The organism is Streptomyces sp. MUSC 14 (genome assembly GCF_001866675.1).
Lineage (GTDB): Bacteria > Actinomycetota > Actinomycetes > Streptomycetales > Streptomycetaceae > Streptomyces.
Window position 1 is genome coordinate 1 of the sequence record NZ_MLYN01000017.1, and the last position, 55,312, is coordinate 55,312.

Annotated in this window: 58 protein-coding genes and 2 pseudogenes (1 of these 60 cut by a window edge); 31 read left to right on the plus strand and 29 right to left on the minus strand. The window is 71.4% G+C overall.

Annotated elements, in window-relative coordinates:
• A pseudogene (locus BIV25_RS50290) lies at positions 1-237 on the minus strand (hypothetical protein); the annotation flags it as partial.
• A 619-nt stretch (positions 238-856) separates the two neighbouring features.
• Between BIV25_RS50290 and BIV25_RS09260 the strand changes: the two are divergent.
• The gene (locus tag BIV25_RS09260) at positions 857-1,528 is read left to right on the plus strand and encodes a hypothetical protein (RefSeq protein ID WP_071371718.1); all 672 of its coding nucleotides are present in this window, start codon (positions 857-859) and stop codon (positions 1,526-1,528) included.
• Between the two features lie 245 nt (positions 1,529-1,773).
• Entirely contained in the window at positions 1,774-2,655 is an 882-nt protein-coding gene (locus BIV25_RS09265) for an alpha/beta fold hydrolase (RefSeq protein ID WP_071371931.1), read from the plus strand.
• 46 nt (positions 2,656-2,701) lie between these two features.
• On the opposite strand, the gene BIV25_RS09270 is transcribed toward BIV25_RS09265, so the two are convergent.
• Positions 2,702-4,102, minus strand: coding sequence for a (2,3-dihydroxybenzoyl)adenylate synthase (locus BIV25_RS09270; protein WP_071371719.1), 1,401 nt, complete (start codon positions 4,100-4,102; stop codon positions 2,702-2,704).
• A gap of 233 nt (positions 4,103-4,335) precedes the next feature.
• Here BIV25_RS09270 and BIV25_RS09275 point away from each other — a divergent pair, with 233 nt between their 5' ends.
• The 15 genes from BIV25_RS09275 (at position 4,336) to BIV25_RS09345 (ending at position 17,755) form a co-directional block, all read left to right on the plus strand.
• A complete protein-coding gene (locus tag BIV25_RS09275) occupies positions 4,336-4,854 on the plus strand; it encodes an adenylate kinase (protein WP_071371720.1) in 519 nt (172 codons plus the stop codon).
• A gap of 142 nt (positions 4,855-4,996) precedes the next feature.
• Entirely contained in the window at positions 4,997-5,539 is a 543-nt protein-coding gene (locus BIV25_RS09280; RefSeq protein ID WP_071371721.1) for a hypothetical protein, read from the plus strand.
• Between the two features lie 124 nt (positions 5,540-5,663).
• On the plus strand, positions 5,664-6,005 hold the full coding sequence (locus BIV25_RS09285; RefSeq protein ID WP_071371722.1) for a helix-turn-helix transcriptional regulator: 342 nt from the start codon (positions 5,664-5,666) through the stop codon (positions 6,003-6,005).
• On the plus strand, positions 6,002-7,753 hold the full coding sequence (locus BIV25_RS09290; RefSeq protein WP_071371723.1) for a SulP family inorganic anion transporter: 1,752 nt from the start codon (positions 6,002-6,004) through the stop codon (positions 7,751-7,753). Before BIV25_RS09285 ends, BIV25_RS09290 begins: the two co-directional genes overlap by 4 nt.
• Positions 7,750-8,163 (plus strand): pyridoxamine 5'-phosphate oxidase family protein, encoded by a 414-nt coding sequence (locus tag BIV25_RS09295; protein WP_071371724.1) that lies wholly within the window; start codon positions 7,750-7,752, stop codon positions 8,161-8,163. The genes BIV25_RS09290 and BIV25_RS09295 overlap by 4 nt, the downstream gene beginning before the upstream one ends.
• Complete coding sequence (locus BIV25_RS09300; protein ID WP_071371725.1) at positions 8,160-8,585, plus strand: ATP-binding protein; 426 nt, start codon at positions 8,160-8,162, stop codon at positions 8,583-8,585. The genes BIV25_RS09295 and BIV25_RS09300 overlap by 4 nt, the downstream gene beginning before the upstream one ends.
• Before the next feature lie 65 nt (positions 8,586-8,650).
• The gene (locus BIV25_RS09305) at positions 8,651-9,040 is read left to right on the plus strand and encodes a hypothetical protein (protein WP_071371726.1); all 390 of its coding nucleotides are present in this window, start codon (positions 8,651-8,653) and stop codon (positions 9,038-9,040) included.
• Positions 9,041-9,100: 60 nt separating this feature from the next.
• Positions 9,101-9,424, plus strand: a complete 324-nt coding sequence (locus tag BIV25_RS09310) for a zinc ribbon domain-containing protein YjdM (RefSeq protein WP_071371727.1) — start codon at positions 9,101-9,103, stop codon at positions 9,422-9,424.
• A 565-nt stretch (positions 9,425-9,989) separates the two neighbouring features.
• Positions 9,990-10,340, plus strand: a complete 351-nt coding sequence (locus BIV25_RS09315) for a metalloregulator ArsR/SmtB family transcription factor (protein ID WP_071371932.1) — start codon at positions 9,990-9,992, stop codon at positions 10,338-10,340.
• Between the two features lie 187 nt (positions 10,341-10,527).
• Positions 10,528-11,010, plus strand: coding sequence for an NADH-quinone oxidoreductase subunit B family protein (locus tag BIV25_RS09320; protein ID WP_071371728.1), 483 nt, complete (start codon positions 10,528-10,530; stop codon positions 11,008-11,010).
• A complete protein-coding gene (locus BIV25_RS09325) occupies positions 11,007-13,040 on the plus strand; it encodes a proton-conducting transporter membrane subunit (RefSeq protein ID WP_071371729.1) in 2,034 nt (677 codons plus the stop codon). Before BIV25_RS09320 ends, BIV25_RS09325 begins: the two co-directional genes overlap by 4 nt.
• Positions 13,040-13,996: a respiratory chain complex I subunit 1 family protein gene (locus BIV25_RS09330; protein WP_071371730.1), complete on the plus strand. Its 957-nt coding sequence runs from the start codon at positions 13,040-13,042 to the stop codon at positions 13,994-13,996. Before BIV25_RS09325 ends, BIV25_RS09330 begins: the two co-directional genes overlap by 1 nt.
• Positions 13,993-14,670: a hypothetical protein gene (locus BIV25_RS09335; RefSeq protein WP_071371731.1), complete on the plus strand. Its 678-nt coding sequence runs from the start codon at positions 13,993-13,995 to the stop codon at positions 14,668-14,670. Before BIV25_RS09330 ends, BIV25_RS09335 begins: the two co-directional genes overlap by 4 nt.
• Positions 14,670-16,268, plus strand: coding sequence for a proton-conducting transporter membrane subunit (locus tag BIV25_RS09340; RefSeq protein ID WP_079176529.1), 1,599 nt, complete (start codon positions 14,670-14,672; stop codon positions 16,266-16,268). Before BIV25_RS09335 ends, BIV25_RS09340 begins: the two co-directional genes overlap by 1 nt.
• A 5-nt stretch (positions 16,269-16,273) precedes the next feature.
• Positions 16,274-17,755: an NADH-quinone oxidoreductase subunit C gene (locus BIV25_RS09345; RefSeq protein WP_071371732.1), complete on the plus strand. Its 1,482-nt coding sequence runs from the start codon at positions 16,274-16,276 to the stop codon at positions 17,753-17,755.
• A 374-nt stretch (positions 17,756-18,129) separates the two neighbouring features.
• Here the strand turns inward: BIV25_RS09345 and BIV25_RS09350 are convergent, their stop codons facing one another.
• Positions 18,130-18,564, minus strand: coding sequence for a pyridoxamine 5'-phosphate oxidase family protein (locus BIV25_RS09350; RefSeq protein ID WP_071371733.1), 435 nt, complete (start codon positions 18,562-18,564; stop codon positions 18,130-18,132).
• 345 nt (positions 18,565-18,909) lie between these two features.
• A complete protein-coding gene (locus tag BIV25_RS09355) occupies positions 18,910-19,671 on the minus strand; it encodes a G1 family glutamic endopeptidase (RefSeq protein WP_071371734.1) in 762 nt (253 codons plus the stop codon).
• Positions 19,672-19,920: 249 nt separating this feature from the next.
• Here BIV25_RS09355 and BIV25_RS09360 point away from each other — a divergent pair, with 249 nt between their 5' ends.
• Positions 19,921-20,889: a LuxR family transcriptional regulator gene (locus BIV25_RS09360; RefSeq protein ID WP_071371735.1), complete on the plus strand. Its 969-nt coding sequence runs from the start codon at positions 19,921-19,923 to the stop codon at positions 20,887-20,889.
• Positions 20,890-21,089: 200 nt separating this feature from the next.
• Here BIV25_RS09360 and BIV25_RS46630 read toward each other — a convergent pair.
• Positions 21,090-21,412: pseudogene (locus BIV25_RS46630) on the minus strand (restriction endonuclease); the annotation flags it as partial.
• A 136-nt stretch (positions 21,413-21,548) separates the two neighbouring features.
• On the opposite strand from BIV25_RS46630, the gene BIV25_RS09365 reads away from it, so the two are divergent.
• Together BIV25_RS09365 and BIV25_RS09370 are read left to right on the plus strand one after the other, a co-directional pair.
• A complete protein-coding gene (locus tag BIV25_RS09365) occupies positions 21,549-22,037 on the plus strand; it encodes a MarR family winged helix-turn-helix transcriptional regulator (RefSeq protein WP_071371934.1) in 489 nt (162 codons plus the stop codon).
• 200 nt (positions 22,038-22,237) lie between these two features.
• Positions 22,238-22,948, plus strand: a complete 711-nt coding sequence (locus BIV25_RS09370) for a lysophospholipase (protein ID WP_256255692.1) — start codon at positions 22,238-22,240, stop codon at positions 22,946-22,948.
• Between the two features lie 63 nt (positions 22,949-23,011).
• Here BIV25_RS09370 and BIV25_RS09375 read toward each other — a convergent pair whose 3' ends face one another.
• From BIV25_RS09375 to BIV25_RS09390, 4 genes are all read right to left on the minus strand, one after another.
• The gene (locus tag BIV25_RS09375) at positions 23,012-24,892 is read right to left on the minus strand and encodes a DUF4157 domain-containing protein (RefSeq protein WP_071371736.1); all 1,881 of its coding nucleotides are present in this window, start codon (positions 24,890-24,892) and stop codon (positions 23,012-23,014) included.
• 289 nt (positions 24,893-25,181) lie between these two features.
• Positions 25,182-25,718: a transglycosylase SLT domain-containing protein gene (locus BIV25_RS09380; protein ID WP_071371737.1), complete on the minus strand. Its 537-nt coding sequence runs from the start codon at positions 25,716-25,718 to the stop codon at positions 25,182-25,184.
• 419 nt (positions 25,719-26,137) lie between these two features.
• The gene (locus tag BIV25_RS09385; RefSeq protein WP_071371738.1) at positions 26,138-27,085 is read right to left on the minus strand and encodes a GNAT family N-acetyltransferase; all 948 of its coding nucleotides are present in this window, start codon (positions 27,083-27,085) and stop codon (positions 26,138-26,140) included.
• 143 nt (positions 27,086-27,228) lie between these two features.
• Positions 27,229-27,852: an ALF repeat-containing protein gene (locus BIV25_RS09390; RefSeq protein ID WP_071371739.1), complete on the minus strand. Its 624-nt coding sequence runs from the start codon at positions 27,850-27,852 to the stop codon at positions 27,229-27,231.
• A gap of 338 nt (positions 27,853-28,190) precedes the next feature.
• On the opposite strand from BIV25_RS09390, the gene BIV25_RS09395 reads away from it, so the two are divergent.
• Entirely contained in the window at positions 28,191-28,985 is a 795-nt protein-coding gene (locus BIV25_RS09395; protein ID WP_071371740.1) for an SDR family NAD(P)-dependent oxidoreductase, read from the plus strand.
• 71 nt (positions 28,986-29,056) lie between these two features.
• Here the strand turns inward: BIV25_RS09395 and BIV25_RS09400 are convergent, their stop codons facing one another.
• Positions 29,057-29,494, minus strand: coding sequence for a nuclear transport factor 2 family protein (locus tag BIV25_RS09400; RefSeq protein WP_071371741.1), 438 nt, complete (start codon positions 29,492-29,494; stop codon positions 29,057-29,059).
• A 133-nt stretch (positions 29,495-29,627) separates the two neighbouring features.
• Here BIV25_RS09400 and BIV25_RS09405 point away from each other — a divergent pair, with 133 nt between their 5' ends.
• Entirely contained in the window at positions 29,628-30,632 is a 1,005-nt protein-coding gene (locus BIV25_RS09405) for a zinc-binding alcohol dehydrogenase family protein (RefSeq protein WP_071371742.1), read from the plus strand.
• Positions 30,633-30,688: 56 nt separating this feature from the next.
• Here the strand turns inward: BIV25_RS09405 and BIV25_RS09410 are convergent, their stop codons facing one another.
• From BIV25_RS09410 to BIV25_RS09425, 4 genes are all read right to left on the minus strand, one after another.
• Positions 30,689-31,417: an SDR family oxidoreductase gene (locus BIV25_RS09410; RefSeq protein WP_071371743.1), complete on the minus strand. Its 729-nt coding sequence runs from the start codon at positions 31,415-31,417 to the stop codon at positions 30,689-30,691.
• Between the two features lie 108 nt (positions 31,418-31,525).
• On the minus strand, positions 31,526-32,194 hold the full coding sequence (locus BIV25_RS09415) for a nitroreductase (protein ID WP_071371744.1): 669 nt from the start codon (positions 32,192-32,194) through the stop codon (positions 31,526-31,528).
• A 192-nt stretch (positions 32,195-32,386) separates the two neighbouring features.
• Positions 32,387-32,872, minus strand: a complete 486-nt coding sequence (locus tag BIV25_RS09420) for a MarR family winged helix-turn-helix transcriptional regulator (RefSeq protein ID WP_071371745.1) — start codon at positions 32,870-32,872, stop codon at positions 32,387-32,389.
• A 78-nt stretch (positions 32,873-32,950) separates the two neighbouring features.
• Positions 32,951-33,322 carry a cupin domain-containing protein gene (locus BIV25_RS09425; RefSeq protein WP_079176550.1) on the minus strand — a complete coding sequence of 124 codons (372 nt, stop codon included), beginning with the start codon at positions 33,320-33,322 and terminating at the stop codon, positions 32,951-32,953.
• A gap of 244 nt (positions 33,323-33,566) precedes the next feature.
• On the opposite strand from BIV25_RS09425, the gene BIV25_RS09430 reads away from it, so the two are divergent.
• From BIV25_RS09430 to BIV25_RS09450, 5 genes are all read left to right on the plus strand, one after another.
• Positions 33,567-34,010 carry a GntR family transcriptional regulator gene (locus BIV25_RS09430; protein ID WP_071371747.1) on the plus strand — a complete coding sequence of 148 codons (444 nt, stop codon included), beginning with the start codon at positions 33,567-33,569 and terminating at the stop codon, positions 34,008-34,010.
• Positions 34,007-34,918 carry an ABC transporter ATP-binding protein gene (locus BIV25_RS09435; protein ID WP_071371748.1) on the plus strand — a complete coding sequence of 304 codons (912 nt, stop codon included), beginning with the start codon at positions 34,007-34,009 and terminating at the stop codon, positions 34,916-34,918. The genes BIV25_RS09430 and BIV25_RS09435 overlap by 4 nt, the downstream gene beginning before the upstream one ends.
• On the plus strand, positions 34,915-35,871 hold the full coding sequence (locus tag BIV25_RS09440) for a transporter (protein ID WP_071371749.1): 957 nt from the start codon (positions 34,915-34,917) through the stop codon (positions 35,869-35,871). The genes BIV25_RS09435 and BIV25_RS09440 overlap by 4 nt, the downstream gene beginning before the upstream one ends.
• A gap of 95 nt (positions 35,872-35,966) precedes the next feature.
• Positions 35,967-36,770, plus strand: a complete 804-nt coding sequence (locus tag BIV25_RS09445) for a class I SAM-dependent methyltransferase (RefSeq protein ID WP_071371750.1) — start codon at positions 35,967-35,969, stop codon at positions 36,768-36,770.
• Positions 36,771-36,800: 30 nt separating this feature from the next.
• Complete coding sequence (locus BIV25_RS09450) at positions 36,801-38,036, plus strand: acyltransferase (protein ID WP_256255693.1); 1,236 nt, start codon at positions 36,801-36,803, stop codon at positions 38,034-38,036.
• Positions 38,037-38,384: 348 nt separating this feature from the next.
• Here BIV25_RS09450 and BIV25_RS09455 read toward each other — a convergent pair whose 3' ends face one another.
• From BIV25_RS09455 to BIV25_RS09465, 3 genes are all read right to left on the minus strand, one after another.
• Positions 38,385-38,573 carry a hypothetical protein gene (locus BIV25_RS09455; RefSeq protein ID WP_143076601.1) on the minus strand — a complete coding sequence of 63 codons (189 nt, stop codon included), beginning with the start codon at positions 38,571-38,573 and terminating at the stop codon, positions 38,385-38,387.
• Positions 38,574-38,649: 76 nt separating this feature from the next.
• Positions 38,650-39,627: an SDR family NAD(P)-dependent oxidoreductase gene (locus BIV25_RS09460; RefSeq protein ID WP_071371753.1), complete on the minus strand. Its 978-nt coding sequence runs from the start codon at positions 39,625-39,627 to the stop codon at positions 38,650-38,652.
• An 86-nt stretch (positions 39,628-39,713) separates the two neighbouring features.
• A complete protein-coding gene (locus tag BIV25_RS09465) occupies positions 39,714-41,048 on the minus strand; it encodes a cytochrome P450 (protein ID WP_071371754.1) in 1,335 nt (444 codons plus the stop codon).
• A gap of 128 nt (positions 41,049-41,176) precedes the next feature.
• On the opposite strand from BIV25_RS09465, the gene BIV25_RS09470 reads away from it, so the two are divergent.
• A complete protein-coding gene (locus BIV25_RS09470) occupies positions 41,177-41,716 on the plus strand; it encodes a helix-turn-helix domain-containing protein (RefSeq protein ID WP_071371755.1) in 540 nt (179 codons plus the stop codon).
• A gap of 79 nt (positions 41,717-41,795) precedes the next feature.
• Here BIV25_RS09470 and BIV25_RS09475 read toward each other — a convergent pair whose 3' ends face one another.
• Both BIV25_RS09475 and BIV25_RS09480 read right to left on the minus strand, forming a co-directional pair.
• Positions 41,796-42,872: an LLM class flavin-dependent oxidoreductase gene (locus BIV25_RS09475; RefSeq protein ID WP_071371756.1), complete on the minus strand. Its 1,077-nt coding sequence runs from the start codon at positions 42,870-42,872 to the stop codon at positions 41,796-41,798.
• Complete coding sequence (locus tag BIV25_RS09480; protein WP_071371757.1) at positions 42,872-43,378, minus strand: SRPBCC family protein; 507 nt, start codon at positions 43,376-43,378, stop codon at positions 42,872-42,874. The genes BIV25_RS09475 and BIV25_RS09480 overlap by 1 nt, the downstream gene beginning before the upstream one ends.
• A gap of 303 nt (positions 43,379-43,681) precedes the next feature.
• On the opposite strand from BIV25_RS09480, the gene BIV25_RS09485 reads away from it, so the two are divergent.
• Positions 43,682-44,785, plus strand: coding sequence for a glutamate--cysteine ligase (locus tag BIV25_RS09485; RefSeq protein WP_256255725.1), 1,104 nt, complete (start codon positions 43,682-43,684; stop codon positions 44,783-44,785).
• A gap of 53 nt (positions 44,786-44,838) precedes the next feature.
• On the opposite strand, the gene BIV25_RS09490 is transcribed toward BIV25_RS09485, so the two are convergent.
• The 4 genes from BIV25_RS09490 to BIV25_RS09505 form a co-directional block, all read right to left on the minus strand.
• Positions 44,839-45,912, minus strand: coding sequence for a DMT family transporter (locus BIV25_RS09490; protein ID WP_256255694.1), 1,074 nt, complete (start codon positions 45,910-45,912; stop codon positions 44,839-44,841).
• Positions 45,909-46,517, minus strand: coding sequence for a TetR/AcrR family transcriptional regulator (locus BIV25_RS09495; RefSeq protein ID WP_071371759.1), 609 nt, complete (start codon positions 46,515-46,517; stop codon positions 45,909-45,911). Before BIV25_RS09495 ends, BIV25_RS09490 begins: the two co-directional genes overlap by 4 nt.
• 64 nt (positions 46,518-46,581) lie before the next feature.
• On the minus strand, positions 46,582-46,950 hold the full coding sequence (locus tag BIV25_RS09500; RefSeq protein ID WP_071371760.1) for a VOC family protein: 369 nt from the start codon (positions 46,948-46,950) through the stop codon (positions 46,582-46,584).
• Positions 46,951-47,687: 737 nt separating this feature from the next.
• On the minus strand, positions 47,688-47,882 hold the full coding sequence (locus BIV25_RS09505) for a hypothetical protein (RefSeq protein ID WP_071371761.1): 195 nt from the start codon (positions 47,880-47,882) through the stop codon (positions 47,688-47,690).
• Positions 47,883-48,078: 196 nt separating this feature from the next.
• On the opposite strand from BIV25_RS09505, the gene BIV25_RS09510 reads away from it, so the two are divergent.
• Both BIV25_RS09510 and BIV25_RS09515 read left to right on the plus strand, forming a co-directional pair.
• Positions 48,079-49,110, plus strand: coding sequence for an alpha/beta hydrolase (locus tag BIV25_RS09510; protein ID WP_071371762.1), 1,032 nt, complete (start codon positions 48,079-48,081; stop codon positions 49,108-49,110).
• A 127-nt stretch (positions 49,111-49,237) separates the two neighbouring features.
• Positions 49,238-49,687: an LLM class flavin-dependent oxidoreductase gene (locus tag BIV25_RS09515; RefSeq protein WP_071371763.1), complete on the plus strand. Its 450-nt coding sequence runs from the start codon at positions 49,238-49,240 to the stop codon at positions 49,685-49,687.
• A gap of 21 nt (positions 49,688-49,708) precedes the next feature.
• Here the strand turns inward: BIV25_RS09515 and BIV25_RS09520 are convergent, their stop codons facing one another.
• From BIV25_RS09520 to BIV25_RS09545, 6 genes are all read right to left on the minus strand, one after another.
• On the minus strand, positions 49,709-50,188 hold the full coding sequence (locus tag BIV25_RS09520; protein ID WP_177235225.1) for a hypothetical protein: 480 nt from the start codon (positions 50,186-50,188) through the stop codon (positions 49,709-49,711).
• Positions 50,189-50,244: 56 nt separating this feature from the next.
• A complete protein-coding gene (locus BIV25_RS09525; RefSeq protein WP_071371765.1) occupies positions 50,245-50,793 on the minus strand; it encodes an ABATE domain-containing protein in 549 nt (182 codons plus the stop codon).
• Positions 50,794-50,862: 69 nt separating this feature from the next.
• Positions 50,863-52,020, minus strand: a complete 1,158-nt coding sequence (locus BIV25_RS09530; RefSeq protein WP_256255695.1) for a VWA-like domain-containing protein — start codon at positions 52,018-52,020, stop codon at positions 50,863-50,865.
• Positions 52,021-52,061: 41 nt separating this feature from the next.
• Complete coding sequence (locus tag BIV25_RS09535; protein ID WP_071371767.1) at positions 52,062-53,303, minus strand: AAA family ATPase; 1,242 nt, start codon at positions 53,301-53,303, stop codon at positions 52,062-52,064.
• Complete coding sequence (locus BIV25_RS09540) at positions 53,300-55,102, minus strand: ankyrin repeat domain-containing protein (protein WP_256255696.1); 1,803 nt, start codon at positions 55,100-55,102, stop codon at positions 53,300-53,302. The genes BIV25_RS09535 and BIV25_RS09540 overlap by 4 nt, the downstream gene beginning before the upstream one ends.
• A protein-coding gene (locus BIV25_RS09545; RefSeq protein ID WP_071371768.1) for a gala protein crosses the window boundary here: on the minus strand, positions 55,099-55,312 show its end. 920 nt of this gene lie beyond the right edge of the window; the window shows 214 of its 1,134 coding nt (coding positions 921-1,134); the start codon falls outside the window, past its right edge; it ends in the stop codon at positions 55,099-55,101. The genes BIV25_RS09540 and BIV25_RS09545 overlap by 4 nt, the downstream gene beginning before the upstream one ends.

Genomic DNA, 55,312 nt, shown 5'->3' on the forward strand with positions numbered 1-55,312 from the left:
GCCCTTGCCCTCGTTGCCCTTGCCCTCGTTGCTGTTGCTGTTGTTGTTGCTGTTGTTGTTGCTCTTGCCCTGTCCGGAGTCGCCGCCGAACGGCGCCTGCGGGGCGTCGGCGACGGCGGCCGGGGCCGCCTGGGGCGCCGGGGCGGAGGCCGCCGAGGCGTAGGTGATGCCGGTGACGGCGAGTGCCGCGGCGGCTCCGGCAGAGGCGGTCACCATGGTGGAACGAGCGAGCTTCATGTCGCTTCTCCCGTCTTGTCTCTCGGAGATGTCGGCTCGTCAGCCGACTGCGATCAAACGTACTCATAGCTGACATGTCGGTCATATCGAAGATTCGAGGCAGGGGGCCGATCGGGGTATATGCGACCGCGCCCGCCCCCCGATGAGGGGCGTGAAGTAACCGGAGAGAAAGGCCTATTGAATGACTTTTAGGCCTTCCGGATGATCTGCTGACACATGCTCACCCTTCGCCGACCGCGTGTCGCTGCGAAATCCGCGCATTGATCCGTGTTACGGGTACGGCAGTCCCGAAAACCGCCTGACAGGAGCCGCAGTCCTGATGACCTGCCGAATGCCGCGGCCGGGGGGACCGGTCAACGGCACGGCCTCTTCCTGGCGGTCGGCGGGACGGGAGCCGAGTCCGGTTCCGGTGACGCGGTGCCCGCGCGGCGCCAGTCCGACGCCGCCGACCAGCACGACGCCCACACGTTCGCTGTCGTTGCCAAATGCGGACAGAACCTGATGAACGACTCCCGCTCGGACGCCATCTGACGGAGTGTCACGAAAGCGGATCCGGCCCGCCGTCCTGCGAGGGCAGGCGGAAGTGCCGCATCCCGGTATCCCATGGGGGGCTCCCGTTATGACCACGCGCCGTACTCGCCGTACCGCCCGTTCCGCCGGACTGGTGGCGGTCGCCGCCGCTGCGGCATTGTCACTGACCGCCTGTCAGGGCGGGGCCAAGGACGCCGCCACCGGCCCGGAGAAGACTGTCTCCAGCTCCGCTTCCCGCCCTGCCGGTAACGGTGATGTGTCCAACGACGCCAAGGCCGGTGTGCCGACCAGAAGGTCCGCCGCACACCACACCGCCAGCGGAGCCGCGTCCACGGCCAGGACGGCGTCTCCGGTCCGCACCCAGACCCTGGTGGACGGCAGCAAGGCCGAGATCTACGAGCCCGGTACCCAGCACTACCTCGCCAGGATCGTCCACGGCGGTGAGGTCTTGGCGACACTGGAGACGAACCAGCACGACGCCGGGCTCGACGCCAACGACATGTTCGTCGTGCTCACGCTGGACGGCCAGGTCCACTCCTGGATGGGCGGCGGGCACCAAGGACCGGGCACCTTCAAGCTTGCGGGCGGCTGGACCGCCAAGGTCACGAAGATCGGTGGCGCCGGGTACCGCGCGCAGATCCTCGGCGACGACGGCGCGGTGGACGCCACCCTGGACGCGAACCAGCAGGACGTCGGGCTCGCCGCCAACGGCGTGTACATCGTGCTCGGCTTCGGCGGCGTGATCAGCGCCCATATGTAACTACCCGCCTGCCCATCTGCGGGGTGCAGCACGCCATGGAGGGCGCCGGGCACGTTCGCGTTGCTGCGCGACCCGGAGCAGCTGGGCGGGCGGACCATCGAGGCGGGTAGGACGGTCGTGCTGCCGTACGACACCGCCGAGAGGCGAGTCGCGCTTCCCGCGCTGGACGTCCGCCCGATGCCTGCAGGCACCAGGCACCGGTAATGCGGGTGCACTCCGCCGGCCCGTCCTGGCAGGATCCGAGTATGCCGATTGTCGAGGTGTCGCCCGGAGTGTCGATCGCCTACGAGTGCTTCGGCGATCCCGGTGACCCTGCTGTGCTGCTCGTGATGGGCTTCGGCGCTCAGATGATCGCCTGGCGCGAGGACTTCTGTCGTGCGCTGGCAGAGCGTGGCCGCTTCGTGATCCGGTACGACAACCGCGACAGCGGCCTGTCCACCAAGTTCGACGATCATCTCGTGGACATCAGTCAGCTCATCGCCGCTGTGAGCTCGGGAGACATTCCGTCCGCCCTCGCGATGGTTCCCTACGGATTGCAGGACATGGCCGACGACGGCCTGGGCCTGCTCGCCGCGCTCAGCGTCGAACGCGCTCATGTCGTCGGAGCGTCGATGGGCGGCATGATCGCCCAGACGATGGCCATCACCCATCCGGAGCGAGTGCTGACACTGACGTCGATGATGTCCTCGACGGGCGAGAGGGAGTACGGCCGGCCCACTCCCGAGGCCCAGGCGGCGCTGTTCAGCCCGAAGCCGCCGGACCGCGAGGGGTACATCGCGGCGGCGGATCGGGATCTGGCGTGGGCGTCCAGACGCTACGGCGACCCCGCGGCCGTCCGAGCGCTGGCTGCCGACAGTTACGACCGCGCCTACTACCCTGCCGGAGTCGGACGTCAGCTCGGAGCGATGGTCCTCAGCGGCTCGCGCGCGGACGCACTCCGGGAGCTGTGGGTGCCGACCCTGGTGATCCACGGGCTGGACGACACACTGATCGACGTCAGTGGTGGCCGACGCACCGCCGACCTGGTCCCCGGCGCCGAGCTCCTTCTGATCCCCGACATGGGCCACGACCGCCCACGCGAGCTCTGGCCCGTGCTCATCGATGCCGTGGAAGCCCACTCCAGCTGAGCACGGTCGGCGGCCCTCACTTCCGCCCGTCCCGGCACGGCCCCGCTCAATCCGGGCCCGTACAGGCGGCGTTGACCAGGTTCCCTGGGCTCGCGACGCCGGATTCCGTGGCCGTGTGGCCTACGACGACGAGGTTGGCGTCTTCGGTGAGGCGGGCGAGGTGACCGGTCCTGCAGAAGCCGTCGGGGGTGAAGGAGCGGGTGTTCTGGTCGGGGGCTTTGTAGTAGCCGCGCAGGGTGCAGGGGCCACGGGTCCACAGTTGTCCGGGGGTGCCCGGCGGTACGTCTCTGCCGTGCGAGTCGGTGATGCGGATCTCGTCCCCGGGCGAGAGGGGGCGACCCTGCGTGTGCTGGATGACATCGTCGGTGTCGGCGAGGCGGGTGAGGGTGAGCAGTCCCTCGGGCATCTCGAAGACCTGTTGGATGCGGCAGTCGAAGGTCTGTGGGATGCGCGCCGCCAGTTCGGGGTGGGGGCGCGCGCCGCCGGTCTGGATGAGGCGCAGGCTGGAGAGGTCGTACGGGCCGTCGGGGAGGGTGTCCAGCCACAGGTCCGCGACGGCGGGGACGAGGGAGGTGACGGTGACCTTCTCCGTCTCGATCGCGCGGAAGGCAGCGGCGGGGTCCGGGGCGTCGATCAGTACGACGGTGCCGCCGGTGGCGAGCGTGCCGACGATGCCGGGACAGCCGAAGGTGAGGTTGGACGTGGCCGGGAGGGCCGCGAGGTAGACGTCTTCCGGGCCGAGCCCGATGAGTTCGGCTGCGGCCCGGGTCTGGTAGGCGTAGTCGTTGTGGGTGCGCGGGACCAGCCTCGGTGCGGCCGTGCTCCCGCCGGACAGCAGGAAGAACGCGACGTCGTTCGGGTTGTGCGTGCGGTCCGGGTCGCGCGGCGCGTCCACGGAGCTGAGGGGGAAGAACAGGCATCCGCTGGGCGCGGTGGTGAAGCCGCCATGGATGCCTCGGGTGCCTTCGGGGTCGTCCAGGGTGAAGGCACGGCGCAGACGCGGATGGTCGACGCTGATCTGCGCGGCCATCGCGGCGTGGTCGAAGCCGTGGTGGATGCTGGGGCCGATGTACACGGCGGCTTCGGTGAGGCGTGCGAGAGATCCGATCTCGTCGGCGCGGTGGGAGGTGGGCGCGAACACCGGGACGGCGCCGGCCCGCATCAGTGCGTAGACGGTGATGACGAACTCGGGCACATTCGGCAGCTGGACGATCGCCCGGTCGCCGGGACGGATGCCGCGCAGCGTGAGCCCGGCGGCCACACGGTCGACGCGGCGGTTCAGTTCGCGGTAGGTGAGGCGGCGATCGCCGTGGACGAGGGCGGTGCGCGTGGCGTATGTGCGGGCGTGCTCGGCGAGGAGTCGGTGCAGGGCGGCGCCCTGGTAGTAACCGTGGTCGTAGTAGCGGCCGTTGATCTCGGGCAGGAGCGGGGTGCAGCCGTCCAGCATGGTGCAGACTCCTTCCTGGTGGTGTGGATCGCCCACCGTGCGTACGCGTCCTGCGTGATCCGTTTCCGGCTGCGCCGGCAGATCGTCAGTGTCGTGGATACGGTGCCGGGCCGGGCAGTAGAGGATCATCCGAGGAACGGCCCGGTGCGGCGGTGTGGTCGACCAACGGTCCCGGGAAAGGGCCGCGCGGAGCGCGCCCCAGCGGTCCTTGTGCGCAGGGATAGGGTGCCTCTGTGGAGCGGATCCTGGTGGTGGGAGTGACCGGTGCGGGCAAGTCCACGCTCGCCCGGGCCCTGAGCAGTCGTCTGGGCCTGCGCTACCACGAGATGGACGCGCTGTACTTCACCGGCCCCGGGTGGGCCGTGAACAGCAGGTTCGCCGAGGAGGTGCCGAGGCTCTGCGCCGAGCCCGGTTGGGTCATCGATTCCCTCGGGTACCCCGAGGTCCGTGATCAGCTGTGGGAGCGGGCCGACACCGTGATCTGGCTGGACTATCCCAAACGCGTCGTGATGCCCCGCGTGCTGCGCCGGTCCTTCCGGCGCACCGTCACCCGCGAGGTCCTCTTCGGCGGCAACAGGGAGACCTGGACCGACTGGCTGACGCGGGAGCATCCGGTCCGGTGGGCCTGGTCCCAGCACGCGTCCCGCCGCGTCGAGGTCGAGCGCCGTGTCCACGACCCCCGCTTCGCCCCTCTCGACACCATCCGCCTCCGCCACCCCGACGAGACCGCTGCGTGGCTGGCATCGCTCTGATCCGGCCGTCCGTCGCCTCCGCACCCCGCCCGGCAGGCAAAGGCATGGCCAGTAACTCCCTTTGCCCATAGGGTCGTTGGCTGTCGCCGTGCCGAACGACGGGCGCCCCAGCCGCGGTGCCCTTCAGCCTGAGGAAACCACCGTGATCATCGCTGAGACCACCCTGACGCCGGTGACCGGCGAGTACGGCTACCTCCTCGCGCTCGGCGGGGCCTACGAATGGCCCCCCGAGTGGCCGTACGGCTGGCGGTGCGGGCCGATCGGAAGCGACACGGCGCACATCATCACCGACACGGATACCGGCACCATCACCATCACCGTCCAGACCCACGACGAGCCGCCCCCGCTTCAGAGCGCCCCGGGCTGGGGGCCGCCGGAGGAGATCAGCCTGCACGCCACCGAGGACGCCCCTGTGCTCTACATCCTCGGCACCGGTGACTTCTGGGAGGCCGAGCCCGACGACGGCCCGCTCAGGCTGCCCGCCGACCGGATGCCGGTGTGGATCCGGATGCGTCTGTACTGCCACACCGCGGACCCCGAGCCCGGCATCGGCGACCGCGGCGAGCGGCACCTGATCCAGCTGTGGGCCGCGCCGGAGGAGCCGCCGGTGCATCCGCAGCCGACCGCATCCGACCTCGTGCTGCGGCGCTCCTACGAGGAGGCGCAGCTCTCAACGGATCACTGAATTGCGAAATTCTGCAATTCGTTAGATGCTGCATTCGCTGTGCTCGCAGGTAGCCGCGGGCACAGCTTCTGTACGTCTGACATCCGCCCCGCGCCAGGGGCTCTGCGTGGGAAGCTGAGGGATCGTGTCGGTTCCGCTGTACCAGGCGAAGGCGGAGTTCTTCCGGATGCTGGGGCATCCGGTGCGCATCCGTGTGCTGGAGCTGTTGCAGGACGGGCCGATGCCCGTGCGGGAGCTGCGAGCGGCCATCGAGGTGGAGCCTTCCAGCCTGTCGCAGCAGCTGGCGGTGCTGCGCCGCTCAGGGATCGTCACCGCCACCCGGACCGGCTCGACGGTGACGTACGAGCTGGCCGGCGGCGATGTGGCCGACCTGATGAAGGCCGCGCGGCGGATCCTGACCGAGATGCTCGCCGGGCGCGACGAACTCCTGGCCGAGCTGCGGGAATCCGAGGTCGTCACCCGATGAGCACATCTCCCGGCCGGGCGGTCCGGTCGCGGATCACCTCGCTGCTGCCGTCCCGCGCCGATGTGGCCCGGATACGACGTGATCCGCGCCGGGACCTGCTCGCCGGTCTCACCGTGGCGGTCGTCGCCCTGCCCCTCGCCCTCGGTTTCGGGGTGTCGTCCGGGCTGGGCGCCGAAGCGGGTCTGGCGACCGCCGTGGTCGCGGGCGCGCTGGCCGCCGTGTTCGGCGGGTCGAATCTCCAGGTGTCGGGGCCGACCGGTGCCATGACGGTCGTCCTGGTGCCGATCGTCGCCCAGTACGGTCCGACCGCCGTGCTCACCGTGGGGCTGATGGCCGGTGTGATGCTCCTGGTCCTCGCCCTGCTCAGGGCCGGTCGCTGCATGCAGTACGTGCCGGCACCCGTGATCGAGGGTTTCACCCTCGGCATCGCCGGGGTGATCGGGCTCCAACAGGTGCCGAACGCGCTCGGCGTGCCCAAGCCCGACGGTGACAAGGTCCTCGTCGTCACCTGGCACGCCGTCGAGGAGTTCGCGAAGGCGCCGAACTGGACCGCCCTCGCTCTCGCGGCCTGCGTGGTCGTGCTGATGCTCGCGGGCGGGCGCTGGCGGCCGGCCGTGCCGTTCTCCATCGTCGCCGTGATCGCCGCCACCGTCGTCGCTCAGGTCGCTCACCTGGGTGTGAAGCCGATCGGTGACCTGCCCTCGGGGCTGCCCGCGCCCTCGCTGTCCTTCCTCGATCTCCATTCGCTCGGTTCGTTGCTCGCTCCGGCCGTGGCGGTGGCCGCGCTGGCCGCGCTGGAGTCGCTGATGTCCGCGGCCGCCGCCGACGCGATGACGGTGGGGCAGCGCCACGACCCCGACCGAGAGCTGCTCGGCCAGGGACTGGCCAACATCGCCGCCCCGCTGTTCGGCGGCGTCCCGGCCACCGGCGCGATCGCCCGTACGGCGGTCAACGTACGCACCGGCGCCGGCTCCCGGCTGGCGGCGCTCACCCATGCCGCCGTGCTGGCGCTGATCGTCTTCGCCGCGGCACCCCTGGTGTCCAGGATCCCGCTGGCCGCGCTCGCGGGTGTGCTGATCGCCACCGCGATCCGCATGGTCGAGGTCGGCTCGTTGAAGGCGATGGCGAAGGCGACCCGGTCCGACGCCCTGATACTCGTCCTCACCGCGGTCGCGACCCTCGCCCTCGATCTCGTCTACGCCGTCGTCATCGGCCTGGTCGTGGCCGGCGCGCTCGCCCTGCGGGCGGTGGCCAAGCAGGCCCGCTTCGGCCAGGTGCCCCTGGACCGCGGTGATCACACAGCCGAGGAGCACGCGCTTCTGGCCGAGCACATCGTGGCGTACCGCATCGACGGGCCGCTGTTCTTCGCCGCCGCCCACCGCTTCCTGCAGGAACTGACCGAGGTGGCCGAGATCCGGGTCGTCGTCCTGCGGATGTCGCGCGTGTCGGCCATGGACGCCACCGGCGCCCTCGTCCTGAAGGACGCGGTGGAGAAATTGCGGCGGCGCGGCATCCTCGTCCTGGCCTCCGGCATACGTCCCGGCCAGCGCAAGGCCCTCGACTCCGTCGGCGCCCTCGATCTGCTGCGGCACGAGGGCCGGCACTACGCCACCACGCCCGAGGCGATCCGGGCCGCGCGCGATCACCTGGAGATGGCCGGAGTCGTTGCCGCCGTCCCCGCCCAGAAGGCCGTTCCGCAGAATGCCGTCCCGAAGAACACGGACATCCGCGAGGAAGCCGTCCGATGAGCACACCCTCCACCACCCCGCGCCTGGTCGAGGTCTCCGGCGCGGAGGCGCTGTGGCTCCTGGAAGCCGCACAGCTGGGGCGCCTGGTGTTCGTCCAGCGGGACGTGACCGTCGTTCGCCCCGCCCGGCATGTGTGGGAGTACGGCCGACTGGTCGTGCGCACCCCCGTCCAGTCGGCCGCGGTCCCACCGACCGTGACCTATCAGGCGGACGACATCCGGGGAGCGGTCGGCACCGGCTGGACCGTGACCGCGACCGGCCCGGCCGAGGTGATCACCGATCCGGACGAGGCCGCCCACCACCGGCGCACGCTGTCCGGCTGGACGCACGGCCCGCACGACACACTCGTCCGCGTCCACCCGCAGTCGGTCACCGGGTTCCGCCTGGTCCGGGGAGTGGAGAAGCGATGAGTACACAGCTGGAGGCCCTGCCGCACCGTCATGCGCTCACGGTGCCGACCCTGCCGTCGGCGGTCCGGGTGGCCCGTGAGACAGCTGAGCAGGCCCTGGTGGAATGGGGCATCGGGCTGCGGCACCCCGTCGTGGACCCGGCCCTGCTGATCCTGAGCGAGCTCGTCACCAACAGCGTGCGGCACGCAGCGGCGCTCTCCCCGGAGCTCACGGTGTACTACGCCGCGGGCCGGGACTGCCTGGCCTACGGCGTCCACGACCGTCACCCCCACCAGCCCGCGCTGTACGCGTCGGTCACCGGCACCGGGAGCGGCGGTCTGGGGACCGTGATGGAGCTCGTCCTCGGCTGTGCGGGCACCGCGGTCGTCCGGGGCGACTGCGACGGCAAGGGCAAGACCATCTGGGTCACCCTGCCCCTGTGACCCCGGCCTCACTCCCCTCGGCTCCCCCGGCAGCACCCCGCGGCAATTCAAGGAAGTTCCCCCGCATGACCATCGACTGGCGCTACACCATCGAGCAGGAGCTCGGCATCCTCTCGGTCGCCGGCTACCTCGGCCCTGACGCGGTACGCCGCTTCACCGGCGCGATCGGCTGGGTCGTCGCCCGCGGCAGCGGCCCGGTCGTCCTCGACCTGACCGAACTGCGCGGCTGGTCCGCCGAAGGCCAGCTGGCCATCACCGAGGCCGCCCGCCGGCTCGCCGGCTACGGCCGCGGCCTGGAACTGGCCGCCATCCCGGCCGACGGCTCACTGGTCCCGACCGCAGACTGCCCGGACATCCCGGTCCACTGCGACCTGGACGCCGCGCTCGCCGCGCACGGCCGGGGACCGGTCCCGGAGGGGCAGCAGGAGTGGCGCACCGACGGCTGGCCCGCCTGACCCCCGCCTCACGTTCGTATCGATGCACGTATCGACTCACCAAGAGAAAGACACGGTCCCATGAGCGAGACTCTTCCCCCCTGCCCCGAATGCTCCGGCACGTTCACCTACGAGATGGGCGCCCTTCTGGTCTGCCCCGAGTGCGGTCACGAGTGGTCGTCGTCCGACGCTCCCGGCGACACGGTCGGGGACAAGATGATCAAGGACTCGGTCGGCAACGTGCTCGCCGACGGTGACACCGTCACCGTGGTCAAGACCCTCAAGGTCAAGGGGAACCCGGCGGGTATCAAGGCGGGCACCAAGGTGCGCAACATCCGGCTCATCGAGGACGGCGTGGACGGCCACGACATCGACTGCAAGATCGACGGGTTCGGCGCCATGTAGCTGAAGTCCAGCGTCGTCAAGAAGGCCTGAGCCGGTACGTCAGCGGCCGAGTTCGCGCACATGCAGGCGGCCGTCGAGGGGATACGCCGGCGGTGCCGCGGGCAGGAGCCCGGCCAGTTCGTAGCGGCACTTGTGCGCGACCCGGCATGACGCCAGGTTGTCGACCTGGTGCAGGAGTTCCAGGCCACTCCCCTGCCGCGCGCACGCGCCGCGGTCCGAGAGCCGACATCTGCGGACCGGTTGTCAGGGGCGACGCCTCTGAGGACCACGTGCCCGAACGGCTGCCCCTCTTCCCCACCGGCTCGCGTCTCCACGACGGCGGATCTCCACGGACGCGGCGGAGCGATCTTCACATGAATCGCTGTCACTGCACCTACGAAATTGCTAATATTGGCAATTGTCAATGTCTTCACCATTGAATGCGAGCGGCCCGGCTCCTCGGTGCGGGTCCGGTTCTGCCTGCGCCAGGCGCGAGGATGGGTCGCATGTTCTTGACGAGTGGGTGGATGCGATGCCGAGTGCACCGGCCGGTCAGGCCGTGCCGTGCTGGACGGGGGACGGCACGGTGAGTACGCCGCTGTACCAGTTGAAGGCCGAGTTCTTCAAGACGCTCGGCCATCCGGTCCGCATCCGTGTCCTGGAGTTGCTGAGCGAGCGCGAGCACGCGGTCGCGGAGATGCTGCCCGAGGTGAAGGTCGAGCCCTCGCACCTGTCCCAGCAGCTGGCCGTGCTGCGGCGCGCGAACCTGGTGCGTACGCGCAAGGAGGGGTCGAACGTGTACTACTCCCTCGCCAGCCCTGAAGTGGCGGAGCTGCTGCGTGTGGCGCGGTCGATCCTGTCCGGCGTGCTGGCGGGGCAGGCCGAGTTGCTCGCCGACCTGAAGGCGGCCCAGCCGGAACGGAAACCGCCGTCGTAGAGACGGCCGACGGACGGCCGCCGTCTCCCGGGAGTTGGACAGCGCTCGCGGACCGGGAGGCGGCCGCCTTCACTCGCGGCAACATTTAGCAAAACACGCAAAGCAAGAGAAAAGCGCAGTAACTCCACTCCCCGGGCGGCCCGTTGACGACCCCGGAGACAGTCCTCACCACGTCGAGGAGAGGCGCATGGGCCTGTTGCGCAAGATCCGGACCACTGGGCGGGTCGCCGAACCCGCACCGCCGCCTCCGGAGGGCGAAGTACCTGCCACTGCACGGCAGTTGGGTGGCTCGGTGCAGGTGCGCTGTGTGGACGCGGGCTCCTGCAACGGCTGCGAGATCGAGATCGCCGCCGCCTTCAACCCGGTGTACGACGCCGAGCGGTACGGCGCCCGGCTCGTGGCCTCTCCCCGGCACGCAGACGTGGCGCTGGTGACCGGCCCGGTGACCCGGAACATGGCTGAGCCGCTGCGCCGTACGGTCGCGGCGATGGGCGAGCCGCGGCTGGTCGTCGCGGTCGGGGACTGCGCGATCGACTGCGGGGAGTTCGCGGGCGGGTACGGCGTCGAGGGCGCGGTCGGCGATGTCGTGCCGGTTGATCTGGCGGTGCCGGGGTGCCCGCCCGAGCCGGCGGCGATCGTCGCGGCGCTCAGGAGGGTGACCGGACGGTGAGCACGATCCCGGCCGCCCTCGCGACGGCCGCCGGGCTGGGCGGTGCGGGTGCGGCGGCCGGGCTGGTTCTGCCGTATCGGGGACGGGTTCCGGTCGTCGGGGTGCTGACGGGCGCCGTGGGGGCGGCGGGCGCCGCGGCGGGTGTGGCCGCACTGGGCGGAAGCCGATGGTCGGACGCGTTCCCCGCACTGGTGCCGCTGGCCGGGGCACACATGGTGGTGGACGGGCTGGCGGGATGGTTCATGGCCGTGGCCGGGGCCGTCGTGGCCGCGGTCGCCGTGTACGGCATCGGGTACGCGGCCAGGCACGGCGCCCACGGGCTCGGCTCGCGGACGGCGCAGGCGGTGCTGCCGTTGTTCGCGCTCAGCCTGGTTCTCGTACCGGCGGCGGCTTCGGTGTCCACGTTCCTGCTGCTGTGGGAGTTGATGGCGCTCGGGTCGCTGGCGCTGGTACTGGCCGAGCACCGGGAGCGGGGTTCGGTGCGGCAGGCCGGTGTCTGGTACGCGGTGATGACACACCTCGGGCTGATGCTGCTGCTGGCCGGGTTCGCGCTGTTCGCCGCGCAGGCCGGTGGAGAGACCTTCGCCGCGCTGCGGGCGGGCGCGCACCACATGTCGCCGACCGTGCGCGGGCTCGTCTTCGTCCTCGTGGCGCTGGCGTTCGCCTCGAAGGCGGGCGCGGCACCGCTGCACGCCTGGTTGCCGCGGGCGCACCCCGAAGCCCCCAGTCCCGTCTCGGCGTTGATGAGCGCCGCGATGGTCAACCTCGGTGTGTACGGCCTCGTCCGCACCGGACTCGACCTGCTCGGCGGCGGACCGGCCTGGTGGTGGCTGGGGCTGCTGGCGGTGGGCGGGGTCAGTGCCGTGTACGGCATCCTCCAGGCGGCGATGGCATCCGATCTGAAGCGGCTGCTGGCGTACTCGACCAGCGAGAACATGGGCCTGGTCCTGATCGGGCTCGGGGCGTCCGGGCTGTTCGCCCACTACGGCGACCGGCCGCTGGCCGCGCTGGCGCTGGCGGCGGCGCTGCTGCACGTCGTCAACCACTCCGCGTTCAAGGCCCTGTTGTTCTGCGCGGCCGGTTCGGTGCTGCGGTCCACCGGGCTGCGGGATCTGGACCGGCTGGGCGGGTTGCGCGCCCGGATGCCGGCCACGGCCGGGTTCTTCGCACTGGCAGCGCTCGGCGCGGTGGCGCTGCCGCCGGGCAACGGCTTCATCAGCGAGTGGCTTCTGCTGCAGTCCCTCATCCACGGGCTGAAGGTGCCCGGGGTCGCGGTCGCCGTCGTGCTGCCCCTGTCGGTGGCGCTGATCGCGTTGTCGGCGGGGATCGCGGCGGCCGTGTTCGTGAAGGCGCTCGGGGTCGGTTTCTTCGCCCGGCCGCGCGACCGGAGGGCCGCCTCGGCGCGGGAGGCGCCGCCGTTGATGCTCGCCGGGATGGGCCTGCTCGCCGTGGGCATCGTGGCGCTGGCTGTGGTGCCGGGCCTGCTGGGCGCGAGTCTCGACCGGGCCGTGGGTGCGGTCGGGCTGCCGGGCAGCGGGACGCTGACGGGCGGCGGGCTGAAGGTGCGGCTGACGGACATCTCGGCGTCGCTGTCGCCGCTGTGGGTGGTGGCCGCTCTGACCGCCGCGATCCTGCTCGCGGTCGGGCTGCCCCGGCTCTACCGTCGCCGTCGACGCCGGGCGAACGCCCGGCTGTGGGACTGCGGCGGCGGCGCGCCGACGCCGCGCATGGCGTACACGGCGACCTCCTTCGCCGAGCCGCTGCAACGCGTCTTCGACGACGTGCTCGCCCCGGAGCAGGACGTGGACGTCACCCCGGTGCGGGAGTCGGCGTACCTGGTGGAACGGGTCCGCTTCCAGCACCGGGTGCCCGACCGGATCGAGCACCGGCTGTACGAGCCGGTGCTGCGCGGGCTCGCCAGGACGGGGCAGGCGGCCCGCAGGCTGGCGGGCGGCAGCGTGCGCCTGTATCTCGGCTACGGCTTCGCCGGGCTGGTCGTCCTGTTGTTGGCACTCGCGGTGGGCTGGTGATGAACGCAATCGGGTACGTGGCCGTCGTCGGCCAGGTCGTGGTCGTGGCGGTGGGGGCACCACTGCTGACCGGGTGGCTGCGGCAGGTGCGGGCCCGGCTGGAGGGCCGGGCCGGGGCCGGGGTGCTCCAGCCCTGGCGGGACACGCGCAAGCTGCTGCGCAAGGAACCCATCACGCCGGTGGGGACCGGGCCCGCATTCCGGGCGGCCCCCGCCGTGCTGGTCGCCACCACCGTCGTGGCTGCCGCGCTGGTGCCGCTGCTGTCCACCGACACCCCGGTCAGCGGGCACGCGGACCTGATCGTGGTGGTGGCGCTGGTCTCGCTCGGCACCCTCAGCCTCGCTCTGGCCGGGCTGGACACGGGCACCGCGTTCGGCGGGATGGGCGCCTCGCGCGAGATGACGGTCGCCTCCCTGGTCGAGCCGACCCTGCTGCTGTCGGTGTTCGCGCTGTCGATACCAGCCGGGACGACCAACGTTCCCGCGATCGTCTCCGGTGCCATCCACCAGCCGGCCCGCCTCGCCTCACCGGCCGGGCTGCTGGCCGTCGCCGCCCTCGCCGTCGCCGTACTCGCGGAGACCGGCCGGATCCCGGTCGACAACCCTTCCACCCACCTCGAACTGACCATGATCCACGAGGCGATGGTGCTGGAGTACGCCGGACCCGATCTCGCGCTGGTCGAACTCGGCGCGCAGATGCGACTGACGCTGCTGCTCGGGCTGCTGTCCTCGCTGTTCGTGCCGTGGGGCATCGCCACCGGTCCCTCCTGGGCCGCCCTGTTCGTGGCGCTGGTGCTGTTCGCGGTGAAGGTGGCGGTGCTGGGGGCCGTGCTGGCGTCGGCCGAGGTGTTCTGGGCCAAGATCCGCCTGTTCCGCGTGCCCGAACTGCTCGCCGGTTCCTTCCTGCTGGCGCTGCTCGCGGTGACCGCCTCGTACTTCCTGAACGGAGCCGCATGAGCACCGGCCTGTACACCCAGCTCCTCGATCTGGCGTGCGGCGCCTTCCTGCTGGCGGCCGTACTCGTGCTGTGGCGCCGCGAACTCGCCGCGATCGTCCGCGTGTTCGCCCTTCAGGGCGTCGCTCTGGCCGCGATCGGCCTGCTGCTCGGAGTGCACGAGAAGCGGTGGGACCTGACCGCCGTGGGCCTCGCTGTCGGGGTGCTGCGGGCGGGCGTGCTGCCGTATCTCATCCGCCGCGCGCTGGCCGCGCTGGCCGCCGACCGCGGGAGCGAGGAGGTCCGCGAGACGCAGCCGCTGGTCAACATCGCCGCCTCCCTGCTCACCGCCGCCCTGCTGACCCTGCTGGCCTACGCCGTGGCCCGGCCCCTGACCGACGTGAACCCGACGCCGGCCACCCGCGCCCTGCCGGTCGGCCTCGCCGTCGTCCTGATCGGCTTCTTCGTCCTGGTCACCCGCAGGCGCGCACTAGCCCAGGTGGTCGGCTTCCTGCTGCTGGACAACGGCATCACCGCCAGCGCTTTCCTTGCCACCTCCGGCGTCCCCCTGATCGTCGAACTCGGGGTCTCCTTCGACGTACTGCTCGCGGTGCTGGTGCTGCAGATCCTCACCACCCGGATGCGGGAGGCGTTCGGCACGACCGACATCGACGACCTGCGGGAGCTGCACGACTGATGCCGTATCAATCAGAAGGGGCCGCACTGCTGTTGGCCGCTCCCGTCGCCGCGCCGCTGGTGATCGCCACCGCGTATGCGCTGACCGGGACACGAGCACCTCATGGGCAGGAGGGCGCGCACGAACAGCCCGTGGTGATCGCGGACTTGCCTGTCCGGCCGGCCGGGGAATCCGAGTCCGGGTCGGTCCCACGGCAGCATCCGGCGGACTGGGCCGCACTCGCCTCGCCCGCGGCGATCCTGCTGTGCGGGAGCCTGCTGGCGGCGGGCGTCCTCGGCCAGGGCCCGCGGGCCGCCTTCTCCGGGCTGCTGCGGGCCGACGCCCTGACCGCCTGGATGCTGCTCGTCGTCGGGGCCGTCGCGCTCATCGCGTGCGGGACGTCGCCGGCGTACCTGGCGGGCGAGCGGGCGGCCGGACGGGCGAGTGAGCGCACGGTCTGGCGCTACCACGTGCTCGTGCAGTCGTTCCTGGCCGCGATGTGCCTGGCCGTGGTGACCGCCAACCTCGGTGTGCTGTGGGTCGCCATCGAGGCCACCACCATCGTCACCGCGTTCCTCGTCGGCCACCGCCGCACCCGCACCTCGGTGGAGGCCGCCTGGAAGTACGTGGTGATCTGCTCCGCCGGCATCGCGCTCGCGTTCCTCGGCACCGTGCTCCTGTACTACGCGGCCCGGCAGGCCGGCATCGCCGAGGCGTGGGCCCTGGACTGGCCCACGCTCGCCGCCCACGCCGACCGGCTCGACCCGTCCGTCACCCGGCTCGGCATCACCCTCGTGATCCTCGGCTTCGGCGCCAAGGCCGGTCTGATCCCGTTGCACGCCTGGCTGCCGGACGCCCACAGCCAGGCACCCGCGCCCGTCTCCGCGCTCATGTCCGGGGTCCTGCTCTCCGTCGCCTTCGCCGCGATCCTGCGCTACCGGGCCATCGCCGACGCCGCCCTCGGCGCCGACTTCACGCGCGTCCTGCTCGCCGGGATCGCGCTGCTCACCCTCGCCCTCGCGGCCGGCCTGCTGCTCGGCCAGCGGGACTACAAACGGATGCTGGCCTACTCGTCCATGGAACACATGAGCCTGATCGCCCTCGGTACGGCGATCGGCAGCCCGCTGGCCCTGTCCGCCGTACTGCTGCACATCGCCGGCCACGGGCTGGCCAAGTCGGCCGCGTTCTGTGCCTCCGGCCGTATCCTCCACCTGACCGGCACCAGCAGGATCGGCCGGGTGAACGGGCTCCTCGCCCGGGCGCCGTCCGTGGGCGGGGTGTTCGGGTTCGCGGTCGTGGCGCTGCTGGCGTTCCCGCCGTTCAGCCTCTTCGCCTCCGAACTCGGCATCGCCCGCGCCGGTTTCACCGCCGGAACGGGGCTGGCCTGGGTCACTTCGGCGGCGCTGCTGCTGGTTCTCACCGCCTTCGCCGCGCTCTCCGCCCGCACCGCACGGATGCTCCTCGGCCCCGCCCCCAGAGCGGCCGGCTCCCCGGGCCCGACCGAGCCGGGGATCTGGCCGCTGGCCCTGGGACTGATCGCCTGCGCCGCCCTGGGCGTGGGTCTCGGCCCGCTCACCGACCTGCTGCACGCCGCCGCCCAGGCGATCGGAGACCGCTGAACCCGATGCGCACCACAGAGGACATCGACACCGCCGAACTGCCCAGGCGCGTACCAGAGTTGCTGGCCGACGGGCATCGCCTCGCCCTGGTCGCCGCCCATCACGACGAACGCGGCATCCGGGTGGTGTACCTGTTCGCGGCGGGGCCGCCCGACACCCGTACCGAACTGCACGTCCATCTCGACCCCGACCGGCCCGCGCTGCCGACGCTGGCCCATCTCTCCTTCCCCGCAGGCCGCTTCGAACGCGAGATGCGCGACCTGTTCGGCATCGTCCCGCAGGACCACCTCCTGCCCCACCGCCTGGTACGGCACTTCCACTGGCCGCGCGGCTGGTATCCGATGCACCCCGACGCCGGTCCCCCGCCCCCCTTCGGTGAGCAGGAGGGCCCCTACCCCTTCCTGGAGGTCGAGGGCGACGGCGTCTACGAGATCCCCGTCGGACCCGTGCACGCCGGGCTCATCGAGCCCGGCCACTTCCGCTTCTCCGTCGTCGGCGAGACCATCCTCCGGCTCAAGGCCCGCCTGTGGTTCGTCCACAAGGGCATCGAGAAGCTCTTCCAGGGACGCACGATCACCGCCGGTCTGCCGCTGGCCGAACGCGTCAGCGGCGACACCGCGGTCGGCCATGCACTGGCCTACTGCCTGGCCGTCGAGGATGCCACCGGCACCGCCGTACCGGCCGAGGCCCAGCAGGCCCGCGCGCTGCTGCTGGAGCTGGAGCGGATCCACAACCACGTCGCCGACCTCGGGATGCTCTGCAACGACGTCGGCCATGGCATCCTCAACGCCCACGCCCAGCGCGTCCGCGAGCAGCTCCTGCGCCTGAACCGGCGGACCACCGGCCACCGGCTGCTGCGCGGCGGCGTCGTGCCGGGCGGGGCCGTCCTCCAGTCCGTGCCCGATCCGCGGGCCCTGGCGGCGATCGGCGAGGACGTCCGCGAGATCACCGACCTCGCCCTCGGCCACTCGACCGTCCGCGACCGCTTCACCGGCACCGCCGTCCTGAAGACCCGGGCGGCACGCGAGATCGGCTGCCTCGGCTATGTCGCCCGGGCCAGCGGTCTCGCCCACGACGCACGCGCCGCACACCCCTTCACCGACTACGGCCCGCACCTCGACGTGCCCGTCCACACCGACGGTGATGTCCTGGCCCGCTTCCTCCTGCGCGCCGAGGAGATCGACATCTCCCTCGCACTGGTCCGGCATCTGGCCGACGGTCTCACCGCCGCGCACACCGTCGTGGGGCTCTCCCCCGCACCCGGTGCCCAGGTCCGTGACGGTGTGGGGCTGGTGGAGGGCTGGCGCGGCACCATCGCCACGCGCGTGGAACTGGCCGCCGACGGCACCCTGGCCCGGGTCAAACCGGTCGACCCGTCCTTCTTCAACTGGCCCGCCCTGCCCGTCGCGCTGGCCGACACGATCGTCCCGGACTTCCCGCTGACGAACAAGAGCTTCAATCTCTCCTACGCGGGCAACGACCTCTGAGGGCGGCTCAGGTGAGGAGCCGGAGGGCGGGCGCGTCCTTGCGGGCGGCGAGCGGGCGGCCCCAGTGCTCGTATGTGTCACGTACGGGCTGGGTCATGTTGGTCCGGGTGCTGGACGTTCCGGACTGCCGGGCCTGAGGACAGTCGTACCCGAGATGCAGGCGAACCCTCGGCAGCGTCCGCTCCCGCTCGTCGGTGACATCGAAGGCGGCGATCCGGGCCGCGGTGAGGTGCTCGGGGTGCTCCTGGCCATAGTGGGAGGAGGCCGTGCGCCGGGTCGCCGGTGCAGGTCGTGAAAGCCCTCGCCGTGCAGGGGGCCGGTCGGTTCGGCCGTGATCGTCAGCGTGGGCGCTTCTCGTGCCGCCCGCTTCCGCCTCACCGCTCCAGCCGGTACCCGGTGACCGGTTCGGACGGGATGCGGACCACATACTCCATGTCCCTGCTGACCCACGGGGTGAGTGCGGCGTCGTAGCGGGAGAGAAGGCGTGGGTCGGTGACACGGCTGGCCCTGCCGGTGACCATCACACTCCAGCCGGTATGGGCGGCCTCGTCGATCCGGTCCGCCTCGTACACCACGACCGCGGACTGCGTGGCGCTGCTCAGCAACGCCGCTCCGGCGTGCGTCCGGATGATGATGTCGCCCTCGGCGGTGACGAGGTGGTTGGCGGGCCGGATCACCGGCAGCGCCTCCTGTGTGAGGCCCACCCGCCCCATGGGGACGCCGGCCAGCAGCCTGAGCGACTCCTGCCGGTCCAGTGCGACCATGCGGGTGCCAGGAGGGGAGGCGGGCGCCGGGCCGGTGCCGGTCATGCCGGTTCTCCACGGACGGACTCGTGCTCGGCACCGCGGCCGTCAGCACCAGCAGGAGCAGAAACCCGCACAGGGCGGGCGGTGGCGCGACCTTCCGCGCCACCGCACCCGCGCCGGGAAATGAGGGGGAAGTGGGGGAAGAGGGGAAAGAGCGCTGCCTCGACTCGTGCATCAACCGCGTCTCCAGATCACGGGTACGGCGCCGGCCGGATCGGGCCGTGCCGCTTCATGTGTCGGACCGGCCGGCAGCCGAGTTCCGGCGTGGAGAGGTGGTGCACGTCACGGGCGCCCGGACCGTGCGGTCCGGGCGCCCCTCGCGATTCCCGCGTCACCGCGGGCCGGCCATCAGTAGCGGATGACCGACGGCCGTTCGGCGGGCGTGTGCGGCGCACGGACGCTGCCGCCCGGCGTCATGGAGAAGGAACCGCCGGACAGCGGTCCCGGCGCGTAGCCACCGCTGGTGAAGGCCTGGGGATTCGTCGCGTCGAACGACTTGCCGTCCACGGTGATGCCCGAGAAGTCCAGCTTGCTGAAGGACGGATAGCTCTGGGTGGGGGATTCGATGACCGCTTCGGCGCTGGCGTTGTCGGCACCGAGGTTCTGGTTGACGTGCTCGGTCCAGCCCTTGGTGTTGTCGGTGAGCGTCAGCGTGTAGCTGCCGCCGCCGTTGGAGACCACCTTGGCGGTGATGCTGTCGCCTTCGGATACGGGGTCGTTCCAGTACACCGGGGCGGCAGGGTACATCTCGTACCAGGCGGAGAGGACCGGCGACCCGCTGGAGCAGTCGGTCTGCACGCCGGTCTGCTCCACGGTCTGGGAACCGTAGCCGTCCAGGCCGACCCAGGGGGCGAACAGGTCGTTGCTGCTGTTGCACGTGGCGTGCGGTTCGGTCCAGGAGCCGCTGATGGTGCCGAAGCTGCCGGTGGCGACGTATCCGCCCCAGTTGCTGTCCTGGAATCCTCCGTTGTACGGGCCAAAGCCCGTACCGGTGGCGGCTGCTGACGTTCCGGCACACGCCGGGACGAGAGCGACGGCGGCGAGGAGCAGACCCGCGGCTGCCGCTCGGCCGGTGAAACGACTGTGTCTGGCTTCTGTGTTCGTGCCCATGTAACCGGTCTCCTGTGGGGGATGGAGTCGATGATCGGGGGCCTGTCAGACCGGGGTTCATCGTGGGTGTGGCCTGCGTGAACCCTCAAGAGTCAGGTGCCAACCGGAACCCGCCATGGCGAGAACATGACACAATGGCCGGGTGGCGAGTACCGCGCGTCGAGCCTCGCCACCCGGAGCCGAAGGGCGGTCAGGGTGTTCCCAGCCGGTTTCCACACTGTGTCAGGCGGAGCCCAGCCGACGGCGCCCATGCGCGCGGCTTCGGGTGGTCTGCTCGAAGGCCTCGGCATTCCTGAAGCGGAACAGAACACCTATCTTCATGTCCTCGCATCTGCGCACTGTACGACAGCCGATCTCGCCGCCAAGTCAGGCATCACGGCGGGCCGCGCCGAACGGCTGCTGACCGCGCTCGCGCGACAGGGCCTGGTCACCCGGCACGACGGCGACCCGGTCCGCTGGTCGGCCGCTGCCCCCGACGTCGCTGTCGAGGCGCTGCTGCTGCGCCGGGAGGAGGAACTGCTGCGCACCCGCGGCCGGGTGGGCGAGCTGATGCGGGCCTACCGCAGGGCCCAACCACCGCAGAGCGCCGATCTGGTGGAGGTGGTCACCGGACAGGCAGCCATCGCCGAGCGCTGGCGGCAGATGCAGGACGGTGCACGACGCCATCTCCTGCTGTTCGACAAACCCCCGCACATATCCCCCACCGACACCGAACTGGAGCGCTCCCTGCTGGCCCGCAGAGTGCGCATCCGCGCGGTGTACGAGGCCGGCTCGGTCAGTGCACCCGGGCGACTCGCCGAGATCCGCGAGGTCGTCGCGGCCGGCGAGGAGGCGCGGATACTGCCCGAACTCCCCTGCAAGCTGGCCATGGTGGACGAGCGCTGGGCGATGCTGCCGGTGGCCACCGGCTCCGAGTTGCAGGCCGCGGTGCTGGTCCGCGCCTCGTCCCTGCTGGACGCGCTGACCGGGATGTTCGAGGCGTACTGGCATCGGGCGGTGCGGGTGCCGGACGCCGGCGGACCGGCGCTCGGCGCGGGCAGCCGCCGAGGGGAACTGCTGACGCTGCTGTCGGCAGGGTTCACCGACGACAGCATCGCGCGCCAGTTGGGCGTTTCACCGCGCACCGTCCAGCGCTGGGTGCACGAGGTCATGGACGACCTCGGCGCGCGGACCCGGTTCCAGGCGGGCATCCAGGCGGCCCGGGCCGGTCTGCTCTAGTACGGGCAACGGGGCCGGACGGCGTGTCGGGCAGCGGAGTCCGGCGCCGGTCGGAAGAGGCCCACCGCCACCGCGGCGAACGAGATGCCCGGCCCGCCGCTACGGGGGAGAGCAACGGGCCGGGCTCTTCACGATGCCAGACTCCCCCGCCTCCGCGACAGGTGCTAAATGGCCAGGCCCACGCTGCCGGCTGAGCTGTTTCAGGAAGGGCCGGACGGTCTGCGTGGCGGTGGGACGGCCCGGAGCAGCTCCCACAGAGGACGTGCGCCGGACGCCCGGGCACCAAGGGCGTGACGATCACCGCGACGTCGGCGCCGTGGACCTGGCGAGCGGTGCCGTTGAGGACCTGGAGGTCCGGTGTGCCGACCCCGGAGCCGGACAGGCCGTTGCGCCGGTGCTTGCACCGGATCACCCAGCGGCGCCCGTAGGGGGCGGTGGCCTTCACGCCCGCGCCGAGGTCCCCGTGGCCGCCCAAGCGGAGCGTGTCCTGGCAGCCGTCACGGCGCATCAGGTCCCGTACCGCAGGCCCTGCCCACGAACCGCTTCCCCTCTACTTCATGGTGAAGTAACTTCGCGAAGAAGGCATGCTGCTCGGTGACAGGTTGTCACCGCGTGCCGGTGAGATGCACCGTCGGCGGCGAAGGAGCGGGAGGGGCTTGGTGGACGAATCGGTGTCCGGTGGCATCTCGGCGCAGCGCGAACGGCTGGCGGGAGAGCTCAGGGCCCACGGTGCGAGCTTCACCGAACTGGGCCGACGCTTCGCCACCGAGATCGGCGTGCACGCCACCGATGCTTTCGCTCTGCTGGATACCGCTTCGGCCGAAGCCAGGGGCGTCCCGCCGTCACCAGCTCTGCTCAGCAGTGGGATCCCGCTCTCCTCGGAAGCCATGACCGCACCGCTCGACCGGCTCGAACGGGCCGGGTACGTCGTCCGCACCCGCGAACACACCGACCGGCGGATCGTCACCCTGCGCAGCACTCCCCGGGCCAAGGCACGCGCAGATGCGTTCTTCGGCCCCGTCAACGCGCGCCAGGACGCCGTCCTGTCCGGGCACCCGTCCGAGCTGCTTCAGCAAGGCGAGACCGTCCTGACCCAACTGCGCTCCACCACGGACACTCGGCTCACACAGCAGGCCAAGGACGCGTGACGAGTGATCGACCGTGCGGCATCCCCAGCGGGATCAGTTTCCACAGGCAGTTCCGCCTCTCTCACGAACCGGACTTCCGCGGAAGCCAGGGCGTTCGAGGAGGTCAGCAGCCCCTCGTTCGCCAGATGCACCGCGACAGGAAATCGGGACCGGCAACGGCCGCAGCCCGCGGCCCGCCGGACCGAGAGGGAGCGACCAGCATGCACCAGGACATGACCCCGCCTCTTCCCGAGCCCGGCGCCGCCCTCGTACCACGCCTGGTTCCGGCCCGGCCACGGGCGGCGGTGCTCCTGCTGCACGGCGGGTGCGAGACCAGCCTTCGTCCGGCGCGCCCGTGGCACCCCGCGGCATTGCGCATGACGCCCTTCCAGCGGGCCATCGCGCTGGCACGGCCGCACGACGGCCTGCTGATCGCGCAGGTGCGCTACCGCGTACGCGGCTGGAACGGCGGCCGCGCCGACCCGGTGTCGGACGCCGACGAGGCGCTGCGCCACCTCGCCGCGCTGGCCGGCCCGGTGCCCACCGTCCTCGTCGGGCACTCCATGGGGGCGAGGGCCGCACTGCACGTCGCCGGTCATCCTCAGGTGAGTGCCGTGCTCGGTCTGGCGCCCTGGTGGCCGAAGGGAGAGCCGGTGCACCAGTTGAGCGGCCGTCATGTGGTCGCCCTGCACGGCGATCGGGACCGGGTCACCTCCCTCGGTGACTCGGCCGACTGCGTGCGCCGGGCCCGGGGCACGGCGGCGGGGGCGGCGTTGGCCGTCGTCCGGGGCGGCGATCACGCGATGCTCCGCCGCGTCCGGTTCTGGCACCGCACCGCCGCACAGGTCGTCGCGCACCTCGTCGACCCCGACGACTGTCCGGACCCCCTGCCCGCGGAGTGCTATGGGACGGGGAAGTATCCGCTGCTGTGACCGGTGGTCCCCGCCATGCGCCGCCACGGTCGGCCGCACACGTGTCCGGGGGTTCCCGATCCGCTAGGACGTCGCGGCTGCGGCGGCACTCCGGTCGGCGCGCAGGCGCGTGGCCAAGTCGGTGACCGCGGCGTAGAGCGGCTCCCCCTGGTCCACTCCCCACCGGTGGAGGTAGACGAGGAGTTGGGTGACGACGGTGTCGTATTCCACGACAACCGAGCTGTTGGGTCCGGTCAGTTGCTCGATGTGCATCAGTCGTTCGTACGTGGCGTCATCGATCTTGCCACTCGACTTGAAGAGCATCGCGTAACGGCCGACCCCCTTCATCGGCTCGACGGCATACTGCAGTTTGGCCGCGATGAGGTCCTTCTGTTCGACGGTGAGCGCCTGGCTCTGCTGCAGCAGCGCTTGCAGGCTGCCGATCTCGGCTGTCCGTTCCCTGGCCAGATTCCGGATCTCGTCATCGCTCAGCCCCCGCCTCAGGAGCAGCAGGATCTCGCTGTTCCCGTAGGTCTCGCCCGCGTCCACGTGGGTGAGTTCATGGGCGAGCGAGCCAAGGCGCTCCGTCGCGCCTGCCGACTGGGACAGCGCGTGCCGCATCGTGTACTTCTCGGCGGTGCCGGCGGGAGAGAGCGACGTCCCCGGCATTCCGGTCGTGAACCTGACGATGTCCTTGTGCGCGAGCAGATCGCCGAGGACGGCTCGGGTGATCTGCGGGGCACCGGCGTCCGACTGCATCTGGTGCAGCAACTGCAGGTCGTCCTCGACGAGGCGTCGCCGGTCGTCCTCCGACAGGCCGTTGACGACCCCGTTCAACCAGTTCGCGAGGTTGGTGTTGGCGGCGGACAGATCGCTGTCGATGGCCGCGTCGGTGACCTGGATCTGATGCAGGATCGTCTCCTGCGCGGCGAGGAGACCGCGCGCCTTTGCCAGCTGGTCGGCCTGTCGGTCGACGTCGGCCAGTTGCCGGTAGATCTCCGCGTGGGCCGCCACGTGCCGGAGGATCTCCTCGACGACGGCCGGCAGCCTGATCTCGTTGGACTCCGCGTGGCTCTCGGCGACCAGGTCGTCGACCGCCTTTTGGTGCCGTCCCGACTTGGACTGGGCGCGGTATTCCTCGGCGGCGGCCCTGAGCGCATCCAGTTGCCGGCGTCTGGCCAGGTAGCTGTCCACCGGCAGCCGGTGATAGGCGGCGAGCGCGTCCTCGACCCGGACGATCGACGAGCCGCGCTTCTCCAGGAGACCGACAGCGGTCCTGCGCCGGAATTCGTCGACCGATATCAGACGTGCGACAGGCAGGGCGGCACCGACGTGGGGGGCCGGGCTCGGTGCGGCGGCCGGGGCGCCGGCCATGACATCGGCCGCCACCCGTTCCGCCTCGCGCTCGAACCGGTCGGAGGGATCACTGATGGCCAGCCCGCCCCCGGTGTCCGTACCGGCGACCGGACCGCGGCGCTGCTGGACGACATGCGTCAACTCGTGGGCGAGCACTTCGCGGCCCGCGTCGGACGCCGTGTCGTAGCGGCCCCGCCGGAAGACGATGTGGGAGCCGGAGGTGTAGGCCTGCGCGGCGACCGATGCGGCGGACTCGTGGGCCGCCCGGTCGGTGTGCACACGAACGTCGGAGAAGTCCGCGCCCAGCGCGGATTCCATGTCGGCACGTACCGCATCGCCCAGGGGACGGCCGGGAGAGCGCAGTACCTCGTGCACGGAGGCGGTCTGGCGTTCGGCCACGTCGGTGTGTTCCGCCCTGGCCCGGCTGAGCGCCTCACCGACTGCGGCGTTGCCGATCAGCTGCTGCAGAGCGATCACCGCGTCCGGTCGCAGCGGCTGCGGCGTGTCCGCACGCTCCGGGTGTCGCGGCTCCATCGCCAGCTCCGCGGCGGCCTTGCGCGTGTTCCCGGCTGCGGGGGCGTTCTCGTCTTGCTTCTTGTGTCCGCGCACGCCTCTCCTCACCGCACCGGGATCTACCGTTCCGGTGTAGGGCGAGGACGGTCCCGACCGTCAGGTCGGAACGGGCAACGTGGGGGCAGAGTCGCTGCCTGACCGGTTCCGGATGGGGCGCGACACGGGCGCGCTGCCTTCGGGGGCCGACAACGGCAGGTTCGAGCCTTGGGATGCTGAAGTGCCCTTGCTCGTGCCGGTCCTGGCCCCGCGGCGGCCGTGTTCCCGCGCGCACTGCGTCGGTCCTGCGAGGTTGCAGTGCGCCGTCGGTGGTCGTCCGGCTCCGGGCTCAGTACGCGGAGTTGACGTTGTCGATGGAGCCGTAGCGGTGGGCGGCGTAGTTGGCGGCCGCGGTGATGTTGGCGACCGGGTCCGTGACGCTCTGGGCGGTGCCGGAGACGTGGTAGGCGTTGAAGGTGGGGTCGATGACCTGGAGCAGACCCTTGGAGGGGGTGCCCTTCTGCGCGTTCACGTCCCAGTTGTTCTGGGCGGAGGGGTTGCCGCCGGACTCGCGCATGATGTTGCGCTTGAGGCCGTCGTAGCTGCCCGGGATGCCCTTGGCCTTCATGATCTGGAGGGACTGCTTGATCCAGCCGTCGAGGTTGTTGGAGTAGCCGGCCTTCTGCTGGGAGGTGGTGCGGCTGTCGCTCGCCGAGACCTTCTTGGAGGCCGTGACCGCGTGGGAGGCGGGTGCCTGCGTCGCTTCGGCGGCCTGCGCGGTCGTCGGCATCAGGGTCAGGGCGGCGGCTGCGGCGCCGGTGGTGGTGATGCCGGTGAGGGCGAGGGTGCGCAGGCGGGCGATGCGGGTGCGAGCGGTCATGGTCATGCGAAAGAACCCTTCGTGGGGGACAAGGTCAGTGCAGGCCGCCTCTGACGGCTGCGGGGGGGCTGGGCCCCGTGCTGCGGGTGGGGGCGACAGTCCGGCGGGAATCCGGTCGGTCCGTCGCTTGGCCCCGGCAACGACAGCAATGGTTAGCGGCGGACCTGGCCGAGCGCAATGATGTGACGTACTACGCCACATCGGAGCAATGTCGGAAATGGTGGTATATGCCGGATTAAATCCCTGCTCGGACCGTTCCGTTTCTACGACGCCGCATAGGATGTGATCTGGCTCCTATGGGTGGCGTCACGCCCACAGGCCCCTCAGCGGCGTCGGCAGCGGCCCGACGGAGGGCATTTCCGGGACCCTCTCGCGGACCGGGCGGCGAACGAGGAGCGGGGACGGCTCACGATCCGGCTGCTGCCCTAGCCCCGGGGCTTGATGAGCGGCACGTCGCGTGAGAGCGGACGGAACCCGACGCCGTCATACAGTCCACGTGCCGCGGGATACCCTGGCGCGCCCAGACAGGCGACCGTCATGTGACCGGCCCCGGCCTCCCGTGCCAGGTGCATCCCGTGCAGGAGCATCGCGCGGCCCAGCCCGAGCCGCCGGTAGGACGGATGCGTGCCGACCGGCTCGAATTCGGCGGTCCGGTTCGCCTCGTCGAGCCACATGACCGTCGATGCGGCCATCGTCCCGTCCGGTGCTTCCACCAGGACGTGCAGGTCACCGCGGTACGGCGGTGTCCGCCGCACCCCCTCGTAGGCCTCGGCCGTGTACGTCGACGGAGCCCAGGCGTCCAGATGAGCCCGGACCGCGGCCCGCGGCCCGGCCTCGTCGGCGGTGCGGAACCGGAAGCCGTCCGGCAGCACCGGTTGCTCCAGGACATCGAGGTCCCGCTCGTTGAGCTGAGTCCAGGAGCCCGTGTCGCCGAGCGAGTCCGGATCGATGCCATAACCGTGCGCCGCCCATCGCCCCAGGGCGAACTCATCGGCGTCGGACGGTACGACGGTGCGCTCGAGGCCGGCCGCCACGGTGTCGTACCAGTCGATCACCTCGTCCACCAGCTCGCTGTGGTCGGGATGGACCTGATACACCAGACAGGCGCTGGTGACGTCCGCCACCGACCCGTCGCTCCGCCTCGCCCGGTGCGGCAGACGGGCCCAGCCCCACGCGACCGGATCGGCACCGGAGAACCACAGCCGACGCAGCCAGCTCTCGCCGGCGCGTGCGTACCCTTTGCCCCAGTTCCAGGCCAGCTCGCCATAGGACGCGTCGCTGTTGACCAGGTCGGGACGGACGGCAGTGACCTGCTGCGCCAGGCTCTGCATGAGCTGCACATCCGCAGCCGTCAGAAGCACTGAGTCATCCATGGTGCGCCACTGTGCCAGGGCTCGGCGACGCCATCGACCCATTTCCCAGGGGCCGACGGCCCAACTCTCCCCCGGCACACTGCGTTTCTCCCAGCGGGATCAGCGGGGACGGGGACGTCCGCGTGCGGCGTCCCCGCCGGCGCTCAGGCGCCCGCCTCGTACCGGCCGTGCTCCAGGAAGTACCGCAACGCCTCCGGCGTGCCGTCGTCGAGGGCCCGCTCCGCGGCTGCGCGGAGTGCCGCGCCGGTGGCCGGATCGGCGAGGATCCGGAAGACGGCCACGCGGTCGTCCTCGGCCTGGGCCAGGCGGTGGCCGGTCTCCAGGAAGGCGCGCAGGGCGGCCGGTGAGCCGTCGTCGAGGGCCTTGGTGGCCTCCTTGACGACCGCCTTGCCGTTGTTCTGGCGAGCGACGGCGAGGATCCGGAAGACGGCGACGCGGTCGTCCTCCGCCCGGGCTGCCGAACGGCCGGTCTTCAGGAAGTTCCGCTGGTCCTCGATGGTGCCGTCCACGGCCTTCTGCGCGGCGGCACAGACCGCCCTGCCGGTGCTCGGGTCGGCGATGACGCGCATGATCGCCATCCGCACCTCGTCGTCGGACTTCTCGTCCACCGGCGTGGCCGAGCCGTCCGCGTCGGACGTGGCCGTCACGGAGGTGACAGAGGCACCGGCCGGGTGGGGCGAGGGGGCAGCGGACGCGGGGGCGGCGATCAGAAGCGCCGGCGCCAGAGCGGTGGCCGCGACAACCAGGGCAGCGCGGGTCAGTCTCACGGGTGGACCTTCCTCGTGAGCGTCGAGAACACGGACTTCGCTCGGAGATCGTCGTGGGGAAGGCTCCGTAATCCATTGCCCGAACCAGGAAGTCCTTACGGTGTCTTGGCTGCCGATGCGACGAACGCCGGCGCTCACCTGGCAGCCTTCGACCTTCCCCGTCGCCACGGTGGCGAGGCGATCGTGGGAACAGCCGGGGCAGATGGCGTAACCCGGTACGGAGTGCGCCGCGGCGCCGGTCGCCACCTGCCCGGCGGCATCATCGTGATCTCCGCCACCGGCAAGGCCGCGCTCACGCCCCGCCGCCGCCATCGCCAGACTCGACGAGGGGACGCGTCATGCAGATCGATCTCTCCGGCCGCACCGCCCTGGTCACCGGCTCCACCCAGGGCATCGGCCAGGCCATCGCCACAGGCCTCGCCCGCGCGGGAGCCCGCGTCGTCGTCAACGGCCGCAGCGAGGAGCGTGTCGCAAAGGCCGTACACGCCGTGCGCAGCGGATCCGGCGGCGGCGAGGTCACAGGCGCCGTGGGCGACCTGTCGACGGAGCGGGGCGCCGCCGCCGTACTGGCGGCCGCCCCGGCCGTCGACATCCTGGTCAACAACCTCGGCATCTTCGGCTCGGCCCCTCCGTTGGAGATCGACGACGCCGAATGGCGCCGGTACTTCGACGTCAACGTCCTCTCCGCCATCCGCCTCATCCGCGCCTACCTGCCCGGCATGAAGGAACGGGGCTGGGGACGCGTCCTGAACCTCGCCAGCGACTCGGCCGTGGTCATCCCCGCCGAAATGATCCACTACGGCATGACGAAGACCTCACTGCTCGCCGTCAGCCGCGGCTTCGCCAAGGACGCCGCCGGCACCGGCGTCACCGTCAACTCCGTCATCGCGGGGCCGACCCACACCGGCGGCGTCGAGCAATTCGTCCGAGAACTCGTCGGCGACGACAAGCCCTGGGACCAGGCGCAGCACGAGTTCATGGTCACGTACCGCCCCCAGTCCCTGCTCCAGCGCCTCATCGAGCCCGAGGAGATCGCCAACCTGGTCGTCTACCTCGCCTCACCCCACGCCTCCGCCACGACGGGCGGCGCCGTGCGAGCCGACGGCGGCTACATCGACTCCATCCTGCCCTGAGCCCGTCGCCGAGCAGGGCGACACCGGGCCGTTCAGCCCTGTCGTACACCGGCCGGCGCGCGAGCGGCGGCCTACCCGCGCAGGTGGCGGCTCACATCGCCCACCAGACGGATCCGGACCCGGCGCTCCGCGAACCGCCACCGCCCGTCTCCGCTTCGCTCGAAGCGGTCGCTGTAGTGTCCTGCCGCGATGGGCTGCAACGGCAGGCCGGGCAGGGCCTGGAAGACCGTGACGTACGAACGCGCAGCAGCGGTGCCCGCCTCCTCGTCCACCTCCACGGCGATGTTCGTCGTGGCGTGATGGGTGCGCGGCGTACCGTCCTCGTAGAGGATCACGGTGTCCCGGAGCATCTTCTCCACCGCTTCCCGGCCCTCCGCCGGCACTCCGCTTCCCCGGAGGACGGCGTCGGCGAACAACGCCCCGACGCCGGCGAAATCGCCGTCATCGACCAACTCCGCATACGTGGCAATCAAGTTCGTCACGGCGGACACATCTGCGGCTGCTCCCATGGCATGAAGCGTAGAAGTCCGAGATCTCCCGCGCGGACGCGCTCGAATGCGCCCTTCCGCGGGGTAGCGCGCGCCGGCCGTCGTGTCGGCCCACACTGGAGGGGCAGGCGTGACAGGACAGGGGGCACAGCCGATGCGTGCGTGGGTGGTGGACCGGCCGGGGCCTGTCGAAGAGGGGCCGTTGCGGCTCGTCGAGCGGCCCGTGCCGGAGCCGGGATCCGGTGAGCTGCTCGTGCGGGTGCGGGCGTGCGGCGTGTGCCGGACCGATCTGCACGTCACCGAGGGGGACCTGCCGGTGCGCCGGGCCGGGGTGACTCCCGGCCACGAGGTGGTCGGCGTGGTCGACGGCATCGGTGCGGGTGTGAGCGGGTGGGCGGCCGGCGACCGGGTGGGAGTGGCGTGGCTGCGGCGTACGGACGGCACCTGCCGGTACTGCCTGCGCGGGGACGAGAATCTGTGCCCCTGCTCCGAGTACACCGGCTGGAACGCCGACGGCGGCTACGCCGAGTACACCACCGTCCCGGCCGCCTTCGCCTACCGGTTGCCCGCGGACGTCGACGACGTCGCACTCGCGCCGTTGCTGTGCGCGGGCATCATCGGCTACCGGGCGCTGCTGCGGACATCACTGCCGCCGGGCGGGCGCCTCGGGCTGTACGGATTCGGCGGCAGCGCCCACCTGTGCGCTCAGGTCGCCCTGGCACAGGGAGCGACGGTCCATGTCCTGACCCGCGACGAGGCCTCGCGACGGCTCGCCCTCGACCTGGGCTGTGCGTCGGCCCGCGGAGCCTACGACCAGCCGCCTGAGCCACTGGACGGGGCGATCCTGTTCGCACCGGCCGGTGCGCTCGTGCCGGTGGCACTGCGGGCACTGGACCGGGGCGGGGTCCTGGCGGTCGCGGGTATCCATCTCAGCGATGTCCCGGCGCTGCGCTACGAGAGCGAGCTGTTCTACGAGAAGGAACTGCGCAGCGTCACCTCGAACACCCGGGACAACGGCCGGGACTTCCTGGCGCTCGCGGCCCGGTACGGTGTCCGGGCCACCACACATCCCTACCCGCTCTCCGAGGCGCCACGGGCACTGCGCGACCTGAAAGCGGGCCGCTTCGACGGAGCTGCCGTACTGCTGAACGACCTGTGAATCCCGGCGGGTGAGCCGGCCCGGGCAGCGGGGCCGGCGCGGCGGGCTCGCCCGTGTCAGGAGAGCCACTCGGTGTAGCTGGTCGGGGCGAGGCGGGCGTTCTTGTCCGTGAGGACGTCGCCCTTGACGGCGGCGAACATGCCTGCGGTGGGGTCGGTGACGACGGTACGGCTGTCGCCCTTGTGGGACAGGGTGATCCGGCCCAGTTCGTCCAGGGCGAAGATCTCGGGACCGGCGACGTTCCGGATGCCGTTCAGCGGGGCGCCCGCGGCGACCTCCGCCACCGCGGCGGCCACGTCCTTGGAGGCGATGGGCTGGATGGGCGTGGCGGGCAGCCGGACGGTGTCGGCGTCGGCGGTCCAGGACAGAACCGCGTCCATGAAGTCCATGAACTGCGTGGCCCGCACGATCGAGTAGGGGATCGGTCCGGCCGCGAGGATCTTCTCCTGGAGCGCCTTGGCGCGGTAGTAGTCCAGCTCCGGCACCTGGTCCACACCGACGATCGAGAGGATGACGAAGTGGCCGGCACCGCCCTTCCGGGCCGCGGCCAGAAGGTTGTCCATCGAGGTCTGGAAGAACGCCAGGGAGGCCTCGTCGAAGGTCGGGGAGTTCGTCAGGTTGACGACGACGTCGGCTCCCGCCGCCGCCTCGTCCAGGCCCTGACCGCTGATGATGTCGACTCCGGTGGACTTCGAGTGCGGTACCGCTTGGTGTCCGGCCGCGTTCAGGTTCGTGACGACCTGCGACCCGATCAGTCCGGTACCGCCGATGACTGCGATCTTCATGACATACCTTTCTTCCCGATTACGTGCGCAATATGGCATACGAGCCGCTATGTGGGCGCCACATGAATCGACCTGTTGCGCCTGCCGACCGGCCGGGGAGGGGCCGCGTCAGAGACCGTCGACGAACGTGACCGTCTCGCCGAGCGGCGCCCGGCCCGTGCGGTCGCCAGGGACCTTGACGTCCTCGTATCCGATCGCCATGCCGCAGAAGAGGATGAGGTTCTCGGGCGGCGACAGCACGTCCGCGACGGTCCTGCGGTACTCCGACCACGCCATCTGCGCGCAGCTGTGCAGCCCTTCAGCGCGGAGCAGCAGCATGACGGTCTGCAGGAACATGCCGACGTCGGACCATTGGGCCCGGCCCAGGTCGCGGTCGATGTAGCAGAACAGAGCGGCGGGCGCCCCGAAGCAGTTCCAGTTCTCGGTGGCGGCCCTCCGGCGCGCCTCCCAGTCGTCGCGGGCTATGCCGAGTGCGCCATAGCGCACCCTGCCGAAGTCGGATCGGCGCTCTCGGTACGGGGACTTCAGGTCGGGCGGGTACATCTCGTACTCCCGCTCGTCCCAGGGGTCGCCTGCCGCCAGCCGCTCACCGGCGCGCTTCTTGATCTCGGCCAGCGGCCCGCCGGTCACCACGTAGGCCCGCCACGGCTGGATGTTCGATCCCGACGGCGCCCAGGCCGCGGCGGACAGCACCCGCTCCAGCGTTTCCCTCGGCACAGGCCGGTCGGTGAACGCGCGCACCGCCCGCCGGCTCGCGACGGCCTCATAGACGTCCATGATCGCCCGCCTCCCTCTCTTCAACGGGGCCATCTTCGTTACACTCAAGATAGTATCATTCAATACTGTATCGCTCTCAACTATCTTGCGGCATGGTTCAGCCCTCGACGAGGGTTCTCCGTGGATCGAGTGATGAGTGGCGTGACGAGAAGAGGCGCGCCGCTGCGACCGGAAACCGGCGCGCAGGTGTGCTTACGCCTCGTCGTCCGCAGGATGAGCGAGCCGGGTCAGCAGCTCCGTCAGCTGCTCGGACTCCCCGGCACCCAGTTCGGCGACCAGACGCCCGGCCAGCGGCTCCGCGGCCACATGGGCCGCGTCGAAGAGTTCGATCCCTTCAGGGGTGATCTCCACCGCTCGCGCCCGCCGGTCCCCGGGAACGGCCTTGCGTACGGCCAGACCCTTGCGCTCCAGGTCGTCCACGACCCGCATGATGCCCGCCTTGTCCGACCCGGTCGCCGCCGCCAGGTCCCGCTGCACCGTGGGCCCGCGGTTGACCAGCACGATCAGCACGGCGAAATGTCGCAACTCGACACCGAGCGGCCGAAGCACTTCCCCCATCAGCGCGGCCGCACGCCAGTGGGCCCGGCGCAGCAACAGCCCCAGAGCGAAGGGCGACCGGTCCCCGGGGCGGTCGGTCGCGCGCGAGACAGCGGGTTGGCGAGGAGCGTCGGCGGCCATAAGGGGCACATTACCAGCCATACACTCATTCGATACGGTATCGCTTGAAACCAAATGAGGCCGGTGTCCGCGCCGGCTTCAGCCGGTGGGACGCGGAGCCCGCAGCTGGGCTCGCTCCCTCAGTTCGTCCTCGTCGACGAGTGTGAGCATCGGCTGGCCCGGCGCGCACATCATGACCAGGACGAACTTGGCCGGCGCGTCCGGCAGGGCGTTGCCGTCCTGGTAGTGGATCACGTCGCCGCCGGGCTCCCAGAACGTCTCACCCGCCTTGATCACGCGCTCCGGCTCACCCTCCAGCTCCCACCTGACCGCACCTTCGAGGACGTATCCGAAACACGGCCCGGAGTGGCGGTGCGGAGGAGTCCCGGGGTCGCCGGGAGGCCACTCGACGAGGACGGTCATCCCGGAAGCGCCCTCGGGAATGAACGGCGGCTTGACGTCCGCCAGCATCGTGGGCCCGACCCCGCTCACCGATGCCGTCTCGCGTATCTCGCGCACGGTGCTGCACCTCCTGGGCCGTTCCGGTTCACCTCACGGGTCCGCAGGTCCAGGCTTTCACATTCACGACGGACGGCATCTCAGGGCGCGACCCCGCCCCGCCGGGAGCACGGCTCCGCGTTTGACATCGCCGTCGAGGATCCACCATGCTTCCATTAATTCATTAGCACAAGCATGATGGAGCCGAGGAAGCGACGTGATCGACTACCGGATCGACCGCGGCAGCGGCGTACCGGCCTATGTGCAGATCGTCGAGCAGACCGAACGGGCGCTCCGGATGGGCATCTTGAAGGTCGGGGACAAGTTGCCCACGGCCAAGCAGGTGGTGGCGGCGACCGCCATCAACCCCAACACCGTGCTCCGGGCCTACCGCGACATGGAGCAGGCCGGCCTGGTCGAACTGCGCCGGGGCCTCGGAACCTTCGTGACGCGGTCGCTCGCCCGGCCCGCCGCGGAGGACGACGCGCCACTGCGCCGGGAGGTCGCCGACTGGGTGGCCCGCGCGCGAACGGCGGGGCTGGAGCGGGCCGATGTCCTCGCCCTGGTCACCACGGCTCTCGACACCTACGACAACGAGCACGAGCAGGACAGCCAGACCCCGGGCGACCGGGAGCGGCAGAACACGAAGGAGGACGTATGACCGGGCCTGACGCGCCGGACGCGCTGCGCGCCACGGGACTCGGATTCCGGTACCGGAGGCGGGGCGGCTGGGCTCTGCGGGACTGCGAGTTCACCGTGCCCGGCGGTCGTGTCACCGCCCTCGTCGGACGCAACGGCGCCGGCAAGACCACGCTGCTGCACCTGGCCGGCGGCCTGCTGCGGCCCGGCTCCGGGGAGCTGCGTGCACTGGACGCCGTACCCGGCACGCCCGAGGCCCGCGCCCGGGTGGCTCTGCTCACGCAGGACAAGCCGCTCTATCCCCGTTTCACGGTGGCGGACACCCTGTTGATGGGCGAGAAGCTGAACTCCTCGTGGGACCGGACGACTGCCGAGCGGATCGTACGCGGGGGCGGTATCCCGCTCCACGCACGTGTCGGCGAGCTGTCCCCGGGGCGACGCACTCGCGTCGCGCTCGCCCTGGCCCTGGGCAAGCGGCCCCAACTCCTGTTGCTCGACGAGCCGTTGGCCGACCTCGATCCCGTGGCACGGGGCGACATCATGGCGGGGCTGATGGCCGAGGCCGCCGAGCGCGGCACGAGCATCGTGCTGTCCTCGCACGTCCTGCCCGAGATCGAGGAGACCTGCGACTGGGTGCTGGTGCTGCGCGACGGCCGCGTCGAGCTGAGCGAGGACGCCTACTCGGTGCGCGAGAGCCACGCCGTGCTGACCGGACATGCCGACCAGGCGGACGCCCTGGTCGCCGAACACACCGTCGTACAGCGCCGGACCGCCGGCCGACAACTGACCGCGCTGATACGACGGCACGGGCCGCTGCGCGGCGACTGGCACGTCGAGCGACCCAGGCTGGAGGACATCCTGATCGGCTACCTCCAGGCTGCCGAACCGAGGCAGCCCGCCCCGGCCGAGCGGACGGAGGCGGCGGCGTGAAGGGCTCTCTCTGGCTCGCGTGGCGCCAGCAGCGTGTGTCGGCCGGCATCGGCGCGGCCGCCCTGGTGGTCGCGGTGGCGGTCGCCGTGTACTACCGCTCGGGCATGCTGGACGCCCTGCACAGCGGGCTGTTCGACCACTGCGCCACCGGACCGCTGTACTGCACACGGTCCGACACCGGCCTGCCCCTGCTGCTGGACGTCGAGCCGCTGAAGTACCTCGGGGTGCTGAACATCGCGCTGCCCGTCGTCATCGGCGTCTTCTGGGGTGCCCCGTTGCTGGGCCGCGACCGGGAACTGGGCACGCACCGCCTGGTCCTCGCCCAGGGCGTGAGCCGCGGTCAGTGGTTCGCCTCCCGGTTCGCCCTGGCCGCGGCGACCACGATCGCCCTCTCCGGGCTGCTCGCGGGCGTGTTCTCGTGGTGGTGGCGGCCGGCCGCCGACCGGAGCTACGGCCTGTTCTGGTACGACAACACCGCCCTGAGCGGCTCGGGTCCCCGCGTCGTCGCGGCCGCCCTGTTCGGTCTGGCGGCCGGCACGCTGCTGGGCCTGCTGGCCCGCCGGGTCCTGGCGGCGATGGGCCTGACCCTGCTGGCGACGGGGGTGATGACACTCCTGCTGGAGTGGACACACCGGGCCCGTCTGCTGGTCCCGCCGCACACCTACGTCAGCGCCGGCAGCGTCCCCAAAGCGCCGATGGGCGAGAAGTGGTCGACCGGAACCTACGGCCTGATAACCGCTTCCGGCCGCCACGACGACGTGCTGAAATGCGCCTTCCCGTCAGGCACCCAGCTCAAGGAGTGCATGGCGGCGCACGGATACGTCGCCCGCTTCTACAAGGCCAACCCGGCCGGTGACTACTGGGCCTTCCAGTGGACCGACACCGCCGTCCTCGGCGGCCTCGCCATCGTGCTCACCGTCGTCACCGTGCTGCTTCTGCGCCGCCGCGTCTGACCACTTCATCTCGTTTCGTTCATCTCGTTTCATTCACCGCTTCACCTCCTCCCCCACTCACCGGGATCCCCTCTTCGTCCGGAGGTCGCTTCGCCATGCCCGCCGACGCCACGTCGCCGCAGAAGCTGCGCAACAACCGCGCCGCCCTCACCCACAAGACCGGTTACGCCCTGCGCCACCCCGGCCGCGTCGTCCCGTACCTGCGCCGGGCCGGCCGGGACGCGTGGCTGCGCCTGAAGCACCCCGACCACGTCGGCTACTACCGGGCCGTGATGGCCTCGGACACCCGCCGCAACCCGGAAGCCGCGGTCGGCAGCCGGACCCACGACAGCTGGCTGGCGCTCGGGCAGATGCAGTTCGACTACCTCGTCGAACACGGGCTGCGCCCCGAACACCGGATGCTCGACATCGGCTGCGGCAACCTGCGCGGCGGCTGGCGATTCATCAGCCACCTCGACACCGGCAACTACTACGGCATCGACATCTCGCCCGACATCCTGACGGCCGCGAAGAAGACACTCACCGAGCGCAGGCTCCAGGAGAAGCTGCCGCATCTGACCATCACGCTCGACCTCACCCTGGACTTCCTGCCCAGCGACCACTTCGACGTGGTCCACGCGCACAGCGTCTTCTCCCACTCGCCGCTGGCGGTCATCGAGCAGTGCCTCGCGCACGTCGGGCGCGTGCTGACGGAAACCGGGTTCTTCGACTTCACCTTCGACCGCACCGAGGGCACCGAACACCAGGTGCTGCACGAGGACTTCTACTACCGCACCGGGACCCTCCTGGCCCTGGCGCGGCGGCACGGTCTGCACGCACGGTTCATGGAGGACTGGGAGAAGCGCCCGCACGGCCAGTCGAAGATACGTGTCAGCCGCTCGCCCCTGCCCACCGCCTGAGACGGCCCTGGTTCCGACATGGCATCCGACATGCCTTCCCCCGGGCCGCGGGGCGGGCGGACCCGCCTCGCCGCGATCGACGGACTCCGTCTGGCGGCAGCGGTGATGGTGGCCGCGTACCACTTCCTCGGGACGCCCACCCCGCACTTCTGGGGACGGACCGAGCTGCGGGACCTCGCCCCGTTCCTGCACGAGATCAGCCGCTACGGCTGGCTGGGCGTCGAGTTCTTCTTCGCCATCAGCGGATTCGTCATCTGCATGAGCGGCTGGGGGCGGACTCCCGCACAGTTCACCGTCTCCCGTGTCGCACGGCTCTTCCCGGCCTACTGGTGCGCCCTGCTCCTGGTCGTCCTGCTCGTCCTGGCCGCACGCGTGGGCCACTGGCCCGCCGCCACCCGCATCGACGCGCGTACGGTCCTGGGAAACCTGACGATGGTTCCGGGTCCGCTGGGCCTCGACCCGGTCGACGGCGTCAGCTGGACGCTGTGGGTGGAGGCACGTTTCTACCTGCTGATGGCCCTGCTGCTCGTCTTCGGGCTGACCTACCGGCGGGTGGTGGCCTTCTGCGGAGCCTGGCTCCTGGCCGGCGTCGTCAGCCTCGAACTCCACTCTCCGCTGGTCGACGAATTCGTACTCCCCCGGTACACCGGCCTCTTCGTCGCCGGAATCGTGCTCCACCTCATGCACAGGTTCGGACAGAACCTCCTGCTGTGGCTGCTGCTGGGTTTCGCCTGGTCCTACGAACTCACCGTGCTCGCACTCCGGGTGGCCGATCACGCCGCCACTCCCCCCGGCGAGCACCGGCCCTCCTGGACCGTGTGCGCGATCGTGCTCACGACCTGCCTCGGCCTGCTGGCACTGGCCGGTGTCGGACCGCTGACGGGGCTGCGCCGACGCTGGCTGGTCACCGCCGGGAGCCTCACCTACCCCTTCTACCTCGTCCATCAGAGCATCGGAATTCCCCTGGCCAAAGGCTTGATCCGGGCCTGTCCGGCGCTGGGGGTGCTGCCGTCGACGGCGGTGTCCGTCCTCTGCATGCTGGGGCTGTCCCTGCTCATCCACAAAACGGCGGAGCGTCGGCTCGGACGTCTTCTGCGGCATCGCCTGACGCTCGACATACGGCGGCAGGACCTCGCCGGGACACCGGATCCCGCGCACGCGTCGCCGCCCAGGCCGCGGCATCCGTTGTCCTCAGCGCCGCACTCACTCCGGCACTGCCGCACCTGTGTGCCCGACGCTACTCGCCGGCGGTCCTCGGCTCGCTGATCCGGCGGGCGGCCTCGACGACCGCCGCCCGTGCAGGGCCAGCCGCTGCGCCGACCAGGACCGGCCGGGCTCCTGGCGGCCGGCGCCCTCCACGGCCCGGAACCACGCCTGAGCCGCGGCGAGGACCACGGCCAGGAGATCGGCAGGATCCATCTGACTCGGGTCCGGAGGCCGTGGGGCGCTCCGGCAGCTTCCACAGCCGCAGACGCATCAGGTCCGCCTGGAGGCTGAACTTCCGCCCAAATCGGTGAGTTCCCTCGGCGACCTCTTCTCACCGGTGGTCTTCGACGACGTGGACTACCGCTTCCACTACCGCTTCCGCACCTACGACGCCTGCACCGCCTACGGTCAGCCGAAGACCGCCAACGCGCTCGTGCCGGGCACCATCGGCGACACCTCCCTGGCCCGGCACATGGACATGCGGGAGGTGGCCGGGTTCGTGGCCTCGGGCGCCGTTGCGCTGCCGCCGCGGAAGACGGTGGAGCAGGGCGCCGCGACCTCGGTACTGCCGGCGGCCTCGCCGACGGTGGAGGGCATCACCGGCCGCCACCCGGCTGCGGGCCGTGTCGGAGGATCTCACCCGCCGGCCGAACGGGCCACGGGCCCTGGGGAGTTACCGGGAGTTCCCGGCGGGGAACGCGTTGACGCCCGTCAGCTCCGCCGAGAGCTCCCACAGCCGAGCCGCCTGCTCCGGGTCGATCGCCCAGTCCTTGACGCCGAGGCGCGCCTCGTCGCCCTCCCGCGCGACCTCGGCGACATCGCAGTCCTCGAGGTAGACGCCGCCGCTCCCGTCCAGCTGCGGCGAGGCCGCCGCCCACACCTGGGTGGCCGCACCCTGCGGCGGGGTCTTGAAGCCCTCGGGGTTGAGCGCGTTGCCGTCCTCGTCGATCCAGCCGCGCTCGATCATCTCCTCCTTGGGCAGATGCCGCTGGAGCGGGGTGATGATGGAGCCGGGGTGCACGGCGAAGGCACGGACGCCGGCATCGCGGCCGAGCTTGTCGAGCTCGACCGCGAACAGGACGTTGGCGGTCTTGGCCTGGCCGTAGGCCTCCCACTTGTCGTAGCCCTGCCGCGAGTGGACGTCGTCCCAGCGGATGCCGGAGAAGTGGTGGCCACGGGAGGAGACGGAGACGATCCGGGCGCCGCCGGGTGCGATCGCGGGCCACAGACGGTTGACGAGGGCGAAGTGGCCGAGGTGGTTGGTGGCGAACTGGGCCTCCCAGCCGGGCCCCACCCGGGTCTCCGGGCACGCCATGATCCCGGCGCTGTCGATCACCATGTCGATCGTCCGCCCGGAGCCGAGGAACCGCTCGGCGAAGCCGCGCACGCTCTCCAGGTCGCCGAGGTCCAGCTCCTCCAGCTCGACACCGGAGACGCCGGCCAGCGCCTGTTCGGCTGTGGCCGGACGGCGGGCGGGCACGACCACATGGGCGCCCGCTTTGGCGAGCGCCCGGGTGGACTCCAGGCCGATCCCCGAGTACCCGCCGGTGACGAGGGCGAGCTTGCCCGTCAGATCGATGCCTTCCAGGACGTCGTCGGCGGTGCTGGTGGCGCCGAAACCGGATCCGATCTTGTGCTGTGCAGTGCTCATGTCGGAACGCTACGAATTCGAGTGCGCTCGAAGTCAAGTGGCGCTCTGTGCGCCTCTTGGGAAACCGTCGTCGCGCCGCGCGCGCTTCAGGCGAGCAGTGGTGGTTGCAGGGTGGCGGGGGTGGGCCCGTCCGGGCGGACCGTGATGCCGTACGCGGCCTTCTCTGGGACGGAGCTGAAGACCGGCGTGTGGTGCGGCAGCAGGTGTTCGAGCAGGACTGTCGATTCGCGGATCGCGAACTGCATGCCGAGGCAGGCGCGGGGTCCGATGCCGAAGGGGTAGTACGCGCCGGGCCGGGTCGGGCGGGCGTCCGGGGTGCTGAAGCGCAGCGGATCGAAGCGGTCCGGATCCGACCACAGTCGCGGATCACGGTGGGTGAGGTACGGACAGACCAGGATGTCCGTCCCCGCGTCGACCGCGTATCCGGCGAGGGTGTCGTCCTCGGTGGCGTAGCGGGGCAGGATCCAGGCGGACGGGTAGAACCGGAGCGTCTCATGGACGAGGGCCTGCAGGGCCGCGCGGCGTCGCTCCGATCCTTCACCGCCCGCCGTGAGCGCTTCCGCACGGGCAGTGGGATTCGCGTCGAGGAGCAGGTAGAGCCAGGTCAGGGTGGTCGCGGTGGTTTCGTGCCCGGCCACGAGCAGCGTGACCAGTTCGTCGCGGATCAGCCGGTCCGTGTACGCGGGGAGTTCGGCCGCGGCGTCGATCAGAACGTGCAGCAGGCCGGGTCCGTCCGGCCCGGTCGACCCGCCGCGCACGGCTTCGACGGCGCTCCGGGCGACCGCGTCGATCCGGGCGAGATCGGCGGCAACGGCGTCCTGGGCGTGGCGGACGTCGGCGGGCAGCGTCGGCAGCACGGCCGCCACGGAAGCCACGGCGCCCAGCTCGCGCTCGGTCCCGTCGTCGAGGGGGTGCCCGGTGAGCGAGCGCCAGATGGTGTCCAGGGCGAAGCGCCGCATCTCCTGCCCGACGTCGAAGGGCTGCCCGGTACGGGCGTACGCCGCCCAGCGCCCGGCGGTGGTCCGGGCGGCCTCGGTGATCCGCTGTTCGTAGCGCCGCATCCCGGTGGCCGTGAACTGGCTCTGCAGCAACCGGCGTTGCTGCTTCCAGGCCGTACCGGTGGCGGAGACGACCCCGTCGCCGATGAGCAGGCGGGCGCGGTGCGAACGTTTGACGTACCGCTCCGGGTGCCTGGCGAGTACGTACTGGACCGCCTCCGGGTCGGTGACGAGCACGGTCGGGGCCGGCCCCAGACGGAACGCGGCGACGCCTCCGAGCTGCTCGCGCACCTGGGACAGCAGGTCCACCAGTTCGCCACCCGCCGCACGCCACCGCTCCACCAGTCCGGGATCGGCTTCGGGTACCGGGCACCGCGCTGCGGAAACGTGCGGCAGGGAGCCGGATGCGGCTTCGATGTCCATGCTTCTTCTCCTGGTCTCCTGCTCGGCTCGCCGAGGCGCCAGACGTAGTCTGAGGTGCCTTCCCCACGATCTACACGATCACCCTCGCCGGCTGCTGAGTCTCACGAGAAGACTCGTACCATCGCCGTATGAGACGCACGTCGTTCGCGAACTGGCCGTGTTCGGTGGCCAGGACCATGGATCTGCTGGGCGACTGGTGGACCCCCCTGGTGCTGAGGGAGGCCTTCTACGGGATCCGCCGGTTCGACGCGTTCCAGCAGGAGTTGGGCATCGCCCGGAACACGCTGGCGGAGCGGCTGCGCAGGCTGGTGGAGGCGGGCCTGCTGGAGAAGCAGGTGTACGAGACACAGCCCGTGCGCCACGAGTACGTGCTGACCGAGTCCGGTCGCGATTTCTACGGTGTCATCCTCGCCATGACGCGCTGGGGCGACCGGTGGCTCGCGGACGAGGAAGGGCCACCGGTGATCACCCGGCACGAGACCTGTGGCCATGACGCCCACGGCGAGGTCGTGTGCTCGCACTGCAGGGAGCCCCTCGCCTGGGAGGACGTCACCGCTCGGCCCGGCCCCGGCTATCCCACGCGGCTCCTCGAGCGCCCGGCCGTCCGGCGACGCTTCCGGCTGGAGGAGTCGGAGGGAGGCAGGCCGCCGGATCCGGACGCCGGGTGATCCCGGCGTCCGGATCCGGTGCTCGCGGGCACGAGACACCGGCAACCGACGCAGGTGTCGGCGCATACGCGCCGGGGGGTCAGCCGCTCTGCGCCGACTGAGGGTTCGCGTCGACCTCGCGGACCAGTTCGATCGCTCTGGCCAGGGTGTCGAGCCGGTCGCCGAGGGTTTCACCGGCCGGATAGAGACGTACGGTGGTGACGCCTGCGTCGCGCCAGACCCGTAGCCGCTCGCGGACCATGTCCTCCGTGCCGATGAGCGTCGTACCGAGCACCATCTCGTCGGTCACGAGAGCGACCGCGCCGTCCCGGTCACCGGCCTGCCAGTGCTCACGCACCTCGGCCGCGACGTCGGCCCAACCCTGGCGGCTGTAGGCGTTGTTGTAGAAGTTGGTGGACGCCGAACCCATGCCGCCCAGGCTGAAGGCGAGCTCCTTCTTGCGTCGGGCGATCATGTGGCCCAGTGCGTCCGCGTCCGGTGCGAAGGCGACTTCGGCGCCCTGGCAGACGTCCAGGTCCGCTCGGGTACGGCCGCTGCGGTCCAACCCCTCGTCGAGATGGGCGAAGTAGGCGTCGGCCGCGCCCTCGGGTACGAAGCTGGTGCCGAGCCAGCCGTCGGCCACCTCGCCCGTCAGGCGGAGCATGGCCGGGGACAGTGAGGCCAGGTAGACGGGGATGTCGTGCTCGGCGCGCATCGACAGCCGCATCGGGACGGCCTCGCTGCCGGACAGCGGGATCCTGAACTCCGCCCCGGAATAGGAGAGTCGGCCGCCGTCGAGGACCCGTTTCACGATCTCCACGGTTTCCCGCATGCGCCTGAGCGGCCGGGCGAAGGGCACTCCGTGCAGTCCCTCGATCACCTGGGGGCCGGATGCGCCGAGGCCGAGCAGGAAGCGCCCGCCCGACAGGTTGGAGAGGGTGATGGCGGTCTGCGCGACGGCCGCAGGTGTCCGGGTGCCCAGTTGCATGACGCCGGAGCCCAGGAGGAGCCGGTCGGTGCGTGCCGCGTAGTAGCCGAGGGCCGAGGGCGCGTCGGAGCCCCACGCCTCGGCGACCCAGCAGATGTCCAGACCCAGTTTCTCGGCCTCGACGACGAAGTCCGTGTGGCCGGACCAGGATTCCCCGCCCGAGGCCTCGATGGTGGTGGCGGTCCGCATCACGCCTCCGCCCGCTGCTTGATCTGCGCCAGCGTGTGGGTCATGGCGCGCTCGAACTCGCGCATCCGCACGAAGACGATCTTCTGTTCCTTCTCCGGCATCCGGTCGATCGCCACGGACAGCCCGGAACGCCCGGGGCCGAGCTGCATCCACTGCGAGAGTTCCGTCCCGCCGTCCCTGGGCCGAAGCCGGAAGCGCCAGACCGCGGAGGGGCGGGCCGGATCCTCCACCGCCCAGGCGAGGACGGACCGCGCTTCGCACTCGATGACGTGGGATGTCGTCTCCCACGCGCCGAGCGCCTCGTGCTCGCTGCGGCCGACGAACCGGGCCCCCACCGCGGGACCGGCGGCCCCGTCGAGCCATTCCACGGACCGGAGTTCCTCACTCATGCCCGGCATCAGCTCGATGTCGCTGACCACGGCCCACACCGTGTCGGGTGAGGCATCGATCCACACGCGTACCTCGGTCGTGGGTGTGTCCGCGTAACACGCGCCCGTCCATTCCAAGACAGCCCGCCTCCTCGTCGATCGTCCACCTTGACCTCCAGAGTTGCTTTACGAGACTTACATGTCAAGGAACTCGGGCCCGCGGAGGACGTCGGTCCGCTCCCGCGTCCCGCCAGCGCGCAACCGGGGCTCTTCGGCCATCTGCCGCTCCGTTCGCGGCGGTTTCCCCCGGTCGGGGGGAGCCTGCCGGTCGCCCGGTGAAGGATCCCGTCTGTGGAGAGCCGCATATCCCGCAGCGAGAGATCGGCCGCCCCCGAGACCGGCAGCGGGCCGGTGGCAAGGATGAGGGGGCCGTTGTTGACGGTGGGGGTGGAGGAGGAGTTCCTCCTCGTCGATCCGCACACGCGGCTGCTGATGCCGGTGGCGGCGCCGGTCATCGCGACCGCCAAGGCCAGGCTCGACGACCGGGTCGCCCCGGAGCTGACCCGCTACCAGGTCGAGACGCGCACGGACCCCCACCGGGATCTGGGCGCGCTCACCGAACAGCTCTACGCCCACCGGCTGCACCTGTCCCGTGCGGCCTCCGCGCACGGGGCCGGGCTGGTCTCCAGCGGCACCCCGGTCCTCTCCCCGACGGGCGCCCCGCCGTTCATGCCCGGCGACCGGTACGAACGCAGTGCGCGGGCCTTCGGCGCGCTGGACGAGGAGCAGGTGTGCTGTGCGTGTCACGTGCACGTGGGTATGGACAGCCGGGCGGAGGCCGTCCAGGTCAGCAATCATCTGCGAGCCTGGATCGCGGTGCTGATCGCGGTGGCGGCGAACTCGCCGTTGTGGGGCGGGCGGGACACCGGCCACGCCAGTTGGCGCACGGTGTGCTGGGCGCGCTGGCCGGCCGCCGGGCCTCCGCCGTACTTCGAGTCCGCCGATCACTACGACGACCTCGTCGCCACCCTGATCGGTACCGGTGTGGTGCTCGATGCCGGCGGGATCTACTGGGACATCAGGCCCTCCCACCATCTGCCCACCCTGGAGGTGCGGGTCGCCGACGCGGCCCTGACCGTGGACGACGCCGTGCTGTTCGCCGCCCTGGTCCGCGCGGCCGCCGCCACCGCGCTCGCCGAGGTCCGGGCCGGCCGGGCCGCCCCCCGGCCCGACCCCCACCTGCTGCGCGCGGCGTCGTGGCACTCCGCCCGCGAAGGCCTCACGGGTACGGCTCTCGACCCGGTCTCCCGCCTGCGCGCGCCGTCCTCGCGCCGGATACAGAGCCTGCTGGCCTGGATCCGTCCCGCCCTTGCCCGGCACGGCGACACCGCCCTGTTCGACTCCCTGCTCTCCCGGCTCGACCTGCACGGCACCGGAGCGGTCCGGCAGCGCGCCGCGCTGCGGCAGCGGCGGCGCCCGGCCGACACCGTCGACTACCTCGTCGCCCACACCCTGACGGCTCCGGGCGGCGGTGGCCGGGGGTGACGGCGCTCGGGCAGCGGCGACTGCGACGGCAGGCCCGCCACGGGGAGGCGCCGCTACCCGCCGCCTGCACCGCCGACAAGCCCGTCCCGCGCTTCCTGGGACAAGGGCCCGCTCTCGCGGTACGGCGGCCCGGCGGAGCCCGCCGGGAGGCGGTCCCGGCCCGGAGACGCCGAGCCGTCCTCCACCGCCTGCTGCATCGCCGGCCGACGGGACGGCACGGTGAGCACGGCGAGACAGCAGACGACCAGGGCGATGCCGATCCAACCCGGCGCGGGGATCCGTTCACCGACGACCAGGACGGCCAGCACGGCGGCGACGGCGGGCTCCAGCAGCGACAGCGTGGTCGCGGTGCTCGCCGGCACGTGCGCCAGCCCCCAGCCGAACAGGACGTAGCCGAGGAACATGGGCACCAGGGACATGTAGGCGCCGACGGCCGTGTTCGACCAGGAGTCGAGGAGCGGACCGCCGGTCGCCAGCAGTACCGGCATGAGCAGCAGGCCGCCCGCTCCGAACACCGCGCCCATGGCCGCGCGGGAGCTGATGCCGCGGCTGATCAGGCGGTGGGCGGCCCAGGCGTAGAGGGCGTAGGTGAGACCGGCGACCAGGCCGAGCCCGACGCCGAGCACGGTCGACCCCGCGGAGCGGGCGCCGGTGTGCTCGTCGGCCGCCGCAACCGCTTCTGCCGCGCACAGCAGCGCCGTGCCGGACAGGCCCAGCACCGCTCCGGCCGTCCAGCGGCGCGTGAGCCGGCGCTTGTCCACGACGCGTTCGACGAGGGCCGAGGCGAGCGGGGCCGAACCGATCGACACCACGGTTCCGGCGGCGACTCCGGCCAGATGCATGGAACTGTAGAACGCCAGCGGGTAGACGCCCACGGCCAGGGCGCCGAGCAGCACCACACCGCGGCGCTCGCGCAGCGCGGAGACCTCCCCGGCGATACGGGGGCCGGCTATGGCTGCTTGGAGCAGGCCGCCGAGACCCATCGCGACGGCACCGATGGCGAGGGGGCCGACGTCGGGGGCGAAGGTCGCGGCAGTGCCGGTGGTCCCCCACAGTACGGAGGCCAGCAGCACGCACAGCGAGCCCATGCCGACCGAGCGGACCGGACGTCCGGCGGGCCCCGTCACAGTCGGTCCAACAGGCCGGCTGCCATGGTCCGGGCGTGCTCCAGGCGGGTGTCGGCACCCTCCAGGCCGGCCCGGGCCATCGCGCCCTCCAGGAGGAACGCGAGATGCTCCGCCACCGTGCGCACCTCCTGGGGGCGGTCGGGCAGGAGGTGTTCGAGGTGTCCGGCGATCAGGGACTCGACTTCCTCCTTGTGCCGGCGCACGACGGCGCGTCCCTCGTCCCCGGCGGGCAGTTCGGCGGCGGCGTTCAGCAGGCCGCAGCCTCGGAACCCGTGCTCGTACGCGAACGCCGCGTGATCGGCATACGCGTCGAACACGGCGAGCACGCCTTCGCGGGCGTTCCGGGTCCCTTCCAGCCGACGCCGGTACAGGCCCAGCCACTCCTCGTGCCGCGCGTCGAGGTAGGCCCGCACCAGGTCTGACTTGGACGAGAAGTTGTTGTAGAGACTCATCTTCGCCACGCCCGCCTCTGCGGTGATCGTGTCGATGCCCGTGGCGGACACGCCGTCCGCGTAGAAGCGGCGGGCCGCGGCGGCGAGCAGCCGTTCACGCGCCGGCCGACGCCTCCCTCCGGACCGCGCTGCGGCACCGCCGGTCTCGCTCATGACGACCCTCCCCTCGGATTAGGTAGACCAGTCTACCTAATCGGTCGTCGGCGTGCGGGGCAGGTCAGGTGAGGGGTTCGAGGAATTCGAGCCGGTTGCCGACCGTGTCCGTGCTGTAGAAGCGGCGATGCCCTGGGAGGGTGTCGTCCCAGACCACCGGGGCACCGTGGGCCGCCAGCCGTTGGGCGAAGGCGTCGATGCCCTGCACCCGAAGTCCCGGGTGGGCCTTCTTGGCCGGGCGGAAGGGATCCTCGATGCCCAGGTGGAGCTGGACGCAGCCGTCGGCGGTCGCGAACCATACGCCGCCGCGCCTGGCCAGCACCGGCGGCTTGGGAATCTCGACCAGACCCAGCGCATCGACGTAGAAGGACCTCAGGCGGTCCTCGCTGGAGGGCGGTGCGGCGAGCTGGACGTGGTCGAGAGCGACGAGCATGGGGAGCGGCCTCCGGTGAGAAATGTCGGATGCGGTTCGGGCCGCCCCGGGGCGGGGACGGTACCCCGGGACGTACTGGCTGACCAGCGTGTTCAGTTGTCGGGTACGACATGGGCGGGCGCGCCTCGCAGGTCGCCGATGTGTGCTTCGTCGAGGACTGCGGCGTGCGGGTTCTCGAACACCGTCGCCATGAGGCACCATCGCGGTCCGCCCCACGGGGAGGAGGCAAGGGGCGCGCGCGAGTCGTCCGTCCGGTACGAACGCGCAGGTCACCATGAGGTGGCGGTTACCGCGCGCCGGAAGAACGCGAGGACGGGCTGATGCGCGGCCGCCTGTGGCCCGGACTTCTGCTGGAGTCCATGCCTCGCCTCCTTCCGGTGGGAGCTTCGGCACTTCATGGCGTCTTCCCGGTGGTCTGCGTCCGCGAAGACGCCTCACCGAGGCGCCTCTTCAAACATCCAGCAGCATAGCCACTTAATTGCGCAATCGTGCAATTGATTGGCGAATTCCGACCGGATGTTGAGCCTCACCCGCGGCCACCGGGCGAGCCCGGTGCAGAACGGCCCTCCGGTGGTGCTGGACGGCGTGCGGGTGCGGAGTCGGCTCGCGCCGGTCACCGCGCAAGCGCCAGCGACCCACCGGCCACCGGCCACCGGCCACCGGCCACCGGGGGAGACGGTGCCGGCAGGTCGACTCCGTCGGCCATGCCCGCGTGCCGCTCTCCGCCGTCATGAGATCTACAGACCCAGGTCCAGGGCCAGGCAGGAGTAGGAGGTCCACGCGCTCTCGGGGTTGTACGAGGCCGTCGCCCCACCGCCGCGGACGGCTTCCACCTCTTCGGTCATGTCCTCGAAGCGGATGCGCTCGGGAAGCCTTCCGTACCGCGCGTGCCGTGCCGCCGCCGCGAGGTCCGTCGCCCGTTCCTTGTCCATGGCCTTACTCCCCCTTCTTCGACGTCACCATTTTGAAGGGTGACGCCCGTGATCGCAAGACCGATCACCCTCCTAGACAGTTACTGCACTCAATCAGTAACCACTTTGACCAGTGACGCACTCTGTGCCAGAGTCACCCTGCACACAGACTCGTGGCAGCTGCACGGCACTTGCCCCACCGCACGGGAGGCTTGACATGATCGACAGGCGCACGTTCAGCACAGCGATGGGTATGGGCACGGGCGCGCTCGCCGCCTCCCTGACGGGGATGCAGGGTGTTTCGAACGCCGCCCCGGCCTCTGACAGCACAGCGGGCACTCACACCTCCTTCCCCGAGCTGAAACAGGTCAAGGCCGGTGTGCTGAACGTCGGTCACGCCGAGCTGGGCCCCGCTCACGGCCCGGTGGTCCTCTGCCTGCACGGCTGGCCCTACGACATCCACAGCTACGTCGACGTCGCTCCCCTGCTGGCGGCCGAGGGATACCGCGTGATCGTCCCCTACCTCCGCGGTCACGGCACGACGCGATTCCTGTCCGCCCGCACGTTCCGCAACGGGCAGCAGTCGGCGATCGCCCTGGACATCATCGCGCTGATGGACGCCCTCAAGATCCACAAGGCGGTGATCGCCGGATTCGACTGGGGCGCGCGGACCGCCGACATCCTCGCGGCCCTGTGGCCCGAGCGCGTCAAGGCCCTGGTCTCGGTGAGCGGCTACCTGATCACCGACCGCAAGGCCCAGCTCGAACCGCTCCCCGCGGCAGCTGAGCACACCTGGTGGTACCAGTTCTACTTCACCACCGAGCGCGGCAAGAAGGCGATGGAAGACCGCGACCACCGTCTCCAGCTGACCCGGCTCGTCTGGGACCTCGTCTCTCCCACCTGGAACTTCGACGACGCCACCTTCGCGCGCACCGCGGCCGCCTTCGACAACCCCGACTACGCCGCGATCGTCATCCACAACTACCGCTGGCGACTCGGCGTGGCCGACGGCGAACACCGCTACGACCGCTACGAGGAAATGCTGGCCACGGGGCCGGTCATCGCGGCGCCGGCCATCACCCTCGACCCCGACAAGGACCCCTTCACCCTGCCTGGCAACGGATCCGCGTACCGGGGCAAGTTCACCGGCACGTACGAGCACCGGACGCTGACCGGCATCGGCCACAACCTGCCGCAGGAGGCGCCGGCGGCGTTCGCCCGGGCCGTCCTCGACGCGGACCGCCTCTGACGCCGGCCCGTGGCCGGATGTCCGCGCACGAAACCCGTGCCCGACGAGGAGGAAGTCGTAGCACCGCTCTGTCCGCCCGTCCAGCCGGCCCGCTCGCTCGCTCGCTCGCTGACGACCATCGATCCAGGTGGCCGGCCTCGACTTCACCCGCCGGGGCGCCCGCGTGGACGAACTGCTCGACGCCCTCGAAGCGTTGTGGACGACCGATCCGGCGCACTACGAGGGCGCCCAGCTGTCCGTGCCACCGCACCACTCACCGCTGAAACCGGCCAGGCGGCCGCGGCCCCCGTTCTACCTGGCTGGCTGCCGGTGTGCGTCGTCCGGCTCCGGCGACGTCGACGGGCTGAGGGCCCAGCGCTCCCTGCCCGACCGGCTCGCCGCCGAGGCCGGCCGGGGCCCGAAGGCGATCGGCACGGTCCTGCGGGTGAACGTCGACGCCGGCACCCGCACGGCACAGGCCGCCGACACGATCGAACGGGTCCATGAGCGCACGGGCATCGAGCACTTCACGGTCGACTCGATGTACGACGCGGCCACCGTCGACGGTTCCCTCGACCACGCCCGGCACGGAGCGTGACATGCCCGTCGCGGGGGTCGGTCAGTTCGCCGCGCGCTCCGCGAGGGTGTACGACACCGAGCGCTCCCGCTTGCGGCGCCGGATCCGCCCCTTCGCGACGAGCGATTCGAGGGCGTTGCGCACGACCTGCGGAGTGGGCGACCGGTCCGGGTGCCGCTCCATCAGCTCGTCGCGCAGTTCCTTCGCCGATCGCGGCTCGTCACGGACACCGAGCAGCTCGATCAGGACATCTCCGAGCAGCGGCTGTCGCGACATCCCGGTCGCGGCGGCCTGCTCGCGCGTGGCGACGGGCTGGTGCGGCGACCGCTCCGGCCGCAGCGGGGACTTGGTCTCCTCGTGCCGCTCCGCGAGCGTCAGGATGTCCATCAGGAGGGCTTCCTCCTGCTCCAACATCTTGATCTTCTCGGCCAGTTCCCGCTGTCGGCGGCGGTTCTCCGCCAGATCCGACGCGGCCTGTTCGGCGTACCGCGCCCGGAGCGAGGCGGTTGATCGACCGGTCACCATCGCTCGCTCCCCAGTGAGTGCCACATGACGCTGCGCATCGTACCCGCGCGGGATCAGCCCGTCGCGCTGTGCCGGCGCGCCCGGTAGGCAGCGGCCTTGACCCTGTTCCCGCACGTCCGCATGGCACACCACTCCCGTCGGTGGCCCCGGGAGCGATCGAGGTAGACCTGGGTGCACTCGGGACGGGAGCACTCGCGCAGCAGCGCCGCCTCGTCGCCCCCGATGATCTCGACGGCCTCGCGGGCCAGGGCTGCGAGACCCTGGATCGCCGTGCCGGTACGCGTGGCGCCGCCGGGACCGATCCGCACGGTCACGGGGAGGCCCGCCGCCTGGAGGTTCACCTCGGCGACCGCCTCGGTGGGCAGCGGCCGGCGCTCGATCCTGGCCGCGACCAGCTCGTAGATCGCCTCGCGCAGGTCCACGGCGATGGCGAGGTCGGCCTCGCTCGCCCCCGGCGTCAGATCCAGCATCCCGGACTCCAGGAACCAGTCGTCGAGCAGCTCAGGGGTGGCGAGCTTCTCCATCGGCTCGGTGTTGCGCCGCGCACGCAGCGTACCGACGAAGTCCAGAGGGAGTGTCCCGCAGGGAAAGGTATGGTTCACGTAACCATACTGACCAGTGACGCATGGATGTGCAACGTTGCACCCGTGACAAACCCCTGCCGAACGGCATCAGGTGGGAATGCGCACCGTCTCCACCCAGCTCGGGGGCTGTGGTGCGGCGGAGCCGATCAGGGCCGCGACGATGCGGCAGGGCGGGTTCTCGTCGGGCCAGGGAGTGAATCCGTCGGTGAGGACGACGACGATGCTGGGGCGCTCCCGCGCCGCGAGGGCCGCCTCGATACCGACGCGCATGTCCGTGCCGCCCCCGCCGCCCAGGGTGATCTGCTCGGTGGCCGTCACCCGGGACACGGCGTGCACATCGGCGTCGCACGCGAGCACGGTCACACGATTGCCCCGTACCCCCACCTCGCGCAGTACGCCGGTCACCTCCGCGAGGGCGGCGGCGAGTTCCGCCTCGCCCATCGAACCGGAGGTGTCGATGACGACGGCCACCTGTGGCAACGGGCGGCGCAGGCTCGGCAGGACGACTCCGCGCAGCGCCGGGGTACGGCGCGAGGGGCGGCGGTAGGTGTAGTCGACGGCCCCACCGGCCCAGGCGGCGGCTTCCCGGACCGCACCGGACAGCGCCCGGCGCCAGTCCACCGTGGGTTCCAGGATCTCCTCGGCCCAGCGCTGCCAGCCGGCGGGCAGGGTGCCGCGGGTGCGCTGATGGGCGCGCATCGCCTGGGCGGTCTGCCGGCGCAGGGCCTGTGCCTCGACGTCGCCGAGCCGTGCGGGACCGGCGGACTCGGGGAGTTCCCAGGGCGCGGGGCCGCCGTGGGCGCCCGATCCGCAGTCCGGTGTCCGCACCTGCGGCGGCAGTCGGTCGAGGTACACCTCGAACAACTCGCCCTCGGGAAGCCCGAACCGGCGGGGCTCCATGCGTCCCGCAGGCAGCCGCAGGCCGTCGGCGAGCAGGTCGTCGTTGATCTCGCAGTCCTGCGCGACGTTGACGCGGTGCCGGTCGCGCTGGGCGGCGGCGGGAAGCCGGTCGGCTCGGCCGTGGTGGTCGCGCAGCAGGTGGGCCACCTCATGCGCCCAGACGCCCGCGAGTTCGGGCACCGGCGTCGCGTCGACGAACGCGGCGGACACGTAGCAGCGCCAGTGCCGGTCCACCCCCATCGTCGGCACCTCCGTGCTCGCGACGACGGTCAGTGCGTACAACGCCGAGGCCAGATACGGCCGGTCGGCGGCCGCCCGGTAGCGGGCGGCCAGCAGTTTGGTCATGTCCGGCGTGCTGCGGGAACGCCCCGTCATCCCCGCACGCCTCACCGGCCGCCGCCGGGCAGCGCCCCGGACAGCTGCAGCAGGTCCAGGAACCCGTCGATGCCGGGCGGTACGGGCCAGTCGACCTGCCGCATCGCCGCGAGGTCGGTGGCGGCGCGAGCGGCGACGTCCGGTACCCCTGCCTCGACGGCCTTTCCCAGCACCGCCCAGCCGGCTTCCCACCGGGGCCGGGTGAGGTCGCTCTGGACGGCGGCGACCACCGCGATGAGGAACGCCAGCTGGCGGTCGCCGCGGTCGGGCAGGGCGAAGGCGTCCGGATCGGCGAGGACCCGGTCGGGGTCGGGCAGATCGAGGTGTTCGAGGTAGGACAGCAGCTCGATGCCCGCGCCGTCGCCGACGGCGCCGGCGAGTGCGGCGGCCAGCGCCTCGCGGCCTGCGCCGGCCGCGTACCCGGTGGCGAGCAGCGTGAGCGCCATCTCCCACGTGCGCGGGGACGGCCAGGACCGGCCCCGGCTCTCGGCGTCGCCGGGGATGTGGTGGACCAGGCCGGGCCGCGCCGTCAGGAAACCGGAGACGGCGCCACGCGCCCGGGCGACCGCGCCCGGCACCCTGGTGGCCTGCACGACGGGCACGGTCGCTTCCGGCCAGGTGCCGGCCATCCCGCGGGCCACGGTGCGAGGGTCGTGGGTCCAGTCGAGGTGGACGAAGCGGTTGGCGAGCGGCGGGCTGAGATGCCAGCCGTTCGCCGCGCTGGACGGCGGGTTGGCGGCGGCGACGATCCGCACCCCCTCGGGCAGCACCAGGCTGCCGACCCGTCGTTCGAGCACCACTCGCAGCAGTGCGGCCTGCACGGCCGGCGGGGCGGAGGACAGTTCGTCGAAGAAGAGCAGGCCCGCTCCGGTCCGGGCGAGCCGGACCGCCCAGTCCGGCGGGGCCATCGGCACGCCGGTCACGGCCGGGTCGTCGCCGACGACGGGCAGGCCGGCGAAGTCGGAGGGCTCGTGCACACTGGCGATGACCGTCTCCAGCGGCAGGCCGAGGCCTGCGGCGAGCTGCTCCAGGGCGGCCGACTTGCCGATGCCCGGCTCTCCCCACAGCAGGACGGGCTGATTGGCCGTCACGGCGAGGCCGAGCGCCTCCAGCTGCGGGTTCGCGGCGGGCTCGGTCCGTCGTGTGCGCAGCCTGCGGTTGAGGTCGTCCGCGGCCGCCAGCGGACCGGACGGCGACGCGGTGGGAGCGGTGCGGTCGGTGCGCGCGGTGCGGTCCGTGCGGTCGGTGTTCAAGAGCGCGGCTCTTCCTCGTCGTCGGGGTCGCCGGACTCGTCGGCGTCGTAGTGCTCCTGCTCGTCCATCCATTCGTCCCACCACTCGGCGCCGGCGTCGGGATGTTCGGCCCGTACCCGCTCGCGGAGGAAGGCCAGATCAGGCCGCTTGTACCGGCGGACGAGCTGGTCGAGCGACAACTCGGACTGGTCGGTGACGTCGAGCCGCGCCCCGGCGGCGACGAGCGCCTCCACCAGTTCCCTGGAACCGAGGTCGTTGACGGCCACGAAGAGCGGCGTGCGCTCCCGCAGGTCGCGGGCTTCGAGGTCGAGTCCCTCGGCCAACAGCCGCGGCAGCAGCGCCTCGTGGTCCAGGAGGTTCAGCACGTGCAGCAGGGTGCGCCCGGAGCCGTCCCGCACACGGGGGTCGACACCCGCGTCCAGCAGCTCCAGCACGCCGGGGGTGTCCCCGTGCTGGGCGCGCAGGAACAGTTCGTTGCGTTGTGCCCGCAGCGCCTTCGGCAGGCGGCCTTCTCCGGAGGTCCACGTCTGCTCCACCGCGAAGCATCCGGCGACGGCACCGCCGAAGGCACGCAGGGCGCGTTCGCGCTGCTGCTCCTCGTCGCTGTGCGGCATGTGCAGCAGACCGCCGGGCCTGAACGCGACCTCGTGCCATTCCCCGCGGCACCTGACCCGCACGGGTGCGGGAGCCGTCGGCCTGGGCGGGCCGACCGGGCCTTGCCGCACCTGGAGGGCGGGGAACAGCGCCTCGCGGACGAGCGGGTGGAGCTGCTGCGCCGTGCTGCCTCCGTCCCGCATCAGGTCGAGGTCGGGGAGCCTGCGCCACAGGGCCTCGGCGAGGAACGCCCCGCTCCGGACGTCGTCCCGGTCGACGGCTCGCACCAACAGACCGCCGGTGCTCATGGGCTCCAGCTGGATGTAGGTCCGCCAGTGCGCGGCGATGAGGAAGCGGTCGGCGACGCCCTCGGCCAGTTGCCGCCGGATCTCCGGCTCCAGACGGGTGAGGCCGAGTGCGAGTCCGCTCAGCAACCGCTCCGGGTCCGCGCGGTACCAGCCCGACTTCTGCGGGGGTGTCAGGTCCAGCTCGATGCCGGCAGCGGCGAAGGCGGCCTGTGTCTCGCCCCTCTGGTGCAGCAGCGTGGCCCACTCGGCCCGCGCCGCCGGGTCGCCGTCGCCGGGATCGGCGGTCGTCAGTTCGTCGATGCCCAGCGGGGTGGCGTCGGCGTGGAAGAAGGGCGGCCGCCGCGTGTCGCCGCCGCAGCGTTCACGCAGTTCGGCGGTGTGCCGTACGTCCCACAGGTGCCGCGCGGAGCGCCAGTCCTCGGTGCCGCGCCCGAACACGCCCGCGGCGTGCCCGTCCTTGAGCGTCCTGAAGCGCAGCGCGATCCGCTGCGGTCCGTCGGTCATCGCGGGGGTGGTGATGTGCAGGTACGGCGTGCGCCGAAAGGTCTCGTCGGTCGTCTTCGGGTGATAGCGGGAAAGGACGACCGTCGTGTCCGTGGCGAGTGTGGTCCGCCCGCCGAGCAGGCGCGGCAGGTGCCAGCGCAGCAGGTCGGGGGCGAAGTGGCGCAGGTCGTTCTCAAGGGCCGTCGCGACGAAGTCGCCCCAGCGGTCCGCGACTTCGGACAGGTCGAAGGCTATGTCGACGTTCGCCGCCGCGCAGGCCCCCCGCCAGTCGCCGGCCAGGCGGCGTTCGGCCGCCCGCTCGATCATCCAGCCGGGCACCGCGTATCGGCGCACACGTCTGCGGCTCGACGCCTCGTCCGGCGGGAGGCAGCGGAGTTCGCCACGAACGCTCAACGGTAGACACTCCCTATCGCGTGCAGGTCGGGGTGCGTCCTGCCGGCGGGCCGCAGACACCGGGTGAAGGACCGCTTCACCTTGCGGGGCAGGCCGGGTCCGAGACCGACGTACTCCAGGGGCGAGTTGCCGGGCACCGCCGCCAGCAGCGCCTTGGCGCCCCGGCCGGTGAGGCCCGTGTGGCGCAGTTCCAGTCGGCGCAGCGGGCTG

Excerpts from the sequence above, each read along its gene's own strand:
- BIV25_RS09320 (WP_071371728.1), top strand. The coding sequence starts at position 10,528 with ATGGGCCTGTTGCGCAAGATCCGGACCACTGGGCGGGTCGCCGAACCC.
- BIV25_RS09350 (WP_071371733.1), bottom strand. The coding sequence starts at position 18,564 with ATGACCGGCACCGGCCCGGCGCCCGCCTCCCCTCCTGGCACCCGCATG.
- BIV25_RS09420 (WP_071371745.1), bottom strand. The coding sequence starts at position 32,872 with ATGGCCGCCGACGCTCCTCGCCAACCCGCTGTCTCGCGCGCGACCGAC.
- BIV25_RS09410 (WP_071371743.1), bottom strand. The coding sequence starts at position 31,417 with ATGAAGATCGCAGTCATCGGCGGTACCGGACTGATCGGGTCGCAGGTC.
- BIV25_RS09345 (WP_071371732.1), top strand. The coding sequence starts at position 16,274 with ATGCGCACCACAGAGGACATCGACACCGCCGAACTGCCCAGGCGCGTA.
- BIV25_RS09400 (WP_071371741.1), bottom strand. The coding sequence starts at position 29,494 with ATGGGAGCAGCCGCAGATGTGTCCGCCGTGACGAACTTGATTGCCACG.
- BIV25_RS09455 (WP_143076601.1), bottom strand. The coding sequence starts at position 38,573 with ATGCCCTCCACCGTCGGCGAGGCCGCCGGCAGTACCGAGGTCGCGGCG.
- BIV25_RS09435 (WP_071371748.1), top strand. The coding sequence starts at position 34,007 with ATGACCGGGCCTGACGCGCCGGACGCGCTGCGCGCCACGGGACTCGGA.
- BIV25_RS09335 (WP_071371731.1), top strand. The coding sequence starts at position 13,993 with ATGAGCACCGGCCTGTACACCCAGCTCCTCGATCTGGCGTGCGGCGCC.
- BIV25_RS09415 (WP_071371744.1), bottom strand. The coding sequence starts at position 32,194 with ATGGACGTCTATGAGGCCGTCGCGAGCCGGCGGGCGGTGCGCGCGTTC.
- BIV25_RS09445 (WP_071371750.1), top strand. The coding sequence starts at position 35,967 with ATGCCCGCCGACGCCACGTCGCCGCAGAAGCTGCGCAACAACCGCGCC.
- BIV25_RS09300 (WP_071371725.1), top strand. The coding sequence starts at position 8,160 with ATGAGTACACAGCTGGAGGCCCTGCCGCACCGTCATGCGCTCACGGTG.
- BIV25_RS09270 (WP_071371719.1), bottom strand. The coding sequence starts at position 4,102 with ATGCTGGACGGCTGCACCCCGCTCCTGCCCGAGATCAACGGCCGCTAC.
- BIV25_RS09500 (WP_071371760.1), bottom strand. The coding sequence starts at position 46,950 with ATGCTCGTCGCTCTCGACCACGTCCAGCTCGCCGCACCGCCCTCCAGC.
- BIV25_RS09340 (WP_079176529.1), top strand. The coding sequence starts at position 14,670 with ATGCCGTATCAATCAGAAGGGGCCGCACTGCTGTTGGCCGCTCCCGTC.
- BIV25_RS09370 (WP_256255692.1), top strand. The coding sequence starts at position 22,238 with ATGCACCAGGACATGACCCCGCCTCTTCCCGAGCCCGGCGCCGCCCTC.
- BIV25_RS09360 (WP_071371735.1), top strand. The coding sequence starts at position 19,921 with ATGCGCGCGGCTTCGGGTGGTCTGCTCGAAGGCCTCGGCATTCCTGAA.
- BIV25_RS09405 (WP_071371742.1), top strand. The coding sequence starts at position 29,628 with ATGCGTGCGTGGGTGGTGGACCGGCCGGGGCCTGTCGAAGAGGGGCCG.
- BIV25_RS09355 (WP_071371734.1), bottom strand. The coding sequence starts at position 19,671 with ATGGGCACGAACACAGAAGCCAGACACAGTCGTTTCACCGGCCGAGCG.
- BIV25_RS09395 (WP_071371740.1), top strand. The coding sequence starts at position 28,191 with ATGCAGATCGATCTCTCCGGCCGCACCGCCCTGGTCACCGGCTCCACC.
- BIV25_RS09385 (WP_071371738.1), bottom strand. The coding sequence starts at position 27,085 with ATGGATGACTCAGTGCTTCTGACGGCTGCGGATGTGCAGCTCATGCAG.
- BIV25_RS09505 (WP_071371761.1), bottom strand. The coding sequence starts at position 47,882 with ATGGACAAGGAACGGGCGACGGACCTCGCGGCGGCGGCACGGCACGCG.
- BIV25_RS09330 (WP_071371730.1), top strand. The coding sequence starts at position 13,040 with ATGAACGCAATCGGGTACGTGGCCGTCGTCGGCCAGGTCGTGGTCGTG.
- BIV25_RS09530 (WP_256255695.1), bottom strand. The coding sequence starts at position 52,020 with ATGACCAAACTGCTGGCCGCCCGCTACCGGGCGGCCGCCGACCGGCCG.
- BIV25_RS09460 (WP_071371753.1), bottom strand. The coding sequence starts at position 39,627 with ATGAGCACTGCACAGCACAAGATCGGATCCGGTTTCGGCGCCACCAGC.
- BIV25_RS09295 (WP_071371724.1), top strand. The coding sequence starts at position 7,750 with ATGAGCACACCCTCCACCACCCCGCGCCTGGTCGAGGTCTCCGGCGCG.
- BIV25_RS09380 (WP_071371737.1), bottom strand. The coding sequence starts at position 25,718 with ATGACCATGACCGCTCGCACCCGCATCGCCCGCCTGCGCACCCTCGCC.
- BIV25_RS09470 (WP_071371755.1), top strand. The coding sequence starts at position 41,177 with ATGAGACGCACGTCGTTCGCGAACTGGCCGTGTTCGGTGGCCAGGACC.
- BIV25_RS09425 (WP_079176550.1), bottom strand. The coding sequence starts at position 33,322 with ATGCTGGCGGACGTCAAGCCGCCGTTCATTCCCGAGGGCGCTTCCGGG.
- BIV25_RS09510 (WP_071371762.1), top strand. The coding sequence starts at position 48,079 with ATGATCGACAGGCGCACGTTCAGCACAGCGATGGGTATGGGCACGGGC.
- BIV25_RS09265 (WP_071371931.1), top strand. The coding sequence starts at position 1,774 with ATGCCGATTGTCGAGGTGTCGCCCGGAGTGTCGATCGCCTACGAGTGC.
- BIV25_RS09260 (WP_071371718.1), top strand. The coding sequence starts at position 857 with ATGACCACGCGCCGTACTCGCCGTACCGCCCGTTCCGCCGGACTGGTG.
- BIV25_RS09310 (WP_071371727.1), top strand. The coding sequence starts at position 9,101 with ATGAGCGAGACTCTTCCCCCCTGCCCCGAATGCTCCGGCACGTTCACC.
- BIV25_RS09290 (WP_071371723.1), top strand. The coding sequence starts at position 6,002 with ATGAGCACATCTCCCGGCCGGGCGGTCCGGTCGCGGATCACCTCGCTG.
- BIV25_RS09450 (WP_256255693.1), top strand. The coding sequence starts at position 36,801 with ATGCCTTCCCCCGGGCCGCGGGGCGGGCGGACCCGCCTCGCCGCGATC.
- BIV25_RS09475 (WP_071371756.1), bottom strand. The coding sequence starts at position 42,872 with ATGCGGACCGCCACCACCATCGAGGCCTCGGGCGGGGAATCCTGGTCC.
- BIV25_RS09495 (WP_071371759.1), bottom strand. The coding sequence starts at position 46,517 with ATGAGCGAGACCGGCGGTGCCGCAGCGCGGTCCGGAGGGAGGCGTCGG.
- BIV25_RS09465 (WP_071371754.1), bottom strand. The coding sequence starts at position 41,048 with ATGGACATCGAAGCCGCATCCGGCTCCCTGCCGCACGTTTCCGCAGCG.
- BIV25_RS09305 (WP_071371726.1), top strand. The coding sequence starts at position 8,651 with ATGACCATCGACTGGCGCTACACCATCGAGCAGGAGCTCGGCATCCTC.